Annotated in this window: 50 protein-coding genes; 25 read left to right on the top strand and 25 right to left on the bottom strand. The window is 59.0% G+C overall.

The features are described from left to right. Positions 1–373 precede the first annotated feature (373 nt). Complete coding sequence (gene tyrS / locus JQF37_RS30015; RefSeq protein WP_130209536.1) at positions 374–1,573, bottom strand: tyrosine--tRNA ligase; 1,200 nt, start codon at positions 1,571–1,573, stop codon at positions 374–376. A gap of 212 nt (positions 1,574–1,785) precedes the next feature. Here tyrS and JQF37_RS30010 point away from each other — a divergent pair, with 212 nt between their 5' ends. Both JQF37_RS30010 and JQF37_RS30005 read left to right on the top strand, forming a co-directional pair. Continuing rightward, positions 1,786–3,204, top strand: a complete 1,419-nt coding sequence (locus JQF37_RS30010) for a peptidoglycan DD-metalloendopeptidase family protein (protein ID WP_130209538.1) — start codon at positions 1,786–1,788, stop codon at positions 3,202–3,204. A gap of 3 nt (positions 3,205–3,207) precedes the next feature. Then, entirely contained in the window at positions 3,208–4,299 is a 1,092-nt protein-coding gene (locus JQF37_RS30005; RefSeq protein WP_130209540.1) for an anhydro-N-acetylmuramic acid kinase, read from the top strand. A gap of 66 nt (positions 4,300–4,365) precedes the next feature. Here the strand turns inward: JQF37_RS30005 and erpA are convergent, their stop codons facing one another. Then, entirely contained in the window at positions 4,366–4,716 is a 351-nt protein-coding gene (gene erpA / locus JQF37_RS30000; RefSeq protein ID WP_007906865.1) for an iron-sulfur cluster insertion protein ErpA, read from the bottom strand. A gap of 168 nt (positions 4,717–4,884) precedes the next feature. Then, complete coding sequence (argC, locus tag JQF37_RS29995) at positions 4,885–5,919, bottom strand: N-acetyl-gamma-glutamyl-phosphate reductase (protein ID WP_047534080.1); 1,035 nt, start codon at positions 5,917–5,919, stop codon at positions 4,885–4,887. A 134-nt stretch (positions 5,920–6,053) separates the two neighbouring features. On the opposite strand from argC, the gene hemJ reads away from it, so the two are divergent. From hemJ to coq7, 6 genes are all read left to right on the top strand, one after another. Then, positions 6,054–6,485: a protoporphyrinogen oxidase HemJ gene (gene hemJ / locus JQF37_RS29990; protein ID WP_130209542.1), complete on the top strand. Its 432-nt coding sequence runs from the start codon at positions 6,054–6,056 to the stop codon at positions 6,483–6,485. 33 nt (positions 6,486–6,518) lie between these two features. Next, the gene (locus tag JQF37_RS29985; RefSeq protein ID WP_130209544.1) at positions 6,519–7,487 is read left to right on the top strand and encodes a nitronate monooxygenase family protein; all 969 of its coding nucleotides are present in this window, start codon (positions 6,519–6,521) and stop codon (positions 7,485–7,487) included. A 61-nt stretch (positions 7,488–7,548) separates the two neighbouring features. Then, the gene (locus JQF37_RS29980) at positions 7,549–8,499 is read left to right on the top strand and encodes a DUF805 domain-containing protein (RefSeq protein WP_130209546.1); all 951 of its coding nucleotides are present in this window, start codon (positions 7,549–7,551) and stop codon (positions 8,497–8,499) included. Positions 8,500–8,560: 61 nt separating this feature from the next. Continuing rightward, complete coding sequence (locus JQF37_RS29975) at positions 8,561–9,349, top strand: SDR family oxidoreductase (RefSeq protein WP_130209548.1); 789 nt, start codon at positions 8,561–8,563, stop codon at positions 9,347–9,349. An 81-nt stretch (positions 9,350–9,430) separates the two neighbouring features. After that, positions 9,431–9,769, top strand: coding sequence for a histidine triad nucleotide-binding protein (locus JQF37_RS29970; protein ID WP_047534088.1), 339 nt, complete (start codon positions 9,431–9,433; stop codon positions 9,767–9,769). 208 nt (positions 9,770–9,977) lie between these two features. After that, on the top strand, positions 9,978–10,625 hold the full coding sequence (coq7, locus tag JQF37_RS29965; RefSeq protein ID WP_047534090.1) for a 2-polyprenyl-3-methyl-6-methoxy-1,4-benzoquinone monooxygenase: 648 nt from the start codon (positions 9,978–9,980) through the stop codon (positions 10,623–10,625). 80 nt (positions 10,626–10,705) lie between these two features. On the opposite strand, the gene speD is transcribed toward coq7, so the two are convergent. Both speD and JQF37_RS29955 read right to left on the bottom strand, forming a co-directional pair. Next, positions 10,706–11,500, bottom strand: a complete 795-nt coding sequence (speD, locus tag JQF37_RS29960; RefSeq protein ID WP_047534092.1) for an adenosylmethionine decarboxylase — start codon at positions 11,498–11,500, stop codon at positions 10,706–10,708. A gap of 238 nt (positions 11,501–11,738) precedes the next feature. Next, complete coding sequence (locus JQF37_RS29955; RefSeq protein WP_130209550.1) at positions 11,739–12,161, bottom strand: OsmC family protein; 423 nt, start codon at positions 12,159–12,161, stop codon at positions 11,739–11,741. Positions 12,162–12,387: 226 nt separating this feature from the next. On the opposite strand from JQF37_RS29955, the gene crp reads away from it, so the two are divergent. Then, on the top strand, positions 12,388–13,032 hold the full coding sequence (gene crp / locus JQF37_RS29950; RefSeq protein ID WP_047534096.1) for a cAMP-activated global transcriptional regulator CRP: 645 nt from the start codon (positions 12,388–12,390) through the stop codon (positions 13,030–13,032). On the opposite strand, the gene JQF37_RS29945 is transcribed toward crp, so the two are convergent. The 14 genes from JQF37_RS29945 to JQF37_RS29880 form a co-directional block, all read right to left on the bottom strand. Further along, positions 13,029–13,730, bottom strand: coding sequence for a lipoate--protein ligase family protein (locus JQF37_RS29945; RefSeq protein ID WP_130209552.1), 702 nt, complete (start codon positions 13,728–13,730; stop codon positions 13,029–13,031). The two genes, crp and JQF37_RS29945, sit on opposite strands and share 4 nt — an antisense overlap. Positions 13,731–13,875: 145 nt before the next feature. Further along, a complete protein-coding gene (trpC, locus tag JQF37_RS29940) occupies positions 13,876–14,712 on the bottom strand; it encodes an indole-3-glycerol phosphate synthase TrpC (RefSeq protein ID WP_130209554.1) in 837 nt (278 codons plus the stop codon). Continuing rightward, on the bottom strand, positions 14,709–15,758 hold the full coding sequence (gene trpD / locus JQF37_RS29935; RefSeq protein ID WP_130209556.1) for an anthranilate phosphoribosyltransferase: 1,050 nt from the start codon (positions 15,756–15,758) through the stop codon (positions 14,709–14,711). The genes trpC and trpD overlap by 4 nt, the downstream gene beginning before the upstream one ends. A gap of 9 nt (positions 15,759–15,767) precedes the next feature. After that, the gene (locus tag JQF37_RS29930; RefSeq protein ID WP_130209558.1) at positions 15,768–16,361 is read right to left on the bottom strand and encodes an aminodeoxychorismate/anthranilate synthase component II; all 594 of its coding nucleotides are present in this window, start codon (positions 16,359–16,361) and stop codon (positions 15,768–15,770) included. Between the two features lie 113 nt (positions 16,362–16,474). After that, positions 16,475–17,956: an anthranilate synthase component I gene (trpE, locus tag JQF37_RS29925; protein WP_090466780.1), complete on the bottom strand. Its 1,482-nt coding sequence runs from the start codon at positions 17,954–17,956 to the stop codon at positions 16,475–16,477. 70 nt (positions 17,957–18,026) lie between these two features. Continuing rightward, the gene (locus JQF37_RS29920) at positions 18,027–18,845 is read right to left on the bottom strand and encodes a phosphoglycolate phosphatase (protein ID WP_130209560.1); all 819 of its coding nucleotides are present in this window, start codon (positions 18,843–18,845) and stop codon (positions 18,027–18,029) included. After that, complete coding sequence (gene rpe, locus JQF37_RS29915) at positions 18,842–19,516, bottom strand: ribulose-phosphate 3-epimerase (RefSeq protein ID WP_033044299.1); 675 nt, start codon at positions 19,514–19,516, stop codon at positions 18,842–18,844. Before rpe ends, JQF37_RS29920 begins: the two co-directional genes overlap by 4 nt. A gap of 91 nt (positions 19,517–19,607) precedes the next feature. Then, positions 19,608–20,756, bottom strand: coding sequence for an iron-containing alcohol dehydrogenase (locus tag JQF37_RS29910; protein WP_130209562.1), 1,149 nt, complete (start codon positions 20,754–20,756; stop codon positions 19,608–19,610). A 222-nt stretch (positions 20,757–20,978) separates the two neighbouring features. Then, a complete protein-coding gene (locus JQF37_RS29905; RefSeq protein WP_047534114.1) occupies positions 20,979–21,803 on the bottom strand; it encodes an ABC transporter permease in 825 nt (274 codons plus the stop codon). 12 nt (positions 21,804–21,815) lie between these two features. Further along, positions 21,816–23,063, bottom strand: a complete 1,248-nt coding sequence (locus JQF37_RS29900) for an ABC transporter permease (protein ID WP_047534116.1) — start codon at positions 23,061–23,063, stop codon at positions 21,816–21,818. 168 nt (positions 23,064–23,231) lie between these two features. Further along, positions 23,232–24,275, bottom strand: a complete 1,044-nt coding sequence (locus tag JQF37_RS29895; RefSeq protein ID WP_047534118.1) for an ABC transporter substrate-binding protein — start codon at positions 24,273–24,275, stop codon at positions 23,232–23,234. A gap of 309 nt (positions 24,276–24,584) precedes the next feature. After that, a complete protein-coding gene (locus JQF37_RS29890; protein ID WP_130209564.1) occupies positions 24,585–25,712 on the bottom strand; it encodes an ABC transporter ATP-binding protein in 1,128 nt (375 codons plus the stop codon). A gap of 311 nt (positions 25,713–26,023) precedes the next feature. Continuing rightward, positions 26,024–26,653: a response regulator transcription factor gene (locus JQF37_RS29885; protein ID WP_096514706.1), complete on the bottom strand. Its 630-nt coding sequence runs from the start codon at positions 26,651–26,653 to the stop codon at positions 26,024–26,026. Beyond that, on the bottom strand, positions 26,654–29,053 hold the full coding sequence (locus tag JQF37_RS29880) for a sensor histidine kinase (RefSeq protein ID WP_130209566.1): 2,400 nt from the start codon (positions 29,051–29,053) through the stop codon (positions 26,654–26,656). It abuts the gene before it with no gap. A 73-nt stretch (positions 29,054–29,126) separates the two neighbouring features. Between JQF37_RS29880 and JQF37_RS29875 the strand changes: the two genes are divergently transcribed. Then, positions 29,127–30,119, top strand: a complete 993-nt coding sequence (locus tag JQF37_RS29875; protein ID WP_130209568.1) for an alpha/beta hydrolase family protein — start codon at positions 29,127–29,129, stop codon at positions 30,117–30,119. A gap of 72 nt (positions 30,120–30,191) precedes the next feature. Here the strand turns inward: JQF37_RS29875 and JQF37_RS29870 are convergent, their stop codons facing one another. The 3 genes from JQF37_RS29870 to JQF37_RS29860 are packed head-to-tail and all read right to left on the bottom strand — an operon-like array spanning position 30,192 to position 32,645. Continuing rightward, entirely contained in the window at positions 30,192–30,956 is a 765-nt protein-coding gene (locus tag JQF37_RS29870; protein ID WP_130209570.1) for a TerB family tellurite resistance protein, read from the bottom strand. 1 nt (position 30,957) lies between these two features. Next, positions 30,958–31,629: an N-acetylmuramate alpha-1-phosphate uridylyltransferase MurU gene (gene murU, locus JQF37_RS29865; protein ID WP_130209572.1), complete on the bottom strand. Its 672-nt coding sequence runs from the start codon at positions 31,627–31,629 to the stop codon at positions 30,958–30,960. Continuing rightward, positions 31,626–32,645, bottom strand: a complete 1,020-nt coding sequence (locus JQF37_RS29860) for a phosphotransferase (protein WP_130209574.1) — start codon at positions 32,643–32,645, stop codon at positions 31,626–31,628. Before JQF37_RS29860 ends, murU begins: the two co-directional genes overlap by 4 nt. Positions 32,646–32,775: 130 nt before the next feature. Here JQF37_RS29860 and JQF37_RS29855 point away from each other — a divergent pair, with 130 nt between their 5' ends. From JQF37_RS29855 to JQF37_RS29805, 11 genes are all read left to right on the top strand, one after another. Further along, entirely contained in the window at positions 32,776–35,574 is a 2,799-nt protein-coding gene (locus tag JQF37_RS29855; protein ID WP_130209576.1) for an LPS-assembly protein LptD, read from the top strand. Further along, positions 35,549–36,871: a peptidylprolyl isomerase SurA gene (gene surA / locus JQF37_RS29850; RefSeq protein ID WP_177329335.1), complete on the top strand. Its 1,323-nt coding sequence runs from the start codon at positions 35,549–35,551 to the stop codon at positions 36,869–36,871. The genes JQF37_RS29855 and surA overlap by 26 nt, the downstream gene beginning before the upstream one ends. Next, complete coding sequence (pdxA, locus tag JQF37_RS29845; RefSeq protein WP_130209578.1) at positions 36,868–37,857, top strand: 4-hydroxythreonine-4-phosphate dehydrogenase PdxA; 990 nt, start codon at positions 36,868–36,870, stop codon at positions 37,855–37,857. The genes surA and pdxA overlap by 4 nt, the downstream gene beginning before the upstream one ends. Then, on the top strand, positions 37,854–38,672 hold the full coding sequence (rsmA, locus tag JQF37_RS29840; protein WP_130209580.1) for a 16S rRNA (adenine(1518)-N(6)/adenine(1519)-N(6))-dimethyltransferase RsmA: 819 nt from the start codon (positions 37,854–37,856) through the stop codon (positions 38,670–38,672). Before pdxA ends, rsmA begins: the two co-directional genes overlap by 4 nt. 123 nt (positions 38,673–38,795) lie before the next feature. Then, on the top strand, positions 38,796–39,176 hold the full coding sequence (apaG, locus tag JQF37_RS29835) for a Co2+/Mg2+ efflux protein ApaG (RefSeq protein WP_130209582.1): 381 nt from the start codon (positions 38,796–38,798) through the stop codon (positions 39,174–39,176). After that, on the top strand, positions 39,176–40,060 hold the full coding sequence (locus JQF37_RS29830; protein ID WP_130209584.1) for a symmetrical bis(5'-nucleosyl)-tetraphosphatase: 885 nt from the start codon (positions 39,176–39,178) through the stop codon (positions 40,058–40,060). The genes apaG and JQF37_RS29830 overlap by 1 nt, the downstream gene beginning before the upstream one ends. Before the next feature lie 33 nt (positions 40,061–40,093). After that, the gene (glpE, locus tag JQF37_RS29825; protein WP_030130002.1) at positions 40,094–40,423 is read left to right on the top strand and encodes a thiosulfate sulfurtransferase GlpE; all 330 of its coding nucleotides are present in this window, start codon (positions 40,094–40,096) and stop codon (positions 40,421–40,423) included. A 296-nt stretch (positions 40,424–40,719) separates the two neighbouring features. Continuing rightward, on the top strand, positions 40,720–42,642 hold the full coding sequence (locus tag JQF37_RS29820) for a PrkA family serine protein kinase (RefSeq protein ID WP_047534149.1): 1,923 nt from the start codon (positions 40,720–40,722) through the stop codon (positions 42,640–42,642). Between the two features lie 201 nt (positions 42,643–42,843). After that, positions 42,844–44,115, top strand: coding sequence for a YeaH/YhbH family protein (locus tag JQF37_RS29815; protein WP_130209586.1), 1,272 nt, complete (start codon positions 42,844–42,846; stop codon positions 44,113–44,115). Next, on the top strand, positions 44,112–45,674 hold the full coding sequence (locus tag JQF37_RS29810; protein ID WP_047534154.1) for a SpoVR family protein: 1,563 nt from the start codon (positions 44,112–44,114) through the stop codon (positions 45,672–45,674). The genes JQF37_RS29815 and JQF37_RS29810 overlap by 4 nt, the downstream gene beginning before the upstream one ends. Before the next feature lie 63 nt (positions 45,675–45,737). Then, positions 45,738–46,967, top strand: coding sequence for a multifunctional CCA addition/repair protein (locus JQF37_RS29805; protein ID WP_130209588.1), 1,230 nt, complete (start codon positions 45,738–45,740; stop codon positions 46,965–46,967). 85 nt (positions 46,968–47,052) lie between these two features. On the opposite strand, the gene folK is transcribed toward JQF37_RS29805, so the two are convergent. Both folK and folB read right to left on the bottom strand, forming a co-directional pair. Continuing rightward, positions 47,053–47,571, bottom strand: coding sequence for a 2-amino-4-hydroxy-6-hydroxymethyldihydropteridine diphosphokinase (folK, locus tag JQF37_RS29800; RefSeq protein ID WP_047534158.1), 519 nt, complete (start codon positions 47,569–47,571; stop codon positions 47,053–47,055). Continuing rightward, positions 47,562–47,918 carry a dihydroneopterin aldolase gene (gene folB / locus JQF37_RS29795; RefSeq protein ID WP_008051601.1) on the bottom strand — a complete coding sequence of 119 codons (357 nt, stop codon included), beginning with the start codon at positions 47,916–47,918 and terminating at the stop codon, positions 47,562–47,564. Before folB ends, folK begins: the two co-directional genes overlap by 10 nt. A gap of 74 nt (positions 47,919–47,992) precedes the next feature. Here folB and plsY point away from each other — a divergent pair, with 74 nt between their 5' ends. Further along, the gene (gene plsY, locus JQF37_RS29790) at positions 47,993–48,562 is read left to right on the top strand and encodes a glycerol-3-phosphate 1-O-acyltransferase PlsY (protein WP_047534163.1); all 570 of its coding nucleotides are present in this window, start codon (positions 47,993–47,995) and stop codon (positions 48,560–48,562) included. A 23-nt stretch (positions 48,563–48,585) separates the two neighbouring features. Here plsY and tsaD read toward each other — a convergent pair whose 3' ends face one another. Further along, the gene (tsaD, locus tag JQF37_RS29785; RefSeq protein WP_047534165.1) at positions 48,586–49,611 is read right to left on the bottom strand and encodes a tRNA (adenosine(37)-N6)-threonylcarbamoyltransferase complex transferase subunit TsaD; all 1,026 of its coding nucleotides are present in this window, start codon (positions 49,609–49,611) and stop codon (positions 48,586–48,588) included. A 199-nt stretch (positions 49,612–49,810) separates the two neighbouring features. Between tsaD and rpsU the strand changes: the two genes are divergently transcribed. From rpsU to rpoD, 3 genes are all read left to right on the top strand, one after another. Next, on the top strand, positions 49,811–50,026 hold the full coding sequence (gene rpsU / locus JQF37_RS29780) for a 30S ribosomal protein S21 (protein ID WP_002551877.1): 216 nt from the start codon (positions 49,811–49,813) through the stop codon (positions 50,024–50,026). 479 nt (positions 50,027–50,505) lie between these two features. Then, positions 50,506–52,485 carry a DNA primase gene (gene dnaG, locus JQF37_RS29775; protein WP_047534172.1) on the top strand — a complete coding sequence of 660 codons (1,980 nt, stop codon included), beginning with the start codon at positions 50,506–50,508 and terminating at the stop codon, positions 52,483–52,485. 67 nt (positions 52,486–52,552) lie between these two features. Next, positions 52,553–54,400, top strand: a complete 1,848-nt coding sequence (rpoD, locus tag JQF37_RS29770) for an RNA polymerase sigma factor RpoD (protein ID WP_047534175.1) — start codon at positions 52,553–52,555, stop codon at positions 54,398–54,400. Positions 54,401–54,499 lie beyond the last annotated feature (99 nt).

The following is a 54,499-nucleotide window of genomic DNA, read 5'->3' as shown; positions in this document are numbered from 1 at the left end:
GCACCCACACGAATTGCTTGATTCAGTTGTTAAAGAGCGGTTGGTTAAGAGCTTTCGTCTCAACCGAGGCGCGCATTCTACAGCAGCCTCATTTGCTGTCAAGTGATTATTTTCAGAAGTTTTCAAGGATTCCTTAACAACTTCAACCACTTGCGCCTTCGATCTCTCGTCAGCGGGAGGCGAATTCTACAGCGTTACTCGCTGCTGTCAACACCTCTTTTTTCAACTTCCTTCGCGCTTCGATGACCTGAAGCAACTTGCCGCCAAAAACTGCGTAACTCATTGTATTCCAAGGAGTTTTCAGTTTCGACTGCGCCGGAAGTGGGGCGAATTATAGGCTTCTATAATTCGCCGTCAACCCTTTATTTCAGGTTCATTCGGATTTGAGCGTAATTCGCGCAAATGCCTTCTTTCCCGCCTGACAAACATGGGTCGCACCCAGCGCGTATATAAAAGTGCGATCAACAACCTCACCATCGATACGCACGCCGCCGGAGCCGAGCAGATCCCGCGCGACGGCCGAGTTCTTCACCAGCCCTGCTTTATTGAGGACAGCAGCAATCGGCATATCCTCAGTTGCGGTCAACTCAATCTCCGGCAGATCATCAGGCAGCTCGCCATCCTTCATACGGTTACCAGCTGCGCGATGAGCGTTGGCCGCAGCCTCCTCACCATGGAAGCGTGCAACAATCTCTTCCGCCAGCTTGATCTTGATATCACGCGGGTTGGCGCCAGCCTCTACATCAGCACGGAAGGCATTGATCTCATCCATGGAACGGAAACTGAGCAGCTCGAAGTAACGCCACATCAGCGCATCCGGAATGGAGACGAGCTTGCCGTACATGACACCAGGCGCCTCCTGAATACCGACATAGTTGCCCAACGACTTGGACATTTTCTTCACGCCATCCAGCCCTTCGAGCAATGGCATGGTCAGAATGCACTGAGCCTCCTGACCATAACCACGCTGCAGCTCACGCCCCATCAACAGGTTGAACTTCTGATCGGTACCACCCAGCTCGACATCTGCGCGCAGGGCAACAGAGTCGTAGCCCTGAACCAATGGATAGAGGAACTCGTGAATGGCGATCGGCTGATTGGTCGTGTATCGCTTATCGAAGTCATCGCGTTCAAGCATGCGAGCTACGGTGTACTGCGAAGTTAGCCGAATGAAGTCGGCCGGCCCCATCTTGTCCATCCAGGTGGAGTTGAATGCCACTTCGGTTTTAGCCGGATCAAGAATCTTGAATACCTGGGTCTTGTAGGTCTCGGCGTTTTCGAGGACCTGCTCTCGGGTCAGCGGGGGCCGCGTAGCACTCTTGCCACTGGGATCACCGATCATCCCGGTGAAATCGCCAATCAGAAAGATCACCTGGTGACCCAACTCCTGAAACTGGCGCAGCTTATTGATCAGCACGGTATGACCCAGGTGCAAATCCGGCGCAGTCGGATCGAAGCCCGCCTTAATACGCAGCGGCTGGCCGCGCTTGAGCTTTTCAATCAGCTCGGACTCGACCAACAGTTCTTCCGCACCACGTTTGATCAGCGCTAGCTGCTCTTCAACCGACTTCATAACAGACCCGCAAGGCTCAGATTCAAAGGGACCCAACCATACAAGATCGTGCGTCAAATACAAAGTTTGCCCGGCGCACGGACGCCAATCCACGGACAGAGCGTCCGTAGACTTGCTTCAGAGATGATTTGGTTATATTTTATACAGTTATTTCATCTTCATCATGTCATTCATCTTTTCCAATTCATCTTTATTCAAAGTCAAAATTACTTATGACCACAGAATCGTCTAAAGCGCCACCGCTTTACCCGAAGACCCACCTGCTCGCCGCGAGCGGCATCGCCGCCCTTCTGAGCCTGGCCCTTCTGGTATTTCCTTCCAGTGATGTAGAAGCCAAAAAGACGACCCTGAGTCTTGAACTGGAAAGTCCTGCTGAACAACTGACACAAGATCAAGACGCTGCTGACGCCGTTCAAGCCACAAATGAGCCAGCAGCTTCACCATTCGCGCAGATCGACAACAGCGCTGAAGACACCCAGGAAACCGCTCAATCCGCGCCCGCTCCGGCTGCCGAAGAAAAGAAGGCTCCCAACCACAGGGAAGTGATCGTCGCCAAAGGCGACACTCTCTCCACGCTGTTCGAGAAAGTTGGTCTTCCAGCCACCTCGGTACATGACGTGCTGGCCAGCGACAAGCAGGCCAAGCAGTTCAGTCAGCTCAAGCACGGACAGAAACTGGAGTTCGAACTGAGCCCCGATGGCCAGCTGACCAACCTGCACAGCAAGGTCAGCGACCTCGAAACCATCACCCTCACCAAGAACAACAAGGGCTATACGTTCAATCGCATTACCGCCAAGCCGACCGTCCGCTCCGCCTACGTTCATGGCGTGATCAACAGCTCGCTGTCGCAGTCCGCTGCTCGTGCCGGCCTGTCCCACAGCCTGACCATGGACATGGCCAGTGTGTTTGGTTATGACGTCGATTTCGCCCAGGACATTCGCCAGGGCGACGAATTCGATGTGATTTACGAGCAGAAAGTCGTCAATGGCAAAGCCGTCGGCAACGGTCCGATCCTGTCCGCACGCTTCACAAACCGTGGCAAAACCTACACGGCCGTGCGTTACACCAACAAACAAGGCAACAGCAGCTACTACACCGCTGAAGGCAACAGCATGCGCAAGGCATTCATCCGCACCCCGGTGGACTTTGCCCGCATCAGCTCGAAGTTTTCCATGGGCCGCAAGCACCCGATCCTGAACAAAATCCGCGCACACAAAGGTGTCGACTACGCAGCACCACGTGGCACTCCGATCAAGGCTGCCGGTGATGGCAAGGTATTGCTGGCAGGACGCCGCGGCGGCTACGGCAATACCATTATTCTCCAGCATGGCAACACCTACACCACGCTGTATGGCCACATGCAAGGCTTTGCCAAGGGCGTGAAGACCGGTGGCACCGTCAAACAGGGCCAGGTCATCGGCTACATCGGCACCACCGGCCTTTCGACCGGACCGCACTTGCACTACGAGTTCCAGGTCAATGGCGTGCACGTCGATCCACTGGGCCAGAAATTGCCAATGGCTGACCCAATCGCCAAGGCCGAACGCGCCCGCTTCCTCGCACAGAGCCAGCCTCTGATGGCGCGCATGGAGCAGGAAAAGGCCACCATGCTGGCTTCGAGCAAGCGTTAAGCCATGCCGCTCTATATAGGCGTAATGTCCGGGACCAGCCTTGATGGACTGGACATTGCGCTGATCGAGCAAAACCAGGCGATCAGGCTGATCGCCACGCACTACATACCCATGCCCGAAACCTTGCGCACCGAGCTACTTGGCCTGTGCGCCAGCGGACACGACGAGATAGCCCGCTCCGCCATCGCCCAGCAGAACTGGGTGACGCTCGCAGCGCAGGGCATTCACGACCTCCTGGCACAAGAACAACTCAAACCTGAAGACATTCGAGCGATTGGCAGCCATGGCCAGACCATTCGCCACGAGCCGGCGCGAGGCTTTACGGTACAGATCGGTAATCCGGCCCTGCTGACGGAGCTGACCCATATCACCGTGGTCAGTGATTTCCGCAGCCGCGATGTGGCCGCAGGCGGACAAGGCGCCCCCCTGGTGCCTGCCTTCCACGAAGCCTTGTTTGAAGAGCGGACCGGCAACCGAGCCGTGCTCAACGTCGGCGGCTTCAGCAACCTCAGTCTGATCGAGCCGGGCAAGCCTGTCGCCGGTTTCGACTGCGGCCCGGGGAATGTGCTGCTGGACGCCTGGATTCATCAGCAGCGTGGCGACAACTTTGATCGCAACGGTCAATGGGCTGCCAGCGGAAAAGTCGAGCCAGTGCTGCTAAAAGCGCTGCTTAGCGACCCATTCTTCTTGACCAAGGGACCAAAAAGCACCGGCCGGGAGGTTTTCAACCTGCCATGGCTGATGCATCACCTGGCGCAGTTGCCGACCTTCACTTCCGAGGACGTGCAGGCAACACTACTTGAGTTGACTGCGCTGACCATCGTCGAATCCCTGCAAAACGCCCAATCAGACACCCAGGAACTGCTGGTCTGTGGGGGTGGCGCGCATAACACCACGCTGATGAACCGACTGGCCAGCCTGCTGCCAGGCGCAACCGTCAGCAGCACTGCGGCTTACGGTGTCGACCCTGACTGGGTCGAAGCCATGGCCTTCGCCTGGCTGGCCCACTGCTGTCTCGAAGGCATCGCGGCCAATCGCCCTAGCGTCACCGGTGCCCGCGGCTTGCGTGTATTGGGCGCGATCTACCCCGCATAAACGCCAGACAGCAAAACGCCGCAGAGCCCAGAGGCCATGCGGCGCTTAGTGATGCAGGCGTGCTGATCAGATCGAGAACGAAGAGCCGCAGCCACAGGTTGTGGTTGCATTCGGGTTCTTGATGACGAAGCGCGAACCTTCCAGACCTTCCTGATAATCCACCTCGGCCCCGGCCAGGTACTGGAAGCTCATCGGATCGACCACCAGACTCACACCTTCGCGCTCGACGATGGTGTCGTCATCGGCCACTTCTTCATCGAAGGTGAAGCCGTACTGAAAACCTGAACAACCGCCGCCCGTAACGAATACGCGCAGCTTCAAGCGATCATTCCCCTCTTCATCGACCAGGCTCTTCACCTTGTGCGCGGCACCGTGGGTAAATTGCAAAGCCGTGGGGGTGAAGGATTCGACGCTCATGCTGACTATCTCCCGGCGTTACGCCGCCATAATGCGTGATGACGCGCATTATCCGCTTCTCCTAGAAAAGCGGTCAACTATTGTTAGGGTATATCAACCAATCAAATCGCCGACCCAGAATGAAAAAAGGCCCGCTCAACGGGCCTTTTTACTGGGCGCTACAGAGCCTTACGGCAACATGCCAGCGTGAGACAGGCCAAGGCGTTCATCCAGTCCGAACAGGATATTCATGTTCTGCACCGCCTGACCCGACGCACCTTTGACCAGGTTGTCGATCACCGACAGCACAACCACCAGATCACCGTCCTGTGGCCGATGTACCGCAATGCGGCAGACGTTGGCACCACGCACGCTGCGGGTTTCCGGGTGGCTTCCGGCGGGCATGACGTCGACGAACGGTTCGTTGGCATAACGCTTTTCGAACAGCGCCTGCAGATCCACCGAGCGATCCACGACAGTCGCGTACAGCGTGGAATGGATGCCACGGATCATCGGCGTCAGATGCGGAACAAAGGTCAGGCCGACATCCTTGCCTGCGGCACGACGCAGACCCTGGCGGATTTCCGGCAAGTGACGGTGGCCTTTGACGGCATAGGCCTTCATGCTCTCCGATGTCTCAGAGTACAACGAACCGACAGCAGCGCCACGACCGGCACCGCTGACACCGGACTTGCAGTCGGCGATCAGGCGCGATGCATCGGCCAGGCCAGCTTCAAGCAACGGCAGGAAACCCAATTGCGTAGCAGTCGGGTAGCAACCCGGCACTGCGATCAGTCGCGCCTTCTTGATCTGCTCGCGATTAACTTCCGGCAGGCCGTACACCGCCTCATCCAGCAACTCTGGTGCGCCGTGCGGCTGGCCGTACCACTTGGCCCATTCATCAGCATCCTGCAGACGGAAGTCAGCCGACAGGTCGATGACCTTGGTCCCCGCCGCCAGCAACTCACCCGCCAGAGCGTGGGCAACGCCGTGTGGCGTGGCGAAGAACACCACGTCGCAGGCGCCCAGGGTCTTGATGTCCGGAACGGTGAACGCCAGGCCGTCGTAATGGCCTCGCAGGTTCGGGTACAGGTCGGCCACGGCCAGGCCGGCCTCGGATCGGGAAGTGATGACTACCACTTCAGCTTGCGGATGCTGTGCCAACAGACGCAGCAGTTCGACACCGGTGTAACCCGTGCCGCCGACGATACCGACCTTGACCATAAACCTGCCCTCAACGAACCCACTGGAAAGCCGTCGATGATAGGGGGCTGGCGCGCCTGCGACAACCGGCAAGGTGACGTATGGAGCCTCAAGCCTCTACTATCCCGACTACCGTGAATCTGGGAATAACCAAAATGCTTTATCTGTGGCTCAAAACTTTTCACATCATCAGCATCGTGTGCTGGTTTGCCGGCCTGTTTTACCTGCCGCGCCTGTTCGTCTATCACGCTCAAAGCGAGGACACCGTCAGCAAGGAACGCTTCAGCCTCATGGAGCGCAAGCTGTACCGCGGCATCATGGGTCCGGCAATGATCGCGACGCTGATTTTCGGCGGCTGGCTGATCAGCCTCAACCCTGGTGCCTACTTCAGCCAGGGCGGCTGGATGCACGCGAAACTGACCCTGGTGGTCCTGCTGATCGGCTACCACCACATGTGCGGCGCCCAAGTGAAGCGATTTGCCCGTGGCGAAAACACCCGTAGCCATGTCTTTTATCGCTGGTTCAATGAAGTGCCGGTCCTGATATTGCTGGCTATCGTCATTCTGGTCGTTGTACGGCCGTTCTAAATCCAACAGGCACATCTCACCGGGGTACTTCCCATGTCGCTGCCCGCTCAGCTCGAACAATGCCTGCGCCTACCCGTGGTGGTGGCGCCGATGTTCCTGATTTCCAATCCGCAACTGGTGCTCGCCTGCTGCCGCAACGGGGTGGTGGGCAGCTTTCCTGCGCTCAATCAGCGCGAGAGCAGCGGCTTCAAGGGCTGGCTGGAAGAGATCGAAGCCGGGCTCGCTGCGCTGGAGAGCCCCGCGCCGTACGCTGTGAACCTTATCGTCCACAACAGCAACCCGCGATTACAGGCGGATCTGGCGATCTGCATCGAACACAAAGTGCCGATCGTGATCACCAGCCTTGGAGCAGTGAAAGAAGTGGTCGACGCCGTGCACAGTTACGGCGGCCTGGTGTTCCATGACGTGACGACCCGCCGCCATGCCGAAAAAGCCGCCGAGGCCGGCGTGGATGGATTGATTGCCGTGGCCGCCGGTGCCGGTGGGCATGCCGGGACCTGGAGCCCGTTCTCGCTGATCGCCGAAATCCGACAATTCTTCGACAAAACGTTGCTGCTGGCCGGGTGCCTGAACCACGGGCACGAAATCCTCGCCGCCCAATTGCTCGGTGCGGACCTGGCCTACTTCGGCACACGCTTTATCGGCACTGCCGAAAGTCATGCGCCTGACGCCTACAAGGAGATGCTGCTGACATCCAGGGCGGCAGACATCATTCATACTCCTGCGGTGTCGGGTGTACCGGCGAGTTTCATGCGCCAGAGCCTGGAAGCCGCCGGGTTTGACATGGCTGCGCTGCAAAACAAGGGCGAAGTCAACTTCGGCGCCAAGCTCAAGCCGATCAGCGATGAAGCCAAAGCCTGGAAAACCGTGTGGTCTGCAGGCCAGGGCGTTGGGGGAATCGATGATTTACCCAGCGTTGACCAGTTGGTGGCGCGGCTCGACGCGGAGTATCGCAAGGCACTGGAACATGCCGCACAACTGCCCAAACGCTGGCCTCGCTGACAGAAAAACCAGGCCATCCGGCATTCCCCCTTAAAACACTCGCGACAAGGATGCCTCGGCAATGAGCGAACACCGTTTCAAAATCGTCTTCGACGGCACGCTACTGCCGGGTGTTGATATCAACACCGCCAAACTCAATCTCGCCGCGCTATACAAAAGCGAGGTCGCTGCCGTCGAACGCTTGTTCAGCGGTCAACCCGTCACACTCAAACGTGACCTGTCACGGATTGACGCACAGACCTACCTGCAAGCCCTGAAGAACACCGGCATAGATGCCCGCCTCGAGCCGGAACCGGCGATCGAGCTGAATCTCTCCGATGTCCGTGATCACGCGCCCGCCGCTACAGAGCCCGACTCCCCCTACGCGCCACCGCAGGCTGACGTCGCTGAGCGCGTGCCTGAGTACGCGCCGCTCAAGCCGTTCGGCGTCGAGGGACGCATCGGACGCCTGCGGTTTCTGGCATGGTCAATGGTGCTGAGCCTGGTGACGATCGCTGTGGTCAGCGTATTTGCCCTGATCGGCCTGGCCCTCGTCAGCACCGACTCGACCGCTGGCCTGATCGTCGGGGGTATTCTGGCGTTCATCCTGTGCGTGGTTTTCCTTATCGCCACCATCCTCATCAGCGTTCAGCGCCTGCATGATGTCGGCTGGTCAGGCTGGCTATGGTTGCTGAACCTTGTACCGTTCGTGGGCAGTTTCTTTTCGCTGCTGTTAGTAGTCTTGCCGGGGGCCGGCGTGGCCAACCGCTACGGCGCACCTCCGCCGCCCAACAGCACGGCGGTCAAGGTGCTTTCTTCGTTATGGCTGGTGTTGATCGCCCTGATGATCATCGGAGCAATGGCAGGCGGTATCTCAGCCATTCAGGACACATACGAAAACACCCTCGAAAACAGTTACCAAAGCGCCTCGGTCACCACCGACGAGATCGAGGTCGAGGTAGAACCGACACCAAATTCCACCGACGATGCAGCCGAACAAGCCCTGCCCCCTGTAGACTCTGCGCAAGAATGAACAGCGCTCCCCGCCCATGACACCTGCGTCGCGGCGTGGAGCTGTTGCGATGGAGAAATGCATGACCCGTTACGCTCTGATCACTGGCGCTTCCAGCGGCATCGGCCTGGCGATGGCCGAAGCGCTGGCCCGGCGTGGCCGCAGCCTGATTCTGGTGGCCCGCCAGCGTGATCAGCTGGAAAGTATTGCGATTGAACTGACCCAACGTTTTGGTGTGGAAGTGTTGTTCCGTGCCTGTGACCTGGGTGAGCCGCTGCGGCTATCCGGGTTCCTGCTGGAACTGGAGGAAGGCGACCGGCAAATCGATTTGCTGGTCAATTGTGCCGGCATTGGCACTTGCGGCCCATTCCTGGCCCAGGACTGGATGACTGAACAGGACCTGATCGAAGTGAACATCCTGGCCCTGACTCGCCTGTGCCATGCCATCGGCAACAGCATGGCGCTGCAGGGCGGTGGACAAATTCTGAATGTGGCCTCGCTTGCCGCGTTCCAGCCCGGTCCGTGGATGAGTACGTATTACGCCAGCAAGGCTTACGTGCTGCATTTTTCCGAAGGCCTGCGCGTCGAGCTGAAAAAATGCGCCGTCAACGTATCAGTGCTCTGCCCTGGCCCGACGCGCACAGGCTTTTTCCGCACCGCACAACTGAACACCGACAAACTGGCCAACAGCAAACTGCTGATGAGTCCGGAAGAAGTCGCACTCTATACCGTGCGGGCTCTGGAGAAAAATCGCGCAATCATCATTCCGGGACGACGCAACCGCTGGCTCGCTGCCCTGCCCCGCTTCGGCTCGCGGTGGCTGACCCGGACAATCGCTGGCATGGTCATCAAGGCTCACTGCCCGCGCTGATCGACCTGCAAGGTAAAACGCTGGGCTCGGGCAAAACCCATGAGTACACTCAGGCCAGCCCAAACAACGGAGAAAACAGCTGTGGATACTCTGTTCACAAAGATCATCAACCGGGAAATCCCGGCGAAGATCATTTACGAGGACGACCAGGTACTGGCCTTCCACGACATCGCCCCACAGGCGCCCGTGCATTTTCTGGTGATCCCGAAAAAACCGGTGCGCACCCTGAACGACCTGACCGAGGACGACAAGGCATTGGCCGGGCATATCCTGTTCACTGCCCAGCGCCTGGCCAAGGAATTGGGTTGCGAAGACGGCTTCCGCGTCGTCATGAACTGCAATGAACTGGGTGGCCAGACCGTCTACCACATTCACATGCACGTGCTGGGTCAGCGTCAGATGCACTGGCCGCCGGGCTGATTTCGTAAAACCTGCAGGAGCGAGTTTGCTCGCGAAGCCGCCGTGGCAGCCAAAACAGGCGTTGGATGTCAGCGCCTCTTCGCGAGCAGGCTCGCTCCCACAAAGGCATCACAGCATTGTCACAACCCCAGCCTCACAATGACCCAGCGCAAACCTTCCACGGCCGATTGAGTTAAACTGGCCGCCGAGATTCCCCCCGGAGGTCAGCATGACTACCCAGCGTCACTACTCGCCAATTGACCGCCTTCTGCTGCAAGCCGATGCCGCAATGCGTACTTTGCTGCCCTTCAGTGGTCAGCCGTACCGTCCGTCGCCTGCCATCGTGCAGCCGGATGCGAAGATGAGCGATGAAGACACTCGGCACGTTGCCGGCCTGATGCGCATCAACCACACCGGTGAAGTTTGCGCCCAGGCGCTGTACCAGGGTCAGGCCCTGACCGCCAAGCTGCCGAAAGTGCGTGCCGCCATGGAGCATGCCGCTGAAGAAGAAATCGACCATCTGGTCTGGTGCGAGCAGCGCATTCATCAGCTGGGTAGCCATACCAGCATTCTTAATCCGCTGTTTTACGGCATGTCGTTCGGGATTGGTGCGGTCGCCGGGTTGATCAGCGACAAAGTCAGCCTGGGGTTCGTTGCAGCGACCGAAGATCAGGTGTGCAAGCATTTGAACGAACACCTTGAGCAACTGCCAGCCGAAGATGAAAAGTCCCGGGCGATCCTTGAGCAGATGCGCCTTGATGAAGAACAACATGCCGAGAGTGCGCGGGAGGCGGGTGGTTTCCGCTTTCCGGCGCCAGTGAAGTTCGGCATGAGCTTGTTGGCCAAGGTCATGACCAAGAGTACTTATCGGATCTGACTCCGTTTTTGACAGGCGCCCGCGCCAGCAATAAAAAAGGCGACTGCCGCAAGGTAGTCGCCTTTTTGTGCTCGGTGGTCTTAGCTCGACATATTGCGCGCGTAGAAAATTTCGAGCATTTCGTGTTTCACACGGTCGGTCACCTGGGCACGCTGCTCAGAGGACAGATTGCTGGTGGCGTCACCGAACAGGTAATTATCCAGTTCGAAGTTCTTCAGCAACATTTTGGTGTGAAACAGGTTTTCCTGATACACGTTCACGTCGGTCATCTGGTACGCGTCGCGGGTATCGTCGGAAAGGTAGTTCTGAATCGAATTGATTTCGTGGTCGATGAAGTGCTTTTTGCCTTCAACGTCGCGGGTGAAACCACGCACACGGTAATCCACTGTCACGATGTCCGAATCGAACTGATGAATCAGGAAGTTGAGCGCTTTAAGCGGTGAAATGACCCCGCATGTCGACACGTCGATATCCACACGGAAGGTTGCAATGCCGTCGACCGGATGGATTTCCGGGTAGGTGTGCACCGTGATGTGGCTCTTGTCGAGGTGGGCCAGGATAATTTCGGGCAACGGGCCCGGAGATTCTTCGATCTGGCTGTCAGTCGGGGTCACCGGTTCTTCAGAGATCAGAATCGTGACGCTGGCGCCCTGCGGCTCATAGTCCTGACTGGCGATGTTCAGGATGTTGGCACCAATGATATCGACAACCTCTGTGAGGATCTGCGTCAGGCGCTTGGCGTTGTACTCTTTATTGATGTACTCAACGTAAGCCTGTTGGTCTTGCGGGGTTTCCGCGTAGCAGATGTCATAGATGTTGAAGCTCAAGGTCTTTGTCAGGTTATTGAACCCGTGGAGCTTGAGTTTGCTTTTCACCGTTAAAAACTCTCTATGTATTGCGGCCCGGCCGCGTGATCAAGCATGCCCGTCAGATGCGAAGGACGCACCTGCGTAGGACGGTTAACACCTCTTCGCGATGGCGATTTTGGTTGTCTGTTCGGGTGCGCGGCCTGTCGGAGGACTGGCCACTACCCTGAAAAAAGTGGCGCATTATGCAGACGTCGGCTTGGGATCGCCAGAGTCTGCACTGCTTTTATGATAGTTGAATGTCGATTCAACCGAGTTCGATGATTTCGTAGTCGTGGGTAATCTCGACACCGGCCGAACCGAGCATGATCGAGGCCGAGCAATACTTCTCGGCAGACAGCTCGATGGCACGCTTGACCTGGGCTTCTTTCAGGCCGCGGCCCTTGACCACAAAGTGCATGTGGATCTTGGTGAAAACCTTTGGATCTTCGGTCGCACGCTCAGCCTCGAGGAAGGCTTCGCAACTCTCGACGGCCTGACGGGACTTCTTGAGGATACTGACCACGTCGAAATTGCTGCAACCGCCAACGCCCAGCAGGAGCATCTCCATCGGCCGAACACCCAGGTTACGACCGCCAGCATCGGGCGGGCCGTCCATGACCACGACATGACCACTACCGGATTCGCCGAGGAACATGGCTTCGCCAGCCCATTGGATGCGTGCCTTCATCGCCAAGACTCCACTGTATAAAAAAGGGTAGCCAGCTTAGCACAGGCCCCGTGATTGACAGCGCTCGCCTTCCTAGGACATAACCTCCTGAGCTGTAGGTAAATTCTCGAATATTGCAGGAAGCGTCTGTTAAGCTGGCGCCAATTCGCTGGCGCAAGCCAGGTTGCCGCGGCTTCGCGATGCATAAAAAACCAAATACACCGTGCAGTTTTTTCGGGATACAACCATGGTTGCGATTGCCCTACCCCCCAAGATCAAAAATCTCGACAAATTGTTGATGCATTGCCAGCGTCGTCGCTACCAGGCCAAGAGCAATATCATTTGTGCCGGTGACCGCTCGGAAACCCTGTTTTTCATTATTAAAGGCTCGGTCACCATCCTGATCGAGGATGACGATGGCCGGGAAATGATCATCGCCTACCTGAACGGCGGGGACTTTTTCGGTGAGTTGGGTCTGTTTGAACAAGCAGGCCTGGAACAGCAGCGCAGCGCCTGGGTACGCGCCAAGGTCGAATGCGAAGTCGCGGAAATCAGCTACGCGAAATTCCGCGAATTGTCCCAGCAAGATCCAGACATTCTTTACGTGCTAAGCGGACAAATCGCACAACGTTTGCGTAACACGACTCGCAAGGTCGGCGACCTGGCGTTCTTCGACGTCACCGGGCGTGTCGCCCGCTGCCTGTTGGAGTTGTGCAAACAGCCCGATGCGATGACCCACCCGGACGGTATGCAGATCAAAGTGACCCGTCAGGAAATCGGAAGGATTGTCGGGTGTTCCCGTGAGATGGTCGGCCGCGTGCTCAAGGACCTGGAAGAACGCAATCTCGTGGACGTCAAAGGCAAGACCATGGTGGTCTTCGGTACACGCTAAGCGCTGAACATCTGCGTCAGCATTTGTCGATAGAGTTCATCGAGACGCTCCAGCGCGTCTGGTGCCGTAAACTTTTCATGCAAAGCGATATGGCTTTCGGCGCGTACTCGCTGCTCCAGACTGCAGGCCTCGTTGAAGCGGTTGACTGCGGCAACCATCGATTCACGCTCGTTCTCCAGCAGCATAGCTCCGTGCACCAGCCCAACCGGGCGCTGACCACCCTGGCTCTGGCGCCACCGCTGGGCCGTGCCGACCATCTTGCGGCCGTCGAGGTTGACGTTGAAACGACCGTCGCAGAATGCGCCTTCGATTTCCCCAAGCGACGACGTACCGCCCAGTTCATCCAGCAACTGACAGATCGGGTCGCACAGCCGACGGTAACCGGACTCAATGCGGTTCAGATCCCCCTCACTGCGTGGTGGTGCGTAGACCAGTGCGATGTTGATCGTCGATGCCGATTGCGGCACAGGTTCACCGCCGGTTTCGCGCAACAGCACTGGCCAGCCGGCGGCGGCAGAAACTTCGCAGGCGTGCTGGAAACCGGGCAGACGATTCAAGCGGCGCGGCATGACCAATGCGCGATCACTCGGTTGCCAGAACAGCAGGCCGAACTCCGAGGCGCCGGCGCAGACCGACGCCAACAAATCCTGTTCGGCTTGCAGGCCGGCTTCGATGGTCAGGGAAACAAGTGGGGTCATAAGGTATTCCGTAGGGCATCAAGTCTGTGGTGTTTCTTATGCCACTATCGCGAGCAGGCTCGCTCCCACAAAAATTCTGCCAACACCAGACATTCAATGTGGGAGCGACCCTGCTCGCGATAGGGTCGACTCGATCTGCGGGTGATCAATCGAGAGTAGAACCGCTGACAGGAATGCCACGCTCCGGAAAGAACAGGCGCTGCAGTTCGGTACCCGGGCTTTCGGCACGCATGAATGCTTCGCCGACCAGGAACGCGTAAACGTCGCTGATTTCCATCAGTTCGACGTCGGCACGGTTGAGGATGCCGCTCTCAGTGATCACCAGACGATCGCGCGGGATCCGCGGCAACAGGTCGAGGGTGGTTTCCAGGCTGACATCAAAAGTGTGCAGGTTGCGGTTGTTCACGCCAACCAGCGGCGTGTCGAGGGTTTTCAAGGCCCGCTCCAGCTCGTCGCCATCGTGAACTTCCACCAGAACATCAAGGCCGACGCTTTTCGCCACCGACGCCAGCTCGGCCATTTTCACATCGTCCAAAGCGGAGACAATCAACAGCACGCAGTCCGCGCCCAGCGCACGAGCCTCGACGATCTGGTATGGATCGATCATGAAATCCTTGCGAATCACCGGCAGTTTGCACGCGGCACGTGCCTGCTGCAGGTACTCATCAGCGCCCTGGAAATAGTCGATATCGGTGAGCACTGACAGGCAGGTGGCGCCGCCTTTCTCGTAGCTCCTGGCGATAGCGGCGGGAACGAAGTTCTCCCGAATCACGCCTTTGCTCGGCGAGGCTTTTTTGATTTCAGCGATGACCGCCGGCTGTTTCAGCTTGGCCTGAGCCAGCAAAGCCTTGGCAAAACCACGGGGTGCATCGGCCGCCTTGGCCAGGTTTTCCAGCTCGGCGAGGCTCACGCGAGCACTGCGCTCGGCAACTTCCTCGACCTTGCGCGCCAGAATGTTTTCCAGAACCGTCGGTACACTCATCCCTCATTCTCCACTTTGAATACCGCGGTAAATGCACCCAGCTCCTCGAGTTTTTCCCGAGCGAGACCGGTGTGCAGCGCATCGTGCGCCAGGGCAACCCCCTCTTTCAAACTGCTGGCATGGTCGGCGGCGTACAACGCGGCACCTGCATTGAGCATGATCATCTCAGCCGCTTTCTGACCGTTTTCGGTCTTGCGCTTGCCCAGCGCATCGCGGATCAGCTCAAGGGACGCCGCCGGGCTATCCACCGCCAGGCCATGCAGGCTCTGGCTCTTCATGCCCAGATCTTCCGGTTCGACCCAATACTCGGTGATCTGGTCATTCTTGAGCTCCGCCACATAGGTCGGCGCGGCCAGACTGAACTCGTCCAGGCCATCCTTCGAATGCACCACCAGCACATGCTTGCTGCCCAGACGCTGCAACACTTCAGCCAAAGGCCGGCATAGCGCCTGAGTGAATACGCCGACCACTTGATGCTTCACACCGGCCGGATTCGTAAGCGGGCCGAGCATATTGAACAGCGTACGCAGGCCCAGGTCACGACGCGGACTCGCGGCGTATTTCATCGCAGAGTGATGAGTCTGGGCAAACATGAAACCAATACCAACGTTGTCGATACAACGCGCCACCTGGACCGGCGTCAGGTTCAGGTAGATACCGGCGGCTTCCAGCAAATCGGCACTGCCGCTCTTGCCCGAAACCGCACGGTTACCGTGCTTGGCCACGGTGCAACCGGCCGCCGAAACCACGAAGGCGGCGGCGGTCGACACGTTGAAGATGTTGGCGCCGTCGCCGCCGGTACCGACCACATCGACTACACCATCGAGTGTCTTGAGCTCGACCTTGTCAGCCAGCTCACGCATGACTGACACGGCACCAACGATTTCATCGATGCTTTCACTCTTCATGCGCATGGCCATCATGAACGCGCCGATCTGCGCGTCCGTGCATTGTCCAGTCATGATTTCGCGCATCACATCGCGCATCTCATCGGTGCTGAGGTCGAGTTGCTCGACGATACGGCTCAGGGCAGTCTTGATATTCATGAAAAGTCCTTAGCGCGTGCCGCCGGTTTGTTTGAGGAAATTCGCGAACAGTTCGTGACCCTGTTCGGTGAGGATAGACTCCGGGTGAAACTGCACACCCTCAATATTAAGGGTCTTGTGGCGCAGCCCCATGATCTCGTCCACCGAACCGTCTTCGAGCTGAGTCCAGGCGGTCAGTTCCAGGCAATCGGGCAGCGTTTCACGCTTAACGATCAAGGAATGATAGCGGGTAACCGTCAGCGGATGATTCAGCCCCTCGAACACGCCTTTGTCTTCGTGGAAAACCGGGCTGGTCTTGCCGTGCATGACCTGGCGGGCACGGACCACATCGCCGCCAAAGGCCTGGCCGATGGACTGATGGCCCAGGCACACGCCGAGGATCGGCAGTTTGCCGGCGAAGTGCTTGATCGCTTCAATCGAAATGCCGGCTTCGGTCGGGGTGCATGGACCGGGAGACACCACGATGCGCTCAGGGTTGAGGGCTTCGATTTCAGCAATGGTGAGTTCATCGTTGCGCACGACTTTGACCTCGGCGCCCAGCTCACCCAGGTATTGCACAACGTTGTAGGTAAAAGAGTCGTAGTTATCGATCATCAGCAACATGGCGTTAAGAACCTCTTGAATTCACTGACTTCTAATGCAGCCTTCGGATAAACCACCCGCTGCGGCCTGCGCTCGATCGGTCGAGGCGGCCGGCATACGGGTCAGTCCATGGGTCAGCTTTCTGGAGTTTGTTCAGCCAGGGCAACGGCGCGGAACATCGCGCGGCGCTTGTTCAGGGTTTCTTCCCATTCCAGCGCCGGCACCGAGTCGGCGACGATGCCGCCACCGGCCTGCACATGCAGCTCGCCGTTCTTGATCACCGCCGTGCGGATTGCAATGGCGGTGTCCATGTTGCCGTTCCAGGCGAAGTAGCCGACGGCACCGCCGTAGACACCACGCTTGACCGGTTCCAGCTCGTCGATGATTTCCATCGCGCGAATCTTCGGTGCGCCCGACAAAGTGCCCGCCGGCAGGATTGCCCGCAAGGCGTCCATCGCCGTCAGCCCGGCCTTCAATTGCCCGGTGACGTTGGACACGATGTGCATCACGTTGGAATAACGCTCGATGACCATCTTCTCGGTGAGTTTCACCGAACCGATTTCCGAGACCCGACCGGTGTCGTTACGACCCAGGTCGATCAGCATCAAGTGCTCGGCGATCTCCTTGTCGTCGGACAGCAGGTCTTTTTCCAGCGCCAGATCGGCTTCTTCGGTGGCCCCGCGCGGGCGGGTGCCGGCAATCGGGCGCACCGTGATCAGATTGTCTTCGACCCGCACCAGCACTTCCGGCGAACTGCCGACGACGTGGAAGTCGCCGAAATTGAAGAAGTACATGTAAGGCGTCGGGTTGAAGCAGCGCAGCGCGCGGTACAGGTCGATGGGTGCAGCCTTGAAGTCAATCGACATGCGCTGGGACGGTACAACCTGCATGCAGTCGCCAGCCAGGATGTATTCCTTGATGGTGTCGACGGCTTTTTCGTAATCATCCTGGGTAAAACTGGAGCGGAACACCGGATCGGCCGATTGCTGCTTGCTGAAGTCCAGGCCACGGCGCGGGGTGATTGGCTGCCGCAGTTTTTCCAGCAGTTCTTCCAGGCGTGCACGACCCTGTTCAAAGGCGTCTTCCTGTGCCGGGTCGGCCAGGACGATGGCGTGCATCTTGCCGGCGAGGTTGTCGAACACCACCACCGCGTCGGAGACCATCAGCAGGATGTCCGGGACACCCAGCGGATCCGGGTTCGGGCATTTGCCCAGACGCTTCTCCACATAACGCACGCAGTCGTAGCCGAAGTAACCCACCAGGCCGCCGTTGAAACGCGGCAGACCGGCGATGGTCGGTACGTTATAGCGGGCCTTGAAGGTTTCGACGAAGGCCAGCGGGTCTTCCACGTCGTGACTTTCAGTCTCGACGCCATCGACGGTCACACTGACGTGATGGTCGTGAACCCGCAGTACGGTGCGACATGGCAGGCCGATGATCGAGTAACGGCCCCACTTCTCCCCGCCCTGTACCGACTCCAGCAGGTAGGAATTGGGTTCATCGGCCAGTTTCAGGTAGATCGACAGCGGCGTGTCGAAGTCGGCCAGGGTTTCGCAGGCAAGCGGGATGCGGTTGTAGCCGGCAGCGGCCAAACGCAGGAATTCTTCGCGGATCATGAGGTGCCTCGTGGCTTGAGGGTCTAACAGTCAGGTATGCAAACGCGCCGGATAACCGGCCAGGAAAAAGTCAGGCGCGCCAACGCCAGCGGGCCAGGGCCTTGATGACTTTCATCCAGAGTTTGCGAGTGACCACCACGATGGAGTTTCCAGGAGGGGATTGAACAGCGTCGGGCAACGTTATCTCAGCCGCCGGATCCAGGCAACCGGGAATTAGCTTGCGCAGATCGTCAATCACCAGTGTCGGCGACTCTTCGGCGATCGGACGACCATGGTTATAGCCGTAGCTCAGGGCCACGCACTTGACCCCCGCCGCTTTCGCCGCCAGCACATCACTGCGCGAATCGCCGACGAACAAGGACTGCGAAGCCGGGATATTGGTCATTTTCATCACGAAAAACAGTGCGGCCGGGTCCGGTTTTTTCTGCGGCAGGGTGTCGCCGCCGATGATCAGGCGGAAATACCGACCGATCTTCATCTGATCAAGCAGCGGCGCGACGAAGCGTTCCGGCTTGTTGGTGATCAGCGCCATCTCGACACCCTGTTTGTGCAGCCACTTCAGGGTATCGCGTACACCGGGGTAAACCATGGTCAATTTGTGACCATCTTCATAGAAGCCGTTGAACAGCTCCAGGGCATGTTCGGCTTCGGCCTCATCGACACTTTCGGCGTCGATGTTGTTGGCCAGGGCCCGGCGTACCAGCATCTGGACACCGTTACCCACCCACTCCCGCACCGATTCGATACCCGCGGGTTGACGGCCGAGTTTGAGCAGCATGTTATCCACAGCCGCTGCGAGGTCAGGGACCGAATCGATCAGCGTGCCGTCCAGATCGAACATCACCAACCTTGGCAGGCTTCCCGGGAACAGCTGCTCAAAACCGCTCATGGACGAGCCAGCGCCAGTTCGGAACGCATCTTCTCGATCACTTCCTGATAGTTCGGCGCGTTGAAAATGGCCGAACCGGCGACGAAGGTGTCGGCGCCGGCCGCAGCGATTTCACGAATGTTGTTCACGTTCACACCACCGTCGATCTCCAGGCGGATGTCGCGACCGGAAGCATCGATCAGCGCCCGCGCTTCGCGCAGCTTGTCGAGGGTGCCGGGGATGAACTTCTGCCCGCCGAAGCCCGGGTTGACGCTCATCAGCAGGATCATGTCGACCTTGTCCATCACGTACTTGAGCACGTCCAGCGGGGTCGCGGGGTTGAACACCAAGCCCGATTTGCAGCCGCCTTCACGGATCAGTTGCAAGGAACGGTCGATGTGCTGCGTGGCTTCCGGGTGGAAGGTGATGTAGGTCGCGCCCGCTTCGATGAAGTCACCGACGATGCGGTCCACCGGACTGACCATCAGATGCGCGTCGATCGGCGCGGTCACGCCGTACTTGCGCAGTGCCGAGCACACCATCGGGCCGATGGTCAGGTTTGGCACGTAATGGTTGTCCATGACATCGAAGTGCACGAAGTCGGCGCCAGCGGCCAGGACATTGTCTACTTCTTCACCCAGGCGGGCGAAGTCGGCGGAGAGAATCGACGGAGCAATTACGAAGGGCTGCATGACGCACCTTTTCTGAGCAGAATCACGATGGCGCGCATTGTATACCTCATGCTTTGACGCGCGCACCGTGACCGCGATGATTGGGTTGTGCCTAGTAAGCCGCGCGGTAGATCTTCTCGATATCGGCCGCACTCAGTTTGCGCGGATTATTGCGCATCAGGCGCTCGATCCCCGCCGCTTCCACGGCCATGGTCGCAATGGCCTCCTCGGGAACCCCGAAGCTGCGCAGGTCTGAGGGGATTTCCACCGCCGCGCACAGCTCGGTCATGGCTTCCACCGCTTTATCGGCCGCTTGCGTGACGCTCAGATGAGCGGTCTTCACCCCCATGGCCTCGGCAATGTCCTGCATGCGCTCGAAGCAGGCCATCTTGTTCCAGTGCATGACATGGGGCAGCAGCAAGGCGTTGCTGACGCCGTGGGCAATGTTGTAACGCGCGCCCAGCGGATACGCCAGTGCATGGACCGCACCGACACCGGCATTACCAAAGGCCATGCCGGCCATCAGGCTGGCGGTAGCCATGTCTTCGCGGGCCTGCAGGTTGGACGGATTGGCATAGGCCTTGGGCAGCGCCCGGACGATCAGTTTGATGGCGCCGATGGCCAGGGAATCGGTTATCGCTGACGCATTCAGTGACAAATAGGACTCGATGGCATGCACCAGCGCATCGACACCACTGGCTGCTGTGACACTGCGGGGACACGTCAGGGTCATCTGCGGGCTGACCAGCGCGACGTCTGGCAACAGGTAGTCACTGACGATGCCTTTCTTCAACTGCGCGGCCTTGTCGGAGAGGATCGCCACGTTGGTGACTTCCGAGCCGGTACCGGCGGTGGTCGGGATGGCGATCAGCGGCGGGCCTTTGCGCGGCACCTGGTCGATGCCGAACAAATCCTCCAGCGCGCCGTGATAACCGGCATACGCCGCTACGCTCTTGGCGATGTCGATGGCGCTGCCGCCGCCCAGACCGATCAAGCCGTCATGCCCGCCATCGCGGTAGACCCGCATGCAGTCTTCGACGATGGCGATTTCCGGGTCCGGCAGAACCCGGTCGAAGATTTCGTACGTACGCTCCCCCAACTGCGCCAGCGCCAGTTCCACCGTGCCGGATTTGACCAGGGCGGCGTCGGTGACGATCAGCGGGTTGTCGATGTCCAGGCGCGTCAACTCAGCCGCCAGTTGCTCGATGGCTCCGGCGCCGGTGATCAGTTTGTGAGCAATTTTGAAAGAGGAAAGACTCATGTGCGCAGCCTCTTATAGGTAGGGGAGCTGGGCACAAGAGTAGCTGGGGATTTGGGGTTGTCTGGTATTCAGGTCGTGAATGACCGACGAACCCGAGAACACTGAAAAACCTGTAGGAGCGAGCCTGCTCGCGATGAACCTGAGAGCGCCGCGGGATGTCAGTTTTCCCGCGTTATCGTTGAGTTCATCGCGAGCAGGCTCGCTCCTACAGTTGGTCGAGCGTCAGACCTGCGCAGTACGCAGTTTCTCGCTACGCCCACGCAACCATTCCAGCGTCAGCAACAGGATCACCGAGAAAGCGATCAACAAGGTCGCCGCAGCGGCAATCGTCGGGCTGAGGTTTTCGCGGATTCCGCTGAACATCTGCCGTGGCAAGGTCGCTTGCTCTGGGCCGGCGAGGAACAGCGTCACCACGACTTCGTCGAACGAGGTGGCGAAGGCGAACAATGCACCGGAAATCACGCCCGGAGCGATCAGCGGCAAGGTTACCCGCCGGAACGCCGTCAGCGGCGAAGCACCGAGGCTGGCAGCGGCGCGCACCAGGTTTTGGTTAAACCCCTGCAACGTCGCCGACACGGTGATGATCACGAACGGCACGCCCAGTACCGCGTGCACCACGATCAACGAGAAGAAGCTGTTACCCAGGCCCAGCGGCGCAAAGAACAGGTAGCTGGCCACACCGATGATCACCACCGGCACCACCATCGGCGAAATCACCAGCGCCATGACCAGCGCCTTGCCGGGGAAGTCGCCACGGGTCAGGCCAATGGCCGCCAGCGTACCGAAGACCATCGCCAGCACCGTGGCCGCCGGGGCGACGATGATGCTGTTCTTCAGCGCGCGCATCCACTCCGCCGAAGCGAAGAAATCGTGGTACCACTGCAGCGAGAAGCCCTGCAGCGGGTAGACCAGGAAACTGCCGGAGTTGAACGACAGCGGAATGATCACCAGTACCGGCAGGATCAGGAACAGCAGAATCAGGCCGCAGAGAATCCGCAAACTGTAGAACCACACCCGCTCAATGGGCGACATATAAGGACTCAGCATTTCGTTCTCCCCTTAGCTCAGGCGCAGGCGACTGGCGCCTACCAGCCAGCTGTAAATCAGATAAAGCACGACCGTTGCCAGCAGAAGCAGCCCGCCCAGTGCGGTCGCCATGCCCCAGTTGATGCTGGTGTTGGTGTAGAAGGCGACGAAGTAGCTGACCATCTGATCGTTCGGGCTGCCCAGCAGCGCCGGGGTGATGTAGTAGCCGATGGCGAGGATGAACACCAACAGGCAACCGGCGCCGACACCGGCATAGGTCTGCGGGAAGTACACCCGCCAGAAACTAGCGAACGGATGGCAACCGAGGGAAATCGCCGCACGCATATAGGTCGGCGAGATGCCTTTCATCACGCTGTAGATCGGCAGAATCATGAACGGCAGCAGGATGTGCACCATCGAGATGTAGACCCCGGTGCGGTTGAACACCAGCTCCAGCGGCTTATCGATGATACCCAGGGCCATCAGGCCGCTGTTGATCAGGCCACCCGACTGCAGCAGCACGATCCACGCAGCGACCCGCACCAGGATCGAGGTCCAGAACGGCAGCAGCACCAGAATCATCAGCAGGTTGCTTTGACGCGATGGCAGGTTCGCCAGCAGGTAGGCCAATGGATAGGCCAGTACCAGACAGATCACGGTGATGACCAGGCCCATCCAGAAAGTCCGGGCAAAGATGTCGAGGTAGATGGCCTGATCCGGGGTGGCCGGGGCCAGTTCGCCGAGGTCATCGATACGGTGATCGACGGCAGCCAGCAAGTAGTAAGGCGTAATGCTGCTGGTGTTACGGCGTACGGCTTGCCAATAGGCCGGGTCGCCCCAACGCTCGTCGAGACCTTCCAGCGCTTCTTTATAGGAGGTCGGCTCGGTGGCGAACGGCAAGGCGCGTGCGGTTTTGGTCAACAGGCTGCGATAGCCGGCCAACTCCATGTTCAAGCGCTTGGACAGGTCGCCCAAGGTCTGATTCTTGCGGGCTTCAGCGAGGTCCTCGCTGGCGGCCTTGTACACCGGTTCAGCGGGCAGGCCACGGCCGTCCCAACTGGCGATAGCCGTCACGGTGCGCGGCATGCCGCCGACCACTTCCGGGTTACCGACACTTTTGTAGAGCAGCGCCACGATCGGCACCAGGAACACCAGCAACAGAAACAGCACCAGCGGCGCGATCAAGGCCTGGGCCTTCCAGCGGTTGACCCGCTCGGCGTGCTTGAGCCGTTGCTTCAAGGTGGGATCAGTGCCCGCGTTCAGGGGAACGGCGATAGCCATGGCGTACTCCGGAAATCTTTGATCGTTACAGAGGCATACAAACAACCTGTGGGAGCGAGCTTGCTCGCGATGGGGGCATAACATTCAACATCAATGTTGACTGACCCACTGCTATCGCGAGCAAGCTCGCTCCCACAAGGATTGCGGCGTTTAAACCACGGGGTTTGCTTACTTCGCGGCCCAGGAATTGAAACGCTGTTCCAGTTGCTCGCCGTTGTCAGCCCAGAAGCTGACGTCGATCTGCACCTGGTTGGCGATGTTTTCCGGGGTGGTCGGCATGTCTTTCAGGACATCCTTGGCCAGCAACGGTACGGCTTGGGTGTTGGCCGGGCCGTAGGCGATGTTTTCCGAGTAGGTCTTCTGCTGCTGTGGCTGTACGGAGAAGGCGATGAATTTCTTCGCCGCTTCCGCTCGCGCCTTGTCCAGACCCTTTGGAATGGCCCATGCGTCGAAGTCGTAGATACCGCCGTTCCACACGACTTTCAGGTTGCTTTCTTTCTGCACGGCAGCGATACGACCGTTGTAGGCCGAGCTCATGACCACGTCGCCGGAAGCGAGGTATTGCGGCGGTTGAGCGCCGGCTTCCCACCATTGAATGCTTGGCTTGAGCTCATCGAGCTTCTTGAACGCACGGTCCTGGCCGTCTTTGCTGGCCAGCACTTTGTAGACGTCTTTCGGCGCAACGCCGTCGGCCATCAGAGCGAATTCCAGGGTGTACTTGGCGCCTTTACGCAGGCCACGCTTGCCCGGGAATTGCTTGGTGTCCCAGAAGTCCTTCCAGCTGGTCGGTGCGGTTTTCAGCTTGTCGGCGTTGTAGGCCAGCACGGTCGACCATACGAAGAAACCCACGCCGCACGGCTGGATCGCGCCTTTGACGTAATCTTCGGTCTTGCCGAACAACTTCGGATCAAGCGGCTCGAACATGTCTTCGTCACAACCACGGGACAGTTCTGGCGACTCTACTTCCACCAGATCCCAGGACACGCTCTTGGTGTCGACCATGGCCTTGACCTTGGCCATTTCACCGTTGTACTCGCCTGCCACGATCTTGCCGTTGCCTGCCGCTTCCCACGGTGCATAGAAAGCTTTGACCTGCGCTGCCTTGTTCGCGCCGCCAAAGGACACCACGGTCAAGTCAGGGCCAGCGGCCATTGCGCTCGCTGCCCCCATCATGCCCAGTGCCAGAGCGGTGAATTTCAGGGATCTCAACATTTATTGTTCTCTCCACGTGCAGGGTTGGTGTTGGTATTGCCGGGGCGATCAGTTCGCCTCTGGGGACGCTCTCGATTAGTTTCCCCTCCGCGTTGTCGCCTTAAAGCGGGCCAGGTAAGGCGCAGGCCGCCGGGAATGGTCATTCCCTTTCCAAGGCCTGCAACGCAGCCTGGCCCGCTTCAAGGCACAACCCGAAGGGCCGGGCCTGCTGTTGTGCAGGGCTGCGTTGCTCGAAGCTTATTTGGAATGACCAAACCTCGCTTCTCGCGCCTTGCCCTGCACAACAGCAGACCCGGCGCGGTGTGGAAACTAATTGAGAGCGTCCCCAAGTGGATCGAGCGCGCGTACGTGTTCGACCTGCCAGCCAAGCGGTACCACATCGCCGACCGCCAGCCCGGGATCGAGCTCGGCAATCGGTTGTTTCACGAAGAAGTCGGTCTTGCCACAGACTTCAAGGCGAACCCGGACGTGGTCGCCCAGATAGATGAATTCCGCCACCCTTCCCGAGAAGCGGTTGGCGCAAGACTCGCTGGAGCCATTGAGGCTCACGCGCTCCGGACGAATCGACAGGGTGACGGGTTCACCGGTCCTGCCGACATTCACCGCCAGCGCTTCAACTTTTTCACCACGTCCCAGTTCCACCACACAGCGGTCGCCGGTCTGGCTGTGCAAACGGCCATTGAGACGGTTGTTCTCGCCGATGAAGTTGGCGACGAAGGTATTTTTCGGCTCTTCGTAGAGCGTGCGCGGCGGCGCGATCTGCTGGATTTCACCCTGATGGAACACCGCCACGCGGTCAGACATGGTCAGGGCTTCGCCCTGGTCGTGGGTCACGTAGACCACGGTCACGCCCAGACGCTGGTGCAGGTGTTTGATTTCCATCTGCATGTGTTCACGCAACTGCTTGTCGAGCGCGCCGAGGGGTTCGTCCATCAGCACCAGTTGCGGCTCGAACACCAGTGCGCGGGCCAATGCCACACGCTGCTGCTGACCACCGGACAGTTGTCCCGGGTAACGCTGAGCGAAGGCATCGAGTTGCACCATGCTCAGTACACGCTTGACCTTGTCGCCGACATCGCTCTTGTTCATGCCACGCACCGTCAGCGGGAACGCCAGGTTCTCGGCGACCGTCATGTGCGGGAACAACGCGTAGTTCTGGAACACCATGCCAATGTCGCGTTTGTGCGGTGGCACGTTATTGATGGCGCGACCGGCCAGGAGGATCTCACCGGCGGTCGGCGTTTCGAAACCGGCAAGCATCATCAGGCTGGTGGTCTTGCCGGAACCGGATGGCCCGAGCAAGGTGAGGAATTCGCCTTTGCGAATATCCAGGTTGAGGTCTTTGACGATCAGGTTCTCGCCGTCGTAGCTCTTCTGCACTCCACGAAAGCTGACCAGAACATCATTGGCCCCTGCACTTGAATCGACCTGGCTCATACCCACACCTTTGTTGTTGATGACTGCTGTGGACTAAGCCTAGTGGACGCTGGGGACCACGCAAATCGGGGTGCAGGAGAGAATCGCCTCAGACGGATGGAAGGTTGAGGGTAGGGATTGCCCTACAAGGATGGCGCGTTTTGGCATACGCAGCGGCAAGCTGTCAGCTACAAGCCACTGACAATGGCAAAAGCTATTTCGCGCGATGTCGTAAACGGATATGTCGTCGCGTTATTCCTGTAGGAACCAGATTGCTGGCGAAAAGTACGCCCTCGCCAGCAAGCTGGCTCCTGCAAAGGATTTTTGTGCTTTTAGAGGAGCTTGTGTTCCATCGCGTACTTCACCAGTTCCGCCAGCGAAGTGATGTTGAGTTTCTGCATCAGCCGCGCCTTGTGGGTACTGATGGTCTTGCTGCTCAACGCCAATTGCTGGGCGATGTCGTTGACGTTCGCCCCCTGGGCCAGGCGTTCGAAAACCGAAAACTCACGTTCCGACAGCAACGAGTGCAAGGGGCGCGAATCGGTCAGGCCGACTTCGAAGACCATGCGGTCGGCCAGGTCCGGATCGATATAGCGTCCACCGGCCGCGACCCGGCGGATGGCGGTCAGCAGCAGGGCCGGGTCGCTGTCCTTGGTGGCGTAACCTGCGGCGCCGATCTTCAATGCCCGCGCCGCCATTTGCGCTTCGTCGTGCATCGACAGCACCAGAATCACCGGCGGATTGTTCAGCGCACGTATCCGTGGAATCGCCTCCAGGCCGTTGACGCCCGGCATGGAGATGTCCAGCAGCACCACTTCACAGGGCACATGTCGCAACGTCTCGAGCAACTGTTCGCCATTACTCGCCTCCCCCACCACCAGCAGATCCTTGGCCAGGCCAATCAATTGCTTGATGCCTTCGCGGACGATGGTGTGGTCTTCGGCTACCAGTACACGGATCACTTACTTCTCCTCATCCAGCGGAACTCGCACGATCAGGGTCGTGCCCTCGCCCGGCTCACTCTCAAGCGACAACTGGCCGCCCATGATCAGCACCCGCTCGCGCATGCCGACCACCCCAAAGGAGGTCGGCCTGCCAGCGGCTGCAACAAATCCTACGCCATCATCGCTGATGGTCAGACACAACTCATTGCCATCAAGGGCCAGTGTCAGTTCGACAGTATGCGCCTGGGCATGGCGCATGACATTGGTCAGTGCTTCCTGAAGGATACGGAACAGGCCAATCGCCTTGGCATCACTGAGCACCGGCAAATTGTCCGGCACCTGCACCAGACAAGGAATCTGCGTGCGCGCCTCGAAGCGACGGGCCTGCCATTCAATGGCCGAGGCAATCCCGGCATCAAGAATCGGTGGCCGCAACGCTGTCGCCACATCACGCACCAGCTGGAACAACTGCGCGATCAGGCGCTTCATGCTGTTCAGGCGCTCGTTCAGACCGGGGTCGAGCTGGGCGTAGGCCAGTTCGCACATGGACGTTTCCAGCTTGAGCACGGTCAACATCTGCCCCAGCTCGTCGTGGACTTCCCGCGCGATGCGGGCCTTTTCCTCTTCACGCACGCTCTCCAGGTGCGCGGACAACTCCCGCAGTTGCTCCCGGGAACTGGCCAGCTCCAGTTCGATGCGCTTGCTCTCGCTGATGTCCCAGACGATGCCGTCCCAAACGTACGCGCCGTCCTCGAGTCGCCGGGTAATCGCCTTGATTTCCGCCCAGCGTTGCTCGCCCTTACGGGTCAGGATTCGCCCTTGCCATGACCAGTCGCTGTCGGTGTCCAGGGCATGGTCCTGGGTCTGGTGATAGCTGGCCTTGTCGTCGGGGTGCACCAGGCTGCGCAGGCCTTTGTCGCGATGGGCCAGGGTGGCCGGCGAGTACCCCACCAGACTCTCGCTGCCTTCACTGATATAGGCAAAGTCGATCTGCCCGGTCACCGGCGCCCGCTCAAGGCGAAAGACCAGTCCAGGCACATTCGCCGCGATCCCTTGCAGCCGCGCCTCGCTTTCCTGCAGCGCGGCCAGGGCACGGCGGCGCTCGGTGACATCGGTGAGGTAAACCACCAGGTATTCGCCATCGCGAAAACGCAGGAAACTCAGCGAGACGTCGGCCGGCAGGATGCTGCCGTCGGCCCGCAGGCAATTGGTTTCGAAACTTTGCGGGGCATCGTCGCTGGCCCTGGCGAGTTTCCACAGGTTCAACCAGCGATCCATGTTCAGACCGGGCTCGAAGTCGATCAGGGGGCGATCGATGATTCCCCCCGATGAATAGCCCAACATGCTTTCGGCCGCTCGGTTGGCGTAGCGCACATGACTGTCCCAATTGACCCAGAGGATGCCCACGGTGCTCTGGTCGATGGAAAATTGCGTCAACCGCAAGGCTTCTTCACTGGCGGCACGCAAGGCAATGTCTTGCTGCGCTGCCGCCAGTCGTTGCTCCAGGCTGAGCTGCTGACGGCGCTGCCAGAACACGATGGCCATGCTGCTCAATGCCAACACCAGCAACAGCAGGCAAAGGTTTTGCCAGAAGCCCGGCGTTTCGGTGAGCCGCGGGTACTTGGGCTGCAGCCATTGGTTGTGCAGGTTCTCCAGATCCTTGGCCGGGATTGCCCGTAATGCGCTTTCGACGATGCCTGCCAACTCCGGCAGGTCGCGCCGCGTCGCGATCCGCAGCAGTTGGGGCAAGCCGATGTCGCCCACGACGACCAGCCCGGCGAACTCCGGCTCGACGGACAGCCGCCCCAATTGCGCCTCATCGACGACGGCGTAGGCCGCTTGCTGACTCAACAACAATTGCAGCGCCTGACGCTCGACCGGAACGCCCTGCAGGTTTAAGTGCGGGTAGTTGCTGCGCAGGTAATCGGCAGTGGCGCTGGGCATGCGTATGGCGACGCGGCTCTGGCTGTCGAGTTTTTCCAGCTCGACCGCGCCGGTGCTTTTCTGGTCGCTGACCACCAATTGAGGCACGCGCATGTATGGGTCGGAAAACTGCCAGAGGCGCAGACCACCAGGCGTCTGGGTCAGCCCTGGCGCGATGTCGATTTCGCCCTGGCGCGCAGCGGCTTCCAACTGTTCGAGGTCGGGAAAGTTACGCCAGGTCAGTTCGACCTTGAGCGACTTGGCCAGCCATTTCATCAGCTCGACGTTAACCCCGGACAGCCGCTGCAAGCGGCGATCGTATTGCGCATAGGGCGCTTGCAACACCAGCCCGACCCGCAATTCTCCTTGCCGGGTCAGCCACTGTTGCTGCTTGGGCGACAAGATTGCAACGTGCGCCGGGGGCATGACTGCCGCCCAGCCCATCAAGGGAAACCACAAACAGCCGATAACCCACAGGCAGCGAAAACGCATCATCGAACTCTCACACACTGACAAATACTGACCAACCCATTAGGCTGCCGGAATTACTTCTGGCCTGGAATATCCGATGCCCCCTGTCTACCGCCTGGCACTGCCAGCATTGTGCCTGTCGCTGATCCTGCCTTGCGCTTTTTCGGTCGAAGCTGCCGACCCGGCACCCGACGCCGCGCAAAAGCCCGCCGAAGAAAAACCGGTCGAACGCCAGCCCTTGCCTGAGCGTAGTCAGGAAGAAGCGACAGCACTCGAGCGAACAATCCCGGCTCAGGAACAGCAGCAACTGCAAGCGGGCAGCGATACCTTCCTGGCCTTGTGGAAACCGGCCAATACGGCCGAACCCAAAGGTGCGGTGATTATCATCCCGGGCGCGGGCGAAACCGTTGACTGGCCTCAAGCGATCGGCCCTTTACGGCGCAACTTGCCGAACGCCGCGTGGAGCAGCCTGAGTATCACCTTGCCGGACCTGCAAAGCGATGCCATTGCACCGCGCATCGTTGAAGTGGCGCCAGCCCCCAAGGCGGCGGACACCGGCAGCAAGGATTCGACCACCGCGCCCCCCATCGAACAGGCGGCTGGTGGCGAAGCGGACGTGGCCGACAAGGCGATCGCCGAAACCACGGAAGAGCAGGCCAAGGCCGATGCCGAGCGAATCTTCGCCCGTATCGACGCCGCGATTGCGTTCGCTGAACAGCAAAGCGCGCGCAGCATCGTCGTATTGGGGCACGGCACTGGCGCTTACTGGGCGGCACGCTACCTGAGCGAAAAACAGTCATCGCAGGTCGAGCGGTTCGTCATGGTTGCCGCGCAGACGCCGGTTCAAGCGAAACCCGAACTGGCCGAGCTCACGCCAACCCTGAAGCTGCCTACCGCCGACATTTACTATAAGGACAAACCCCTGGACCGCGACGCGGCGCTCACCCGTTTGCAGGCCAGCAAACGCTTGAAATCTTCGGCGTTTAGCCAGGTGTCGCTCAAGGCATTACCGGGCAATGCCAAGGCGGAGCAGGAGCAATTGGTGCGCCGGGTTCGGGGTTGGTTAAATCCACAAACCGCAGCAGACTGAGTGACCGGGTCACCTGTGTCGCTGGCTTGCCAGCGATACAGGTGACCCGGGCCATACACACCGTTGCCGCTATCAAAAATCCCGCCGCTGACGAATCAGCATATAAGCACCCTGCAATTCACGAGTTTTCTCGGTCGCTTCGCGGACCTGAAGTTCCGTCGCCCCCCTTCCGGCGACTTTGTCCGGGTGATGACGACTGAGCAGGCGGCGATAGGCACGCTTGATCTGCGCCGGCTCAGTGGTGGCTGACACGCCCAATAGCCGCATGGCGTCTTGATAGGTGGCCGCTTTGTTGGCCACCGATCGCTTTTGCGGTTCATAGTCCGCCGCCAACGCCTGCACCTGATACGACCGCCAGCCCAGCCACCGCCCCCATTGAGCAATCAACTCCCGCTCACGGGTGCCGGCCCGACCGTCCGCCCAGATCATCCGCCAACAGGCGCGCAATACCCCTTCTGCCGCATGGGGTTGTGCACTCAAGCGGCGCAGATAACCACGCAACCGATCATTGCCCGACTTGCCGCGATTGAACGCTGCTATCGCCCGACGCTGAGCCGATTCGCTCATCTCCAGCGCCCGCATTTCCTGCCGCGCCTGCTGGATATGGCCATCCACTACCTGCCCGTCGCTCTTGGCCAATCGCCCCAACAAAACAAACAACAGTTCATCGTTGCGCAGCGCCGGGCGGCCACCGAGCTTTTCAAGCAAGTGCCCCCAGCTCTGCAAGTGCAGGCGCCGATCCAGCGCCTGCCCCAACAATGCACCCAGCATGGCCCCGGGAATGCTGGCGATGGCAAAACCCGCTCCGGCTCCAATCAGAGTCCCTGGCCACAGCATGTCAGCGTCTCGCTTCAATCAGGGTTTCGACTTGCGCCAATCGCTCGTGAGTGCCGACATCGACCCACTGCCCGTTCAGCCGTTCGCCGGACACTTGCCCGTTCGCCATTGCCGAGCGCAGTAACGGTGCCAGTTTGAACGCCCCGGCAGAGCAGCCTTCGAACAACTGCGGGTGCAACACTGCAATACCACTGTAGGTCAGGGTGGCAACGTCCGGTTGAGCGTCGCGCACTTGCCCGTCGATCAACTGGAAGTCCCCGGCCGGATGGTGGTCCGGGTTGTTCGCCAGCACCAGGTGAGCCAGGCCGACAATCGGCTGATGCAACACGCTGAAGTCGTAATCGGTCCAGATATCGCCGTTGACCACCACAAAAGCCTCATCACCCAACAACGGCAATGCGCGGAAAATCCCGCCTCCCGTTTCCAGCGGCTCCCCTTCCGGCGAGTATTGAATGTGCACACCGTACCGCGAGCCATCGCCCAGATAGTCTTCGATCTGCTGGCCCAGCCAGGCATGATTGATCACGATTTCGTCAAACCCGGCCGCCGCCAGGGCGCGCAGGTGATACTCGATCAGGGGCACCCCGCCTGCACGGACCAGCGGCTTGGGCGTGGTCAGCGTCAGGGGGCGCATGCGCTCGCCTTTGCCTGCTGCCAGAATCATTGCCTTCATGCCGTGACTCCAGCACGCAGACTGGCCAGCAACACATCGAGCTCAGCCAACTCCGGACGGCGCGCAATCACGGCTTCTATATAAGCAAAGAATCGCGGAACATCGGACAGGTAACGGGGCTTGCCGTCGCGGTGACAGATGCGGGCGAAGATGCCGATCACTTTCAGGTGTCGTTGCACGCCCATCAAATCACTGGCGCGCAGGAAATCTTCGAAATCGGGCTGAACCGGAATATCCAGCGCCCGGGCCTGCTGCCAGTAACTTTCCAGCCAACCATGCACGCGCTCCTCGGGCCAACTGAGAAAGGCATCCTTGAACAGGCAAGTCACGTCATACGTCACCGGACCATAAACAGCATCCTGGAAGTCCAGCACGCCGGGATTCGGTTCGCTGAGCATCAGATTGCGTGGCATATAGTCACGATGTACGAGGACTTTCGGCTGGGCCAGTGCACTGTCGATCAACAGATCGCTGACCTGCTGCCAAAGCACTTGCTGCGCGGCGTCGAACTCGATGCCCAGCTCGCGTTTCACGTACCACTCGGGAAACAACTCCAACTCTCGACGCAGCAGCGCCACATCATAACTCGGCAGTGGCGCAACCATCGGCAACTGCTGAAACGCCAACAGTGCTTGCAGCGCATCGGCGAACAAATCGTCGGCGTTTTCGCTGTCGATGACATCCAGATACGTCTTGTTGCCCAGGTCATTGAGCAAAAGAAAACCGCGCTCGAGGTCCTCGGCATAAATTTTCGGTACATTTATTCCGGACTTCGCCAGTAAAAAAGCGATATCCACGAAGGGTTTGCAGTTTTCCTGGGGCGGCGGGGCATCCATCACGATGAAACTTTTACCCGCGCCTTCCCAACGAAAATAACGCCGGAAACTCGCGTCACTACTGGCCGCGGTCAACGTGGCCGGGGGTACGGCACCCCAACCCTGTTCTGTATACAAGTTTGCCAATTGCTCATCGAGCCAAACTTTCAGGTGTTGCAAACGTACATCTTGGTCAGGCATTGCAAGGGTCTCCGACGGCGCTAGCCGTCAAGCGGGTCATGCTTTATTATCCAGCATCTTTTTCAGACCATCGAGAGGCGTGCGGCCCACACCGCGGGCAGATGGCACGCAGGAAGCCCGGACTAATAAGATGGCATTGAAATCCCCCGCGTTTCGTAAAAAATTTCCGTTGTTGGTAACCGGCAGTATGCTGGCCTTGCAACCTCTAGCCACTTCCTTCGTGGTCGCCGCGGAACAGTATGACTGCTCAGTCTCTGCTTCGGGTGCCTGGGCATGTGCGCCAAAGGCGCCGGCGGCAGCCTTGCCACCGCGTCCCGTGCATGAAGGCAGCGCAGTCAGCGCCACTGGCGAGACCCCGTCACAGGAAGGCACCAGTGAAGACACCGGCGCCAAGCCTGTGCTCGTGACCGAGTCCAAGGGCCGCGGCCTGAAGTCGCGTAGCGAAGACTATAGCCACCTCGACTGGGTTCCACGCGATCAGCTCACAGCGGCGCAATTGGCAGAAACCGGTCCTTATTGCTCTGGTTCCTATATCGAACCGATTCGTCCTGGCATGAATGACAAGACGAATAAAAGTGACGCGCCAACCTTTATCGGCGCGAAAGCCTCTCGCTACAAGCAGGATGAACAAGTCGCCACCCTGGCCGGTGACGTGGTCATGCGCCAGGGCAGCATGCAGGTCGAAGCCGACGAGGCCAACCTGTACCAGGCCGAGAGCCGTGGCGAACTCAGCGGCAATGTCCGTATCCGCGACAACGGCGCACTGATCGTGGGCGATCACGCCGATGTACAGCTCGACACCGGTGAAGCCAAGGTCGATAACGCCGAATACGTGATGCACAAGTCCCGTATTCGCGGTAACGCGCTGTACGCCAAACGTGCCGAGAACGCGATCATCCGCCTCAAGGATGGTACGTACACCACGTGCGAACCGAACAGCAACGCCTGGCAGCTCAAGGGCAACAACATCACCCTGAACCCGGCCACCGGCTTCGGTACTGCGACCAACGTGACACTGCGGGTCAAGGACATTCCAGTCCTGTACACGCCGTACATCTACTTCCCGATCGACGACCGCCGCCAGTCCGGCTTCCTGCCGCCGACCATCGGCACCGGCAGCGATACCGGCTTCATGCTGGTAACACCGTACTACTTCAACCTGGCACCGAACTACGACGCCACGTTGTACCCGCGCTACATGGAAAAGCATGGCTTGTTGATGGAAGGCGAGTTCCGCTACCTCACCAAGTCCAGCGAAGGCCAGTTCGGTGCTGCGTACCTCAACGACGAGGACACCGATCGCAGCAAGCAGACCGACTACGAAAAAAACCGCTACATGTATAACTGGCAACACAAGGGCGGCCTCGATTCGCGAGTCTTCACGCAAGTCGATTACACCAACATCAGCGATCCTTATTACTTCCAGGATCTGGAAACCGACCAGATTGGTGTAAAAAGCGCAGACTTTGTGAACCAACAAGGCTCCGTCACCTATCGTGGCGACAGCTACACCGCCCGCGTGAACGCCCAGGCTTACGAGCTTGCAACCGTTTCGAACATCACGCCGTATGACCGTCTGCCGCAGATCACCTTCGACGGTGCACTGCCGTATCATCCAAACGGCCTGAATTTCTCCTACAACACTGAAGTCGTGCGGTTCGATCGCGACCTGAAAAATGGCACGTTCACCGATGAAAACGGCAATGTGTCGCCGCGACTGGACACCAATGTCGTGGGTCTTGCCCGTGCCACTGGCGATCGCCTGAACCTTGCGCCCGCTGTCAGCCTGCCGCTCGACTGGACTTATGGTTTCCTGAAGCCAACGCTCAAGTACCAATACACCCAGTATCAACTGGACCTGGACAGCATCGGCAAGAACCAGATTGCTGCACAGACCGCGGAGCAGGACAAACTCAACGGCACCTTCGGCAGCAACCAGAATCGTGGTGTGCCGATTGCCAGCATCGACAGCGGCCTGTACTTCGATCGCAACACCCAATGGTTCGGCAAGAACTATCGCCAGACCCTTGAGCCGCGCTTGTTCTACCTCTACGTGCCGGAAACGGACCAGGAAGACATTCCGGTATTCGACACCAGCGAATACACCTTCAACTATGCATCGCTGTTCCGCGACAACCGCTTCTCGGGCTCCGACCGCGTCGGTGACGAGAACAAGCTGTCCCTGGGCGTGACCAGCCGCTGGATTGAAGACAACGGCTTCGAGCGTCAACGCGTCAGCGTCGGCCAGGCCATGTACTTCAAGGATCGCGAAGTCCAGTTGCCGGGCATCGATGCGAAAACCCGTCAGGATGCGCATTCGAACGTTTCGCCTTACGCACTGGAATACGAATATCGCTGGAACCGCGATTGGCGCACCACGGCCGATTACAACTGGGACCCGGACAGCCGCAGCCCTCGCTCGGGCAGCGCGATGTTCCACTACCAGCCTGAAGACAACCCGAACAAGGTCATCAACGCCGGCTATCGCTATCGCAATGACCAGGTCCGTTATGACCAGAACACGGGTAAATGGTCGGTGGGCGGCGGTGACTATGGCACCCCGGGTCAGCCTGGCTACGTAAAGGATTACTACAAAATCCAACAGCACGACTTCTCGGTAATCTGGCCAGTCGTGCCGCAATGGAACGCCATCAGCCGCTGGCAGTATGACTACAACCGTAACCGTACCCTGGAAGCCTTCGGTGGTTTCGAGTACGACAACTGCTGCTGGAAATTGCGCCTGATCAACCGTTACTGGGTTTCCTACGACGAATTCAGTCAGGAAGCACCGCAAAACGAAAAAGGCGACCACGGCGTATTCCTACAAATCGTTCTGAAGGGACTCGGCGACCTCACCGGCGCCAAAGCAGAGAGTTTCCTCGACAAAGGCATCCAAGGTTATCGTGAACGTGAAGACCAAGCTTTCTGATTGTCTGCGCCCGCTGCTGCTGGGCGCGCTGTTCCTGGGTACTGCGGCCAACGCCGCGGTACAGTCCATCGATAAAGTGGTGGCCATTGTCGATAACGATGTGGTCATGCAGAGCCAACTGGACCAACGGGTCCATGAAGTTCAGCAAACCATCGCCAAGCGCGGCACCGCCGTGCCACCGGCCAGCGTGCTGGAACAACAGGTGCTCGAGCGCCTGATCGTCGAAAACCTGCAACTGCAGATCGGCGAACGTTCCGGCATCCGCATCACCGATGAAGAACTGAACCAGGCTGTCGGCACCATTGCCCAACGCAACAACATGTCGGTCGATCAATTCCGCGCCGCGCTGACGCGCGACGGCGTGTCATATGACGATGCACGTGAACAGATTCGTCGCGAGATGGTGATCAGCCGCGTGCGTCAGCGCCGCGTGGCTGAGCGCATCCAGGTCTCCGAGCAGGAAGTGAAGAACTTCCTGGCGTCGGACCTCGGCAAGATGCAGCTGTCCGAAGAGTTCCGCCTGGCCAACATCCTGATTCCTACGCCAGAAAGCGCCAACTCTGACGCGATTCAGAATGCTGCCAAACAGGCTGATGCGATTTATCAACAACTCAAGCAAGGCGCCGACTTCGGTCAATTGGCCATCGCCAAATCCGCCAGCGAAACCGCACTGGAAGGCGGCGACATGGGCTGGCGTAAAGCCGCTCAACTGCCACCGCCGTTCGATCGCCTGCTGAGCACCATGGCGGTCGGCGATGTGACCCAGCCTATGCGTACGCCGGGCGGTTTCATCATCCTGAAGATCACCGACAAGCGTGGCGGCGAGACCCAGGTACGTGACGAAGTGCATGTGCGCCACATCCTGGTCAAACCAAGCCCGATTCGCGACGAAGAAAAAACCAAGGCCCTGGTTCAGTCGCTCTATACCCGCATCGAGGCGGGCGAAGACTTCGGCGAACTGGCGAAAAGCTACTCGGAAGACCCGGGTTCCGCCCTCAACGGTGGCGACCTGAACTGGATCGACCCGAGCGTTCTGGTCCCGGAATTCCGCGAAGTGATGTCCAAAACCCCGCAAGGTCAACTGTCCAAGCCTTTCAAGACTCAATACGGCTGGCACGTCCTGGAAGTCCTTGGCCGCCGCGCCACCGACAACACCACCCAGGCTCGCGAGCAACAAGCGATGACCGTACTGCGTAACCGCAAATACGACGAAGAGCTGCAAACCTGGCTGCGTCAGATCCGTGACGAAGCGTATGTTGAAATCAAACTCCCTGGCGCGAACCAGGCAGCGCAGTGAAACCCAAACGTTTTGCGCTGACACCCGGTGAACCAGCCGGCATAGGTCCTGACCTGTGCCTGCTGCTTGCCTCGCAAGCCCAGCCGCACCCCCTGATTGCCATTACCAGCCGCGACCTGCTCCTCGAGCGGGCCGCGCAGCTGGGCGTGGTTGTCGATTTGCTGCCGGTCACTCCAGACGCCTGGCCAGATGTGCCCGCACCCGCCAACAGCCTGTATGTCTGGGATACCCCACTCAACGCCAAGGTCGTCGCCGGGCAACTGGACAAGGCCAATGCCGCTTTCGTCCTGGAAACCCTGACCCGCGCAGGCCAAGGGTGCCTGGACGGGCACTTTGCCGGAATGATCACGGCACCCGTGCACAAGGGCGTGATCAACGAATCCGGAATCGCCTTCTCCGGGCACACCGAATTCCTCGCCGACCTGACCCATACCGCGCAAGTGGTCATGATGCTCGCCACTCGCGGATTGCGCGTGGCCCTGGTCACCACCCACCTGCCCCTTCGCGAGATTGCCGATGCAATCACACCGGAGCGTCTGGAGCGGGTCACGCGCATTCTGCATGCCGATCTGCAACACAAGTTCGGCATTGCCCAACCACGGATCCTGGTGTGCGGGCTAAACCCCCACGCGGGTGAAGGTGGACACCTGGGCCATGAAGAAATCGACATTATCGAACCCACATTAGAGCGCCTGCGCGGCGAAGGCATGGACCTGCGAGGTCCGCTGCCCGCCGACACTCTGTTTACCCCCAAATATCTGGAGCACTGCGACGCAGTGCTGGCGATGTACCACGACCAGGGCCTGCCTGTGCTGAAATACAAAGGCTTTGGCGCTGCAGTCAACGTGACCCTGGGCTTGCCGATCATCCGCACATCGGTCGATCACGGCACGGCGCTGGATCTGGCCGGCAGCGGCAAAATCGATACCGGCAGCCTGCAAGTCGCCCTGGAAACCGCCTACCAGATGGCCGAGACCCGTTTATGACCGAGCAATACCAACACCGGGCGCGCAAGCGCTTCGGCCAGAACTTTCTGCACGATGCCGGCGTTATCGACCGCATCCTGCGCTCCATCCACGCCAAACCCGATGACCGCATGCTGGAAATCGGCCCAGGCCAGGGCGCGTTGACCGAAGGCCTGCTCAACAGCGGCGCACAACTTGACGTGGTAGAGCTGGACAAGGATCTGATCCCGATCCTCAACCAGCAATTCGCCGGCAAGAGCAACTTCAACCTGCACCAGGGCGACGCACTGAAGTTCGACTTCAACAGCCTGAACGCCGCGCCGGGCAGCCTGCGAGTGGTTGGCAACCTGCCGTACAACATCTCCACCCCGCTGATTTTCCACCTGCTGCACAACGCTCACTTGATTCGCGACATGCACTTCATGCTGCAGAAGGAAGTGGTCGAGCGCCTAGCGGCAGGGCCTGGCGGTGGTGATTGGGGCCGGCTGTCGATCATGGTTCAGTATCACTGCCGTGTTGAGCACCTGTTCAACGTTGGCCCGGGCGCGTTCAATCCACCGCCGAAAGTCGATTCGGCCATTGTGCGACTGGTGCCACACGCAGTGCTGCCCCACCCTGCCAAGGACCATCGATTGCTCGAACGTGTCGTGCGCGAAGCGTTCAACCAGCGCCGCAAAACATTGCGCAACACCCTCAAGCTGCTGTTGAGCAACGCCGAAATCGAAGCTGCTGGCGTCGATGGCAGCCTGCGTCCCGAGCAACTCGATCTGGCCGCCTTTGTGCGCCTGGCCGACAAGCTCTGCGAACAAGTCCTACAGAAGCCTGCCGATATCTGACAGACCTGACGCGTTATCGGATAGGACACCAACGCCCATGTCTGGTTTACTATCCGATACTTGGCCTAGACTGAATTGCATCAGCTACGCCCCGCGTCCCGCTTCGTTTTTAAGGCCTCTTGCATGTCCGATCCTCGTTACCAGGTCGACGTCAGCGTCGTCACCCGCTATCTGGCAGAACAATCGCAACCCGATCAAGACCGCTTTGCCTTCGCCTACACCATCACCGTGCAAAACAATGGCGAGCTACCCGCCAAACTGTTGTCACGGCACTGGGTGATCACCGACGGCGACGGGCGTGTCGAAGAGGTGCGCGGTGCCGGCGTGGTTGGTCAGCAACCGTTGATCGCGGCAGGCAAAAGCCACACCTACAGCAGCGGCACGGTCATGACGACTAAAGTCGGGACCATGCAAGGCAGCTATCAGATGATTGCCGACGACGGCAAGCAATTCGACGCCATCATCGCCCCGTTCCGTCTTGCGGTCCCCGGAGCCTTGCACTGATGGCGACATACGCTGTCGGTGATTTGCAAGGCTGCCTTGAAGCGCTGCAATGCCTGCTCAAAAAAGTCGCCTTCGACCCGGAAAAGGATCGCCTGTGGCTGGTGGGCGATCTGGTCAATCGCGGCCCGCAATCACTGGAAACCTTGCGCTTCCTCTATAGCATCCGCGAATCGCTGGTATGCGTACTCGGCAACCACGACCTGCATTTGCTGGCCGCCGGCCAGAACATCGAACGCCTGAAGAAAGCCGACACCCTGCGCGAAATCATTGAAGCGCCCGATAGTGCCGACTTGCTGGACTGGCTGCGCCAACAAAAACTCATGCACTACGACGAGCAACGCAACGTAGCGCTGGTGCATGCCGGCATTCCGCCGCAATGGTCGCTGCGCAAGGCCCTCAAATGCGCCGCCGAGGTCGAAACGGCCCTGCGCGACGACAACCTGTTCGCGCCCTATCTCGATGGCATGTACGGCAACGATCCGGCGAAATGGGACAGCGATCTCAAAGGCGTTACTCGCCTGCGGGTGATCACCAACTATTTCACGCGCATGCGCTTCTGCACCGCCGACGGCAAGCTTGACCTCAAGAGCAAGGAAGGCCTGGACACCGCACCACCGGGCTACAAACCCTGGTTCCAGCACAAGGACCGCAAGACCAAGGACCTGAAGATTATCTTCGGTCACTGGGCCGCGCTGGAAGGCAAGGTCCAGGAGCGGGGCATCTCGGCCCTCGACACCGGTTGCGTCTGGGGCGGTGCCCTGACCCTGATGAATGTCGACACTGGCGAACGCCTGTCCTGCAAGTGCGACGAGCATGGCCAGGCCGCCCTGCCGCCAGTCGCCTCACCCATTCCCGACACATCGCCAGCCAGCGCCCCGCGCTAGACTGCCTATTCAGCCGAGCCACAGGAGCCCGACATGAGCGAATTCAAACGTATCCCCCCTGAACAGGCCCAAGCCCTGCGCGAACAAGGCGCAGTGGTGGTCGACGTCCGCGACCCTGCAACTTTCGCGGCGCTGCACATCGCCGGTTCGAAGCATCTGGACAATCACTCCCTGCACGCCTTCATCCAGGGCGCCGACCTTGATGCCCCCACCGTAGTGGTTTGCTACCACGGCAATTCCAGCCAAGGCGCAGCCGCCTACCTGATCAGCCAGGGCTTCTCCGACGTCTACAGCATGGATGGCGGTTTTGAGCTGTGGCGTACGACGTATCCTTCAGAAACGGCGCAAGGCACCTCCGAATAATTTTTTTGTAACACGCAAGCCCCGGCTCCCGCGGGCTAGCGCGGTGGCAGACGAACGGTCTGCCACACATAATTACGCATCTCCCCTTTACCTCCCGAATAAGCAACTATCCTTAAGCGCAGGCCATCCAAAACAGGGGAGAGCCGGTACACCGGCGCGCGGGTCATCGGGAGTAGCTTTCGGAGTCGTCAGCTTCGAGAGAGTTCTGGGGGGTAAACAGCGACTGCCTGTTCGGTTGCTGCCAGCATCGACTGAGTGATCCGGCGTCGGCTCCACGTATCGAGCGAGGTGACGTCATGAGTATCTTTAGCCACTTCCAACAACGTTTCGAGTCCACACGCCAGGAAGAACTCACGCTGCAAGAGTATCTTGAGCTGTGCAAAAAGGACCGCAGCGCCTACGCTTCCGCCGCCGAGCGTCTGCTCCTGGCCATCGGTGAACCGGAACTGCTCGACACTTCGACCAATTCGAGGCTGTCGCGAATCTTCTCCAACAAGGTGATCCGTCGCTATCCGGCCTTTGAAGACTTCCACGGGATGGAAGAATGCATCGACCAGATCGTGTCGTATTTCCGCCATGCCGCTCAGGGCCTGGAAGAGAAGAAACAAATCCTCTATCTGCTCGGCCCTGTTGGTGGCGGTAAATCGTCCCTGGCCGAGAAGCTGAAACAACTGATCGAGAAAGTGCCCTTCTACGCCATCAAGGGCTCGCCGGTTTTCGAATCCCCCCTGGGTCTGTTCAACGCCACTGAAGATGGCGCGATCCTCGAGGAAGACTTCGGCATTCCACGGCGCTACCTCAATACCATCATGTCGCCGTGGGCCACCAAACGCCTGGCCGAATTCGGCGGCGATATCAGCCAGTTCCGCGTGGTGAAACTCTACCCGTCGATCCTCAACCAGATCGCCGTGGCCAAAACCGAGCCGGGAGATGAAAACAACCAGGACATCTCGGCACTGGTGGGCAAGGTCGATATCCGCAAACTGGAAGAATTTCCGCAAAACGACGCCGACGCCTACAGCTACTCGGGCGCACTGTGCCGGGCCAACCAGGGCTTGATGGAGTTCGTCGAAATGTTCAAGGCACCGATCAAGGTGCTGCACCCATTGCTGACGGCGACCCAGGAAGGTAACTACAACAGTACCGAAGGTCTTGGCGCGATTCCGTTTACCGGGATCCTGCTGGCCCACTCCAACGAATCGGAATGGCACACCTTCCGCAACAACAAGAACAACGAAGCGTTCATCGACCGGATCTACATCGTCAAAGTGCCGTACTGCCTGCGGGTCAGCGACGAAGTGAAGATCTACGACAAACTGCTGTTCAACAGTTCGCTGGCCAAGGCCCATTGCGCACCCGATACCTTGAAGATGCTCGCCCAGTTCACTGTGCTGTCTCGGCTCAAGGAGCCGGAGAACTCCAACATCTACTCCAAAATGCGCGTGTACGACGGCGAAAACCTCAAGGACACCGATCCGAAGGCCAAGTCGATCCAGGAATACCGCGACAATGCCGGCGTCGATGAAGGCATGAACGGTCTGTCGACCCGATTCGCGTTCAAGATCCTGTCGAAGGTCTTCAACTTCGACCCGCACGAAATCGCCGCCAACCCGGTGCACTTGCTCTACGTGCTGGAACAACAGATCGAACAGGAACAATTCCAGGCGGAAACCCGCGAACGCTACCTGCGCTTCCTCAAGGAGTACCTGGCGCCGCGCTACATCGAATTCATCGGCAAGGAGATCCAGACCGCTTACCTCGAGTCGTACAGCGAGTACGGCCAGAACATCTTCGACCGCTACGTGCTGTACGCCGACTTCTGGATTCAGGATCAGGAATACCGCGATCCGGAAACCGGCGAAATCCTCAACCGCGTGGCACTCAACGAGGAGCTGGAAAAAATCGAAAAACCGGCCGGCATCAGCAATCCGAAGGATTTCCGCAACGAAATCGTCAACTTCGTACTGCGTGCCCGGGCCAACAACAACGGCAAGAACCCAACCTGGCTCAGCTACGAAAAACTGCGGGTGGTCATCGAGAAGAAAATGTTCTCCAACACCGAGGACCTGCTGCCGGTCATCAGCTTCAATGCCAAGGCCAGCAAAGAGGACCAGCAGAAGCACAACGACTTCGTCACACGGATGGTCGAGCGGGGCTACACCGACAAACAGGTACGACTGCTGTCCGAGTGGTATCTGCGGGTCAGAAAATCACAATAACCCGCTGCCGGTCAGACCGGTTGTCGTCAGCCCGAGGCCTGTTTACGCATTTTCTGTTACACAGGCCTCTGGAAGGTGTTCGAAAGGCAGTAGCGCGGTTCAGGCAGTATCCACAGCGCTTGGGGGAGCGTGTACATCCCTTGGCACTCGGTGTGCTGCTTGAATGCTCGCCCCTTTGAGGACAGCTTCTAAGGAGCAGTCATGAGCTATGTGATCGACCGACGTCTCAATGGCAAGAACAAGAGCACGGTGAACCGTCAGCGGTTTCTGCGGCGTTACCGTGACCACATCAAGAAGGCTGTCGAAGAGGCGGTCAGCCGGCGCTCCATTACCGATATGGAACACGGCGAGCAAATCAGCATCCCCGGCCGCGATATCGATGAGCCGGTGCTTCACCATGGTCGAGGTGGCAAACAGACGGTCGTGCACCCCGGCAACAAGGAGTTCACCAGCGGCGAACACATTGCGCGCCCACCGGGAGGTGGCGGCGGTCGAGGCCCTGGCAAGGCCGGCAACTCGGGTGAAGGGATGGACGAGTTCGTCTTCCAGATCACCCAGGAGGAATTCCTCGAATTCATGTTCGAGGATCTCGAGCTACCGAACCTGGTCAAGCGCAACCTGACCGGCACCGACACGTTCAAAACCGTTCGCGCGGGCATCAGTAACGAGGGCAACCCGGCGCGGATCAACATCATCCGCACCCTGCGCTCGGCTCATGCGCGGCGAATTGCGCTATCCGGCAGCAGCCGGGCGAAACTGCGCGAAGCAAAAGAGGAACTTCTGCGACTCAAGCAAGAAGAACCGGACAATTTCGGCGATATTCAGAAAATCGAAGCGGAAATTGAAAAACTCAGCGCGCGCATCCATCGCGTTCCTTTTCTCGACACCTTCGACCTCAAATACAACCTGCTGATCAAGCAGCCCAATCCCAGTTCGAAGGCCGTGATGTTTTGCCTGATGGACGTGTCCGGCTCCATGACTCAGGCGACCAAGGACATCGCCAAGCGCTTCTTCATCCTGCTGTACCTGTTCCTCAAGCGTAATTACGACAAGATTGACGTCGTGTTCATCCGCCACCACACCAGCGCCCGCGAAGTGGACGAAGAGGAGTTTTTCTACTCCCGCGAAACCGGCGGGACCATCGTGTCCAGCGCCTTGAAACTGATGCAGGAGATCATGGCCGAACGCTATCCGAGCAACGAGTGGAACATCTACGCCGCCCAAGCCTCCGACGGTGACAACTGGAACGACGACTCGCCGATTTGCCGCGACATCCTGATCAACCAGATCATGCCGTTCGTGCAGTACTACACTTACGTTGAGATCACCCCACGCGAACATCAGGCCCTGTGGTTCGAGTATGAGCGCATCGCCGAAGCGTTCTCCGACACTTTTGCCCAGCAACAACTGGTCTCGGCCGGGGATATCTATCCGGTCTTCCGTGAACTCTTCCAGCGCAGGTTAGTGACATGACCGCCAAAGAGCAGAAGCGCCAACCCATTTCCACCGGCTCGGAATGGACGTTCGAGCTGATCCAGGCCTACGACAAAGAAATCAGTCGTCTTGCGGCTCGCTATGCGCTCGACACTTACCCCAACCAGATCGAAGTGATCACCGCAGAACAGATGATGGACGCCTACGCCTCCGTCGGCATGCCCCTGGGCTATCACCACTGGTCCTACGGCAAACACTTCCTCAGCACTGAAAAATCCTACAGCCGCGGCCAGATGGGACTGGCCTACGAGATCGTGATCAACTCGGACCCGTGCATCGCCTACCTGATGGAAGAAAACACCATCTGCATGCAGGCACTGGTCGTTGCGCACGCCTGTTATGGGCACAACAGCTTTTTCAAGGGCAATTACCTGTTTCGCACCTGGACAGACGCCAGTTCGATCATCGATTACCTGGTGTTCGCCAAGCAGTACATCATGCAATGCGAAGAACGCCACGGCATCGACGCGGTCGAGGACCTGCTCGATTCCTGCCACGCCCTGATGAACTATGGCGTCGACCGCTACAAACGGCCTTATCCGATCTCCGCCGAAGAAGAGCGTCGCCGGCAGAAGGACAGGGAAGAACACATGCAGAAACAGATCAATGATCTGTGGCGCACCATTCCCAAAGGCGCGGACAAATACAGCGACAAGGACAACGCACGCTTCCCCGCCGAACCTCAGGAAAACATCCTGTACTTCATCGAAAAACACGCGCCACTGTTGGAACCGTGGCAGCGGGAAATCGTACGGATCGTGCGAAAAATCGCCCAGTACTTCTATCCACAGCGTCAGACTCAGGTGATGAACGAGGGCTGGGCCACGTTCTGGCACTACACCTTGATGAACGACCTGTACGACGAAGGCCTGGTCACTGATGGCTTCATGATGGAGTTCCTGACGTCCCATACCAGCGTGATCTATCAACCGGGCTTCGATAGCCCGTACTACAGCGGGATCAACCCCTATACCCTGGGATTTGCCATGTACCGCGATATCCGGCGCATGTGCGAAGAACCAACGGAAGAGGATTACCGCTGGTTCCCGGACATTGCAGGCACTGACTGGCTGGCAGCCATCAAGTTCGCCATGAGCAGCTTCAAGGACGAGAGTTTCATCCTGCAGTACCTGTCACCCAAGGTTATCCGCGACCTGAAACTGTTCAGCATTCTCGATGACGACCAGAAGGACGACCTGCTGGTCCCGGCCATCCATGATGAAGGCGGCTATCGAATCATCCGTGAAACCCTGGCCGCCCAATACAACCTGGGCAACCGCGAACCCAACGTACAGATCTACAGCATCGACCGGCGCGGCGACCGCTCGCTGACCCTGCGCCACCAGCAACACGATCGCAAACCGCTGGGAGATTCCACTGAGGAGGTGCTCAAGCACTTGCACCGCCTCTGGGGCTTCGACATTCACCTGGAAACCTTGCAAGGCGATCAGGTGATGAAAACCCATCACGTTCCACCCAGAAACGAACATGGCGAGGGTGATTACGGCCGACTGGACCTGGCCGTCGTTCATCTTTGATCCAGTTTTGACCTCCGAAAGCCCGACGCAAAGGTTATCCTGTCGAGCTAACGGAGGTTTTTTATGCGTATTTATAAAGTCGGCGGTGCCGTTCGTGATCGCCTGCTGGGCAAACCGGTCACCGATATCGACTGGGTCGTGGTGGGCGCCACCACCGAAGACATGCTCGCCAAGGGCTTTCGCCCGGTAGGCGCGGATTTCCCGGTGTTTCTTCACCCCAAAAGCGGAGAGGAATACGCCCTCGCCCGCACCGAACGCAAAAGCGGACGCGGCTACGGCGGCTTCACCTTTCACGCCAGCCCCGAAGTGACCCTCGAAGAAGACCTGATCCGTCGCGACCTGACCATCAACGCCATGGCCGAAGACGATCAACAAAACCTGACCGACCCGTACCATGGCCAACGCGACCTGGAAGCGCGCCTGCTTCGCCACGTTTCCCCCGCGTTTGCCGAAGATCCGCTCAGGGTTCTGCGCGTTGCGCGCTTCGCAGCTCGTTACGCAGCGCTTGGCTTCACCGTCGCTCCGGAGACGCTGGATCTGATGCGTCAACTCAGCGAATCAGGTGAACTGCAAGCGCTGACCGCGGAACGCATCTGGAAAGAAATCTCCCGTGCCCTGATGGAAGATCAGCCACAGGTGTTCATTGAAGTACTGCGGGCCTGCGGCGCTCTCAAAGAACTGATGCCAGAAGTCGATGCCTTGTTCGGCGTGCCGCAACCACAAGCCCATCATCCGGAAATCGACACGGGCGCGCACACACTGAGCGCGCTGGAACAAGCCGCACGCCACAAGCAACCACTCACCGTGCGCTGGGCCTGCCTGCTGCATGACCTGGGCAAAGGCCTGACGCCGGAGGAAGAATGGCCTCGCCACATCGCCCACGAATTCAAGGGGCTGAAACTGATCAAAGCGGTCAACGAACGCTTCAAGGCACCGAGGGACTGCCAGGAATTGGCGTTGCTGGTGGGCGAATATCACACCCACGGCCATCGCGCCCTGGAGCTGAAACCGTCGACCTTGCTGGAATTGCTGCAGAGTTTCGACGTTTACCGTCGACCACAGCGGTTCGAGGAGTTCATCGCGGCATGTGAGATGGATGCGCGCGGGCGCAAAGGACTGGAAGAGCGAAGTTACCCACAGGCGGATTACCTTCGCGGTGCGGCAACCGCGGCGCGCAGCGTGGCGGTGCAGCCATTGCTGGAGAAGGGGTTCAAGGGGCCGGAACTGGGTGAGGCGATCAAGCGTGAAAGGCTCAAGGCGTTGAAGGCCTACAAAGAGACTGCGTCGTCCTGACTGACGCCATCGCGGGCAAGCCCGCTCCCACAGGGATTGCATCGTACCTGTGGGAGCGGGCTTGCCCGCGATGGCGTCATGAATCTCACAACAAATCTGAAGGTGTCAGTTGAATGCCGCGCCACTCAAAAGCCACGGGGGCCAACACCTGATCAATCTGCGATTCAGCCCACAACGTGGCGAAACTCTTGCCTACGCCCGGGTGAACTCGATCCGGCGCGATCAACGACAACGGCCACAGCACGAAGGCGTTTTTCAGAATCTCTGCTCGCGGCAACACCAAACCATCGAAGTTGCCCACCAGATCACCGAACAGCAGCACATCGATGTCCAGCGGCAAACCCTTGCGGTCTGGCGCGTAACGGCCATTGTCCGCCTCAATGAATTTAAGCCGGCGATCCAGTTCAATCAGTGGCAGATCGGTAAAGGCCGACACCACAAAATTGAAAAACGGCCCGCTCTTGATCCCCACCGGCTGGCTTTCGAAAACCGCCGAGCAACGAATATCCACCAGAAAACCCGCCAACGCTTCCAGGCCGGCCTGCAAATGGGCTTCACGCTCGATATTGCTACCGAGCCCGAGATACACCTGAGTCAGCGACATCCGCGCTCGATCTCCACACCCACACCACCGGTAGCGGCAGGCACTGCACCAGGCTTGGTCAGCTTCAGACGCATCCAGGTGATCTTGAATTCGCTCATCAGCACTTCAACCAGACGCTCGGCGAAGGTTTCCACCAACTGGAATTGCGCCTGCTCGGCAAAGGCCTGGATGCGTGACGAAACGCTCGCATAATCGAGCGCCAGCGTCAGGTCATCACCAGCGGCTGCCGGACGATTATCCCAGGCGAAACTCAGATCAAGACGCAAGCACTGTCGGATGCCTCGCTCCCAGTCGTAGGCACCGATGACGGTGTCGACTTCCAGGCCCTCGATAAACACTCTGTCCAAGCACTTTTCTCCGCTACACGACAAGGGCGCAATGCGCCGTTAGAATCAGGGCGTCCTCGCCCGGAATAGTTAGCATGTTTTGGTTATTGGCGATCCTCGCCTACCTGCTCGGCTCTCTGTCCTTCGCCATTTTGCTCAGCCGCCTGACCGGAAACCCCGATCCGCGAATGAGTGGCTCGGGCAATGCCGGCGCCACCAATATGTTGCGCCTGGCCGGCAAAAAACTCGCCGTCCTGACGTTGCTCGGTGACCTCTGCAAAGGCCTGCTGCCTGTGCTGATCGCCGGTTTTGCCGGACTTTCCCTGCATGATCAGGCCTGGATCGGCGTCTGCGCCGTCATCGGCCACCTGTTCCCGCTGTACTTTCGCTTTCGCGGTGGCAAGGGTGTCGCCACCGCTGCCGGCATGTTGCTGGGCCTGTACCCGCCTGCGGCCTTACTGGCGGTCTGTGCCTGGCTGCTGACGTTCTACCTGACCCGCACCAGCTCGTTGGCTGCCTTGATCGCCACCCCACTGACCCTGCCATTGCTGGCTTGGCAAGAGCCGGCGGCACTGCTGCCCATGAGCGCGCTCACGGGGATGATCGTCTGGCGTCATCGCGGCAATCTACGCGACCTGTTTGCCGGGCGCGAACGGCATTTTTAAATGCCGCCCGGCAGCACCACTCATCACAGCGCCGACAACTGCTCCATCGGCCAACGCGCCTGGACACTGATCGCCAGGCTTTCCTGCTGACCGGCCTGCAAACGCTGGCAACCGGCAAAAGCGATCATTGCACCGTTATCGGTACAGAACTGTGGACGGGCATAAAAAACATCACCCTTCATGTCGCCGAGCATTTTTTCCAGGGACGTGCGCAACGCCTTGTTGGCGCTGACCCCGCCAGCGATCACCAGACGCTTCATGCCTGCCGCCTTCAAGGCACGCTTGCACTTGATGGTCAAAGTCTCCACCACGGCCTGCTGGAACGCCAGCGAGATGTCGCAACGGGCTTGCTCGCTGTCGTCCCCGGCGCTCACACACTGCTGCCAGGTGTTCAGGGCAAAGGTTTTCAGGCCACTGAAGCTGAAATCGAGGCCAGGTCGGTCACACATCGGACGCGGGAAGACGAAACGTCCTGCAAGCCCTTGCTCCGCCAGTCGAGCGATTTCCGGGCCGCCCGGATAGTTGAGGCCCATCATCTTCGCGGTCTTGTCGAACGCTTCGCCTGCGGCGTCATCCAGGGTTTCGCCCAAAAGCGTGTATTGGCCGATCCCGTCGACTTGAACCAGTTGCGTATGACCACCTGAAACCAACAAAGCGACGAACGGAAATTCCGGCGGTTGCGACTCCAGCATCGGCGCCAGCAAATGGCCTTCCATGTGATGAACACCAAGGGCCGGAATGCCCCAGGCGAAGGCCAGCGCCTGAGCACAGGAAGCGCCGACCAGCAGCGCCCCTACCAGGCCAGGACCGGCGGTGTAGGCGATTGCATCGATCTCGGTCGGCACGCAGTCGGCTTCGGCCAACACCTGACGAATCAAGGGCAGCATGCGTTTGACGTGGTCACGCGAGGCCAGCTCCGGCACCACGCCACCATAGGCACGATGCAGGTCGATCTGGCTGAACAGCGCATCGGCCAGCAGGCCGCGCTCACTGTCATACAATGCGACACCGGTTTCGTCGCAGGAGGTTTCTAATCCCAGTACTAGCATGGGTTTGCGCCTTGTTTAGGCTGAATTCGAAGGCGCGCATAATAGTCGCCGCGTGATGCCCCGACCAGCGGTTTTCGATCAGAGGCTTTGCATTCCGTGCGATGAGGGGTTAACATCCGCAACCCTTAAAAACCGACGTCTTCAAGTGCTCTTTTGCCGCGAGGATGTTGACCCCGGTAATGAATGAAGGTAGCTCTGGATGCCAGCCGTCAAAGTAAAAGAGAACGAACCCTTCGACGTAGCTCTGCGTCGTTTCAAGCGCTCCTGCGAAAAAGCCGGTGTACTGGCTGAAGTTCGTAGCCGCGAATTTTACGAGAAGCCAACTTCTGAGCGTAAGCGCAAAGCAGCAGCCGCTGTTAAGCGTCACGCCAAGAAAGTTCAGCGCGAACAGCGCCGCGCCGTTCGTCTGTACTAATACACAGACGATCGTAGCAAGCTTCTGCCAAGCCCGGCTCTTTGCCGGGCTAATGGCATTTGCGTAAAACGCTTGATGCTTCACCGTCGAAGCCGCAGACGCGACCGAGACAAATCTGCTTCATCGCGTCAGACCTGGCTCTTTTGCCAGCGGTGCACGTCTTTTCTGACGAGCCTTTCAAGGCTACTGACGAGCACACCCACTGATTCCTCTCACGACGATCAGCCCAAGGCACCTCACGCGTGCAAATGATGAGCTATCCGAGGCCCATGACTGGCCGCAGCCGGATTCAGCGCAACACTTTCAAAAAGTCGAATACTGATTGGCATTAACGTCAGGGGATTTTCGGCAGATACATTTCCCGATAGCGATTACGCAGACGACACCGGTCGAGCCGCCCATCTTGTGCGCCTCAAACAATGACCTTCGTTCGACTACCCTTCGTTTCGGACCCAATCAGCGCAGATGACGAGAACGCCATGGCCGGGCTAATTCCCCAGAGCTTCATTGACGACCTTCTGAACCGCACCGACATCGTCGATGTGGTCAGCTCGCGCCTGCAAATGAAAAAAGCCGGCAAGAACTACACCGCCTGCTGCCCGTTCCACAAAGAAAAAACCCCGTCATTCAGCGTCAGCCCCGACAAGCAGTTCTATTACTGCTTCGGCTGCGGCGCCGGCGGCAATGCCCTGGGCTTCATCATGGACCACGACAACCTGGATTTCGTCCAGGCTGTCGAAGATCTGGCCAAGGCGGCCGGCATGGAAGTCCCACGGGAAGAAAGCGGCCGCGCGCACAAGCCGCGCCAGCCGACTGATTCGCCGCTGTATCCGCTGCTCACCGCCGCTGCCGACTTTTACCGCCAGGCCCTGAAGAGCCACCCATCGCGCAAAGCTGCAGTGGACTACCTGAAAGGTCGCGGCCTGACCGGCGAAATCGCCCGCGACTTCGGCCTCGGCTTCGCGCCGCCTGGCTGGGACAACCTGTTCAAGCACTTGAGCAGCGACACCCTGCAGCAGAAAGCCATGATCGATGCCGGTCTGTTGATCGAGAACGCCGAAACCGGCAAACGCTATGATCGCTTCCGCGACCGCGTGATGTTCCCGATCCGCGACAGTCGCGGGCGCGTCATTGCCTTCGGCGGCCGGGTACTGGGCGACGACAAACCGAAATACCTGAACTCGCCGGAAACCCCGGTATTCCATAAAGGCCAGGAACTCTACGGCCTGTATGAAGCCCGCAAGAACAACCGCAACCTCGACGAAATCATCGTCGTCGAAGGCTACATGGACGTCATCGCCCTCGCCCAGCAAGGCCTGCGCAATGCTGTCGCCACCCTGGGTACCGCGACCAGCGAAGAACACCTGAAGCGACTGTTCCGTGTCGTGCCCAGCGTGCTGTTTTGCTTCGACGGCGACCAGGCGGGGCGCAACGCCGCGTGGCGTGCACTGGAAGCCACCCTGCCAAGCCTGCAGGATGGGCGACGGGCCCGCTTCCTGTTCCTGCCCGAAGGCGAAGACCCGGATACGCTGGTGCGCTCCGAGGGCACCGACGCTTTCCGCGCACGGATCAACCAGCACGCCCAGCCATTGGCAGATTATTTCTTTCAACAGCTGACGGAAGAATCGGACCCGCGCTCCCTCGAAGGCAAGGCCCACATGGCCACCCTCGCAGCGCCGCTGATCGACAAGGTGCCGGGAGCCAACCTGCGCATTCTGATGCGCCAGCGCCTGACCGAAATTACCGGCCTGAGCAGCGAAACGGTCAGCCAACTGGCGCAAAGCGCGCCACACGAGGCGCCGCCCGCCTATGACCCGGGTATCGATTACGACGCGATGCCTGATTACAGCGACTATCATCAGCCGCAATCGCAAGAAATGTATGTGCCGCAACAGGAATGGACACCGAAGAAGCCCGGTGCCGGCGGCAAGAAATGGGACAAAAAACCCTGGGACAAGAACGGCAAGCGTGGCGGCGATCGCGATCAACAGAGTGCCCCGCGCAAACCCATTGCCGTCGAAGCACCTACACTCATTGCGTTGCGTACGCTCATTCATCATCCGCAACTGGCTGGCAAAGTCGAAACCGCCAACCACTTCGCCAATGAAAGCAGCACTTATGGGCAATTGCTGGTAGCCCTCATCGAGGCCGTGCAAAAAAACCCTAAGCTAAACTCTATTCAGTTAATGGCTCGCTGGCACGGCACTGAACAGGGACGCTTGCTGAAGGCCCTGGCTGAAAAGGAATGGCTGATTGACGGCGACAACCTTGAACAACAGTTTTTAGACACCATTACTAGGTTATCAGCGGGTCAACACACCGATAGCCTGGAAGAACTCATCAGGAAAGCGAAGCAGCCAGGATTGACTGCCGAGGAAGCAAATCAGATCGCAAATCAGATGCGCGACCTATTAAAACGCAATATGGCTGTACCAAACCCGACCTCAACTGGCGCGTGAGGTCATAGCTCAGGTATAATCCTCGGCTTGTTTTTTGCCCGCCAAGACCTTCAGTGGATAGGGTGTTATGTCCGGAAAAGCGCAACAGCAGTCTCGTATCAAAGAGTTGATCACACTTGGTCGTGAGCAGGGCTACCTGACTTACGCGGAGGTCAACGACCACCTGCCGGAGGATATTTCAGATCCGGAACAGGTGGAAGACATCATCCGCATGATCAACGACATGGGGATCAACGTATTCGAGGTTGCGCCAGATAAGGATTCCCTTATGCTGGCCGACGCCGATACCGACGAAGCCGCGGCCGAAGAGGCAGCAGCAGCGCTGGCAGCGGTCGAGACCGACATTGGTCGCACTACCGACCCGGTGCGCATGTACATGCGCGAAATGGGTACTGTAGAGCTCCTCACACGTGAAGGCGAAATCGAAATCGCCAAACGTATTGAAGAGGGCATCCGTGAAGTGATGGGCGCAATCGCGCACTTCCCTGGCACGGTTGACCATATTCTCTCCGAGTACACCCGCGTCACCTCCGAAGGTGGTCGCCTGTCCGACGTCCTGAGCGGTTATATCGACCCGGACGACGGCATTGCGCCGCCTGCTGCCGAAGTGCCACCACCGATCGATCCGAAAGCCGTGAAAGCGGACGACGATTCCGACGATGATGACGCCGAAGCTTCGGACGACGAGGAAGAAGCCGAAAGCGGTCCGGATCCGATCATCGCTGCACAGCGCTTTGGCGCTGTTGCCGATCAGATGGAAATCACCCGCAAGGCCCTGAAAAAGCACGGTCGCCACAACAAGGCGGCGATTGCCGAACTGTTGGCCCTGGCCGACCTGTTCATGCCGATCAAACTGGTGCCGAAGCAATTCGAAGGCCTGGTCGAGCGTGTACGCAGTGCTCTGGATCGCCTGCGTCAGCAAGAGCGCGCAATCATGCAGCTCTGCGTTCGTGATGCGCGCATGCCGCGCGCCGATTTCCTGCGCCAGTTCCCGGGCAACGAAGTCGACGAAAGCTGGTCCGACGCGCTGGCCAAAGGCAAAAGCAAATACGCTGAAGCCATTGGTCGCCTGCAGCCGGACATCATTCGCTGCCAGCAAAAGCTGACCGCGCTGGAAACCGAAACCGGTTTGACGATCGCCGAGATCAAGGACATCAACCGTCGCATGTCGATCGGTGAGGCCAAGGCCCGCCGCGCGAAGAAAGAGATGGTTGAAGCGAACTTGCGTCTGGTGATCTCCATCGCCAAGAAGTACACCAACCGTGGCCTGCAATTCCTCGACCTGATCCAGGAAGGCAACATCGGTTTGATGAAAGCGGTAGACAAGTTTGAATACCGCCGCGGCTACAAATTCTCGACTTATGCCACCTGGTGGATCCGTCAGGCGATCACTCGCTCGATCGCCGACCAGGCCCGCACCATCCGTATTCCGGTGCACATGATCGAGACGATCAACAAGCTCAACCGCATTTCCCGTCAGATGCTGCAGGAAATGGGTCGTGAACCGACCCCGGAAGAGCTGGGCGAACGCATGGAGATGCCTGAGGACAAGATCCGCAAGGTATTGAAGATCGCTAAAGAGCCGATCTCCATGGAAACCCCGATCGGTGATGACGAAGACTCCCATCTGGGTGACTTCATCGAAGACTCGACCATGCAGTCGCCAATCGATGTTGCCACCGTTGAGAGCCTTAAAGAAGCGACTCGCGAAGTACTCTCCGGCCTCACTGCCCGTGAAGCCAAGGTTCTGCGCATGCGCTTCGGTATCGACATGAATACCGACCACACCCTCGAGGAGGTTGGTAAACAGTTCGACGTGACCCGTGAACGGATTCGTCAGATCGAAGCCAAGGCGTTGCGCAAGCTGCGCCACCCGACGAGAAGCGAGCATCTGCGCTCCTTCCTCGACGAGTGATCACAGAACCCCCGGCCCAGGCCGTAATGCTGTTCACTTAAGCATTTGAGTCAAAGCCGGGCTTCCTAGAAAATCCGATGCCAGACCTCTGGCATCGGA

The sequence above is a fragment of the Pseudomonas sp. MIL9 genome, assembly GCF_016887925.1.
GTDB classification, from domain to species: Bacteria; Pseudomonadota; Gammaproteobacteria; order Pseudomonadales; family Pseudomonadaceae; genus Aquipseudomonas; species Aquipseudomonas mohnii.
This window is presented reverse-complemented; position numbering and strand designations above follow the sequence as displayed.

Bases quoted from the DNA above. Each gene is read 5' to 3' on its own strand.
- tyrS (WP_130209536.1), bottom strand. From the start codon at position 1,573: ATGAAGTCGGTTGAAGAGCAGCTAGCGCTGATCAAACGTGGTGCGGAA.
- JQF37_RS30010 (WP_130209538.1), top strand. From the start codon at position 1,786: ATGACCACAGAATCGTCTAAAGCGCCACCGCTTTACCCGAAGACCCAC.
- JQF37_RS30005 (WP_130209540.1), top strand. From the start codon at position 3,208: ATGCCGCTCTATATAGGCGTAATGTCCGGGACCAGCCTTGATGGACTG.
- erpA (WP_007906865.1), bottom strand. From the start codon at position 4,716: ATGAGCGTCGAATCCTTCACCCCCACGGCTTTGCAATTTACCCACGGT.
- argC (WP_047534080.1), bottom strand. From the start codon at position 5,919: ATGGTCAAGGTCGGTATCGTCGGCGGCACGGGTTACACCGGTGTCGAA.
- hemJ (WP_130209542.1), top strand. From the start codon at position 6,054: ATGCTTTATCTGTGGCTCAAAACTTTTCACATCATCAGCATCGTGTGC.
- JQF37_RS29985 (WP_130209544.1), top strand. From the start codon at position 6,519: ATGTCGCTGCCCGCTCAGCTCGAACAATGCCTGCGCCTACCCGTGGTG.
- JQF37_RS29980 (WP_130209546.1), top strand. From the start codon at position 7,549: ATGAGCGAACACCGTTTCAAAATCGTCTTCGACGGCACGCTACTGCCG.
- JQF37_RS29975 (WP_130209548.1), top strand. From the start codon at position 8,561: ATGACCCGTTACGCTCTGATCACTGGCGCTTCCAGCGGCATCGGCCTG.
- coq7 (WP_047534090.1), top strand. From the start codon at position 9,978: ATGACTACCCAGCGTCACTACTCGCCAATTGACCGCCTTCTGCTGCAA.
- JQF37_RS29955 (WP_130209550.1), bottom strand. From the start codon at position 12,161: ATGAAGGCACGCATCCAATGGGCTGGCGAAGCCATGTTCCTCGGCGAA.
- crp (WP_047534096.1), top strand. From the start codon at position 12,388: ATGGTTGCGATTGCCCTACCCCCCAAGATCAAAAATCTCGACAAATTG.
- JQF37_RS29945 (WP_130209552.1), bottom strand. From the start codon at position 13,730: ATGACCCCACTTGTTTCCCTGACCATCGAAGCCGGCCTGCAAGCCGAA.
- trpC (WP_130209554.1), bottom strand. From the start codon at position 14,712: ATGAGTGTACCGACGGTTCTGGAAAACATTCTGGCGCGCAAGGTCGAG.
- trpD (WP_130209556.1), bottom strand. From the start codon at position 15,758: ATGAATATCAAGACTGCCCTGAGCCGTATCGTCGAGCAACTCGACCTC.
- JQF37_RS29930 (WP_130209558.1), bottom strand. From the start codon at position 16,361: ATGTTGCTGATGATCGATAACTACGACTCTTTTACCTACAACGTTGTG.
- trpE (WP_090466780.1), bottom strand. From the start codon at position 17,956: ATGATCCGCGAAGAATTCCTGCGTTTGGCCGCTGCCGGCTACAACCGC.
- JQF37_RS29920 (WP_130209560.1), bottom strand. From the start codon at position 18,845: ATGAGCGGTTTTGAGCAGCTGTTCCCGGGAAGCCTGCCAAGGTTGGTG.
- rpe (WP_033044299.1), bottom strand. From the start codon at position 19,516: ATGCAGCCCTTCGTAATTGCTCCGTCGATTCTCTCCGCCGACTTCGCC.
- JQF37_RS29910 (WP_130209562.1), bottom strand. From the start codon at position 20,756: ATGAGTCTTTCCTCTTTCAAAATTGCTCACAAACTGATCACCGGCGCC.
- JQF37_RS29905 (WP_047534114.1), bottom strand. From the start codon at position 21,803: ATGCTGAGTCCTTATATGTCGCCCATTGAGCGGGTGTGGTTCTACAGT.
- JQF37_RS29900 (WP_047534116.1), bottom strand. From the start codon at position 23,063: ATGGCTATCGCCGTTCCCCTGAACGCGGGCACTGATCCCACCTTGAAG.
- JQF37_RS29895 (WP_047534118.1), bottom strand. From the start codon at position 24,275: ATGTTGAGATCCCTGAAATTCACCGCTCTGGCACTGGGCATGATGGGG.
- JQF37_RS29890 (WP_130209564.1), bottom strand. From the start codon at position 25,712: ATGAGCCAGGTCGATTCAAGTGCAGGGGCCAATGATGTTCTGGTCAGC.
- JQF37_RS29880 (WP_130209566.1), bottom strand. From the start codon at position 29,053: ATGATGCGTTTTCGCTGCCTGTGGGTTATCGGCTGTTTGTGGTTTCCC.
- JQF37_RS29875 (WP_130209568.1), top strand. From the start codon at position 29,127: ATGCCCCCTGTCTACCGCCTGGCACTGCCAGCATTGTGCCTGTCGCTG.
- JQF37_RS29870 (WP_130209570.1), bottom strand. From the start codon at position 30,956: ATGCTGTGGCCAGGGACTCTGATTGGAGCCGGAGCGGGTTTTGCCATC.
- murU (WP_130209572.1), bottom strand. From the start codon at position 31,629: ATGAAGGCAATGATTCTGGCAGCAGGCAAAGGCGAGCGCATGCGCCCC.
- JQF37_RS29860 (WP_130209574.1), bottom strand. From the start codon at position 32,645: ATGCCTGACCAAGATGTACGTTTGCAACACCTGAAAGTTTGGCTCGAT.
- JQF37_RS29855 (WP_130209576.1), top strand. From the start codon at position 32,776: ATGGCATTGAAATCCCCCGCGTTTCGTAAAAAATTTCCGTTGTTGGTA.
- rsmA (WP_130209580.1), top strand. From the start codon at position 37,854: ATGACCGAGCAATACCAACACCGGGCGCGCAAGCGCTTCGGCCAGAAC.
- apaG (WP_130209582.1), top strand. From the start codon at position 38,796: ATGTCCGATCCTCGTTACCAGGTCGACGTCAGCGTCGTCACCCGCTAT.
- JQF37_RS29830 (WP_130209584.1), top strand. From the start codon at position 39,176: ATGGCGACATACGCTGTCGGTGATTTGCAAGGCTGCCTTGAAGCGCTG.
- glpE (WP_030130002.1), top strand. From the start codon at position 40,094: ATGAGCGAATTCAAACGTATCCCCCCTGAACAGGCCCAAGCCCTGCGC.
- JQF37_RS29820 (WP_047534149.1), top strand. From the start codon at position 40,720: ATGAGTATCTTTAGCCACTTCCAACAACGTTTCGAGTCCACACGCCAG.
- JQF37_RS29815 (WP_130209586.1), top strand. From the start codon at position 42,844: ATGAGCTATGTGATCGACCGACGTCTCAATGGCAAGAACAAGAGCACG.
- JQF37_RS29810 (WP_047534154.1), top strand. From the start codon at position 44,112: ATGACCGCCAAAGAGCAGAAGCGCCAACCCATTTCCACCGGCTCGGAA.
- JQF37_RS29805 (WP_130209588.1), top strand. From the start codon at position 45,738: ATGCGTATTTATAAAGTCGGCGGTGCCGTTCGTGATCGCCTGCTGGGC.
- folK (WP_047534158.1), bottom strand. From the start codon at position 47,571: ATGTCGCTGACTCAGGTGTATCTCGGGCTCGGTAGCAATATCGAGCGT.
- plsY (WP_047534163.1), top strand. From the start codon at position 47,993: ATGTTTTGGTTATTGGCGATCCTCGCCTACCTGCTCGGCTCTCTGTCC.
- tsaD (WP_047534165.1), bottom strand. From the start codon at position 49,611: ATGCTAGTACTGGGATTAGAAACCTCCTGCGACGAAACCGGTGTCGCA.
- rpsU (WP_002551877.1), top strand. From the start codon at position 49,811: ATGCCAGCCGTCAAAGTAAAAGAGAACGAACCCTTCGACGTAGCTCTG.
- dnaG (WP_047534172.1), top strand. From the start codon at position 50,506: ATGGCCGGGCTAATTCCCCAGAGCTTCATTGACGACCTTCTGAACCGC.
- rpoD (WP_047534175.1), top strand. From the start codon at position 52,553: ATGTCCGGAAAAGCGCAACAGCAGTCTCGTATCAAAGAGTTGATCACA.